The organism is Paenalcaligenes sp. GW821-LYS-B07-1 (assembly GCF_058803365.1).
In genome coordinates, this window is record NZ_CM179516.1 from 57,672 (window position 1) to 114,267 (window position 56,596).

Annotated in this window: 58 protein-coding genes and 1 tRNA gene (2 of these 59 only partly in view); 8 read left to right on the forward strand and 51 right to left on the reverse strand. The window is 51.5% G+C overall.

The genetic code is table 11. From position 1 onward, the window contains the following. From AC3QL0_RS00240 to AC3QL0_RS00285, 10 genes are all read right to left on the reverse strand, one after another. Positions 1-25 carry the 5' portion of a dipeptide ABC transporter ATP-binding protein gene (locus tag AC3QL0_RS00240; protein ID WP_493009534.1) on the reverse strand. Its footprint begins 1,640 nt before the window's first position, so 25 of the gene's 1,665 nt are visible here — the first part of the coding sequence; the start codon lies at positions 23-25; its stop codon lies off the left edge, out of view. Next, entirely contained in the window at positions 22-867 is an 846-nt protein-coding gene (locus AC3QL0_RS00245; protein ID WP_135865274.1) for an ABC transporter permease, read from the reverse strand. The genes AC3QL0_RS00240 and AC3QL0_RS00245 overlap by 4 nt, the downstream gene beginning before the upstream one ends. 11 nt (positions 868-878) lie before the next feature. Next, positions 879-1,820: an ABC transporter permease gene (locus tag AC3QL0_RS00250; RefSeq protein WP_493009535.1), complete on the reverse strand. Its 942-nt coding sequence runs from the start codon at positions 1,818-1,820 to the stop codon at positions 879-881. 10 nt (positions 1,821-1,830) lie between these two features. Next, positions 1,831-3,423: an ABC transporter substrate-binding protein gene (locus AC3QL0_RS00255; protein ID WP_493009536.1), complete on the reverse strand. Its 1,593-nt coding sequence runs from the start codon at positions 3,421-3,423 to the stop codon at positions 1,831-1,833. Positions 3,424-3,484: 61 nt separating this feature from the next. After that, positions 3,485-4,735 carry a D-amino acid dehydrogenase gene (locus AC3QL0_RS00260; protein ID WP_493009537.1) on the reverse strand — a complete coding sequence of 417 codons (1,251 nt, stop codon included), beginning with the start codon at positions 4,733-4,735 and terminating at the stop codon, positions 3,485-3,487. Then, on the reverse strand, positions 4,732-6,405 hold the full coding sequence (locus AC3QL0_RS00265) for a thiamine pyrophosphate-dependent enzyme (RefSeq protein ID WP_493009538.1): 1,674 nt from the start codon (positions 6,403-6,405) through the stop codon (positions 4,732-4,734). The genes AC3QL0_RS00260 and AC3QL0_RS00265 overlap by 4 nt, the downstream gene beginning before the upstream one ends. 46 nt (positions 6,406-6,451) lie before the next feature. Further along, the gene (locus tag AC3QL0_RS00270) at positions 6,452-7,105 is read right to left on the reverse strand and encodes a TetR/AcrR family transcriptional regulator (RefSeq protein WP_493009539.1); all 654 of its coding nucleotides are present in this window, start codon (positions 7,103-7,105) and stop codon (positions 6,452-6,454) included. Further along, on the reverse strand, positions 7,102-8,043 hold the full coding sequence (locus tag AC3QL0_RS00275) for a DUF6963 family protein (protein ID WP_493009540.1): 942 nt from the start codon (positions 8,041-8,043) through the stop codon (positions 7,102-7,104). Before AC3QL0_RS00275 ends, AC3QL0_RS00270 begins: the two co-directional genes overlap by 4 nt. A 92-nt stretch (positions 8,044-8,135) precedes the next feature. Then, on the reverse strand, positions 8,136-9,098 hold the full coding sequence (locus AC3QL0_RS00280; protein WP_493009541.1) for a nitrilase-related carbon-nitrogen hydrolase: 963 nt from the start codon (positions 9,096-9,098) through the stop codon (positions 8,136-8,138). Between the two features lie 137 nt (positions 9,099-9,235). Further along, positions 9,236-9,733 carry a GNAT family N-acetyltransferase gene (locus tag AC3QL0_RS00285; protein WP_493009542.1) on the reverse strand — a complete coding sequence of 166 codons (498 nt, stop codon included), beginning with the start codon at positions 9,731-9,733 and terminating at the stop codon, positions 9,236-9,238. 490 nt (positions 9,734-10,223) lie between these two features. Here AC3QL0_RS00285 and AC3QL0_RS00290 point away from each other — a divergent pair, with 490 nt between their 5' ends. From AC3QL0_RS00290 to AC3QL0_RS00300, 3 genes are read left to right on the forward strand one after another with little or no spacing between them, the layout of a single operon-like run. Then, positions 10,224-11,600, forward strand: a complete 1,377-nt coding sequence (locus AC3QL0_RS00290) for an aspartate aminotransferase family protein (RefSeq protein ID WP_493009543.1) — start codon at positions 10,224-10,226, stop codon at positions 11,598-11,600. Continuing rightward, positions 11,600-12,664, forward strand: coding sequence for a GNAT family N-acetyltransferase (locus AC3QL0_RS00295; RefSeq protein ID WP_493009544.1), 1,065 nt, complete (start codon positions 11,600-11,602; stop codon positions 12,662-12,664). The genes AC3QL0_RS00290 and AC3QL0_RS00295 overlap by 1 nt, the downstream gene beginning before the upstream one ends. Continuing rightward, entirely contained in the window at positions 12,649-13,575 is a 927-nt protein-coding gene (locus AC3QL0_RS00300) for a hypothetical protein (RefSeq protein WP_493009545.1), read from the forward strand. Before AC3QL0_RS00295 ends, AC3QL0_RS00300 begins: the two co-directional genes overlap by 16 nt. Positions 13,576-13,588: 13 nt before the next feature. On the opposite strand, the gene AC3QL0_RS00305 is transcribed toward AC3QL0_RS00300, so the two are convergent. From AC3QL0_RS00305 to AC3QL0_RS00400, 20 genes are all read right to left on the reverse strand, one after another. Beyond that, positions 13,589-13,978, reverse strand: coding sequence for a DMT family transporter (locus AC3QL0_RS00305; RefSeq protein WP_493009546.1), 390 nt, complete (start codon positions 13,976-13,978; stop codon positions 13,589-13,591). A gap of 10 nt (positions 13,979-13,988) precedes the next feature. Beyond that, complete coding sequence (locus tag AC3QL0_RS00310; protein WP_493009547.1) at positions 13,989-14,357, reverse strand: EamA family transporter; 369 nt, start codon at positions 14,355-14,357, stop codon at positions 13,989-13,991. Beyond that, positions 14,357-15,298, reverse strand: a complete 942-nt coding sequence (locus tag AC3QL0_RS00315) for an alpha/beta hydrolase (protein WP_493009548.1) — start codon at positions 15,296-15,298, stop codon at positions 14,357-14,359. Before AC3QL0_RS00315 ends, AC3QL0_RS00310 begins: the two co-directional genes overlap by 1 nt. Further along, positions 15,295-16,014 carry an MtnX-like HAD-IB family phosphatase gene (locus AC3QL0_RS00320; protein WP_493009549.1) on the reverse strand — a complete coding sequence of 240 codons (720 nt, stop codon included), beginning with the start codon at positions 16,012-16,014 and terminating at the stop codon, positions 15,295-15,297. The genes AC3QL0_RS00315 and AC3QL0_RS00320 overlap by 4 nt, the downstream gene beginning before the upstream one ends. Continuing rightward, a complete protein-coding gene (locus AC3QL0_RS00325) occupies positions 16,007-16,924 on the reverse strand; it encodes an HlyD family secretion protein (RefSeq protein ID WP_493009550.1) in 918 nt (305 codons plus the stop codon). Before AC3QL0_RS00325 ends, AC3QL0_RS00320 begins: the two co-directional genes overlap by 8 nt. Continuing rightward, the gene (locus AC3QL0_RS00330; RefSeq protein ID WP_493009551.1) at positions 16,921-17,658 is read right to left on the reverse strand and encodes an ABC transporter ATP-binding protein; all 738 of its coding nucleotides are present in this window, start codon (positions 17,656-17,658) and stop codon (positions 16,921-16,923) included. The genes AC3QL0_RS00325 and AC3QL0_RS00330 overlap by 4 nt, the downstream gene beginning before the upstream one ends. Before the next feature lie 11 nt (positions 17,659-17,669). Further along, positions 17,670-18,806, reverse strand: coding sequence for an ABC transporter permease (locus AC3QL0_RS00335; protein ID WP_493009552.1), 1,137 nt, complete (start codon positions 18,804-18,806; stop codon positions 17,670-17,672). Then, on the reverse strand, positions 18,803-20,191 hold the full coding sequence (locus AC3QL0_RS00340) for an efflux transporter outer membrane subunit (protein ID WP_493009553.1): 1,389 nt from the start codon (positions 20,189-20,191) through the stop codon (positions 18,803-18,805). Before AC3QL0_RS00340 ends, AC3QL0_RS00335 begins: the two co-directional genes overlap by 4 nt. Positions 20,192-20,357: 166 nt before the next feature. After that, a complete protein-coding gene (locus AC3QL0_RS00345) occupies positions 20,358-21,530 on the reverse strand; it encodes a sensor histidine kinase (RefSeq protein WP_493009554.1) in 1,173 nt (390 codons plus the stop codon). Further along, positions 21,515-22,237 (reverse strand): response regulator, encoded by a 723-nt coding sequence (locus AC3QL0_RS00350; RefSeq protein ID WP_493009555.1) that lies wholly within the window; start codon positions 22,235-22,237, stop codon positions 21,515-21,517. Before AC3QL0_RS00350 ends, AC3QL0_RS00345 begins: the two co-directional genes overlap by 16 nt. Before the next feature lie 186 nt (positions 22,238-22,423). After that, positions 22,424-23,719 carry a c-type cytochrome gene (locus tag AC3QL0_RS00355; protein ID WP_493009556.1) on the reverse strand — a complete coding sequence of 432 codons (1,296 nt, stop codon included), beginning with the start codon at positions 23,717-23,719 and terminating at the stop codon, positions 22,424-22,426. 12 nt (positions 23,720-23,731) lie between these two features. Beyond that, entirely contained in the window at positions 23,732-25,501 is a 1,770-nt protein-coding gene (locus AC3QL0_RS00360) for a GMC family oxidoreductase (RefSeq protein ID WP_493009557.1), read from the reverse strand. A 2-nt stretch (positions 25,502-25,503) separates the two neighbouring features. Further along, positions 25,504-26,208, reverse strand: a complete 705-nt coding sequence (locus AC3QL0_RS00365; protein ID WP_430221862.1) for a gluconate 2-dehydrogenase subunit 3 family protein — start codon at positions 26,206-26,208, stop codon at positions 25,504-25,506. A 967-nt stretch (positions 26,209-27,175) separates the two neighbouring features. Next, entirely contained in the window at positions 27,176-28,525 is a 1,350-nt protein-coding gene (locus tag AC3QL0_RS00370) for an MFS transporter (RefSeq protein WP_493009558.1), read from the reverse strand. Positions 28,526-28,728: 203 nt separating this feature from the next. Continuing rightward, a complete protein-coding gene (gene paaY, locus AC3QL0_RS00375) occupies positions 28,729-29,340 on the reverse strand; it encodes a phenylacetic acid degradation protein PaaY (RefSeq protein WP_493009559.1) in 612 nt (203 codons plus the stop codon). 21 nt (positions 29,341-29,361) lie between these two features. Then, on the reverse strand, positions 29,362-31,059 hold the full coding sequence (locus AC3QL0_RS00380; protein WP_493009560.1) for an AMP-binding protein: 1,698 nt from the start codon (positions 31,057-31,059) through the stop codon (positions 29,362-29,364). A 45-nt stretch (positions 31,060-31,104) separates the two neighbouring features. Beyond that, positions 31,105-33,087, reverse strand: coding sequence for an acetyl/propionyl/methylcrotonyl-CoA carboxylase subunit alpha (locus AC3QL0_RS00385; RefSeq protein WP_493009561.1), 1,983 nt, complete (start codon positions 33,085-33,087; stop codon positions 31,105-31,107). Position 33,088: 1 nt separating this feature from the next. Beyond that, positions 33,089-33,886: an enoyl-CoA hydratase/isomerase family protein gene (locus AC3QL0_RS00390; RefSeq protein WP_493009562.1), complete on the reverse strand. Its 798-nt coding sequence runs from the start codon at positions 33,884-33,886 to the stop codon at positions 33,089-33,091. A 23-nt stretch (positions 33,887-33,909) separates the two neighbouring features. Then, positions 33,910-35,517 (reverse strand): carboxyl transferase domain-containing protein, encoded by a 1,608-nt coding sequence (locus tag AC3QL0_RS00395; RefSeq protein ID WP_493009563.1) that lies wholly within the window; start codon positions 35,515-35,517, stop codon positions 33,910-33,912. A 12-nt stretch (positions 35,518-35,529) separates the two neighbouring features. After that, positions 35,530-36,702, reverse strand: coding sequence for an isovaleryl-CoA dehydrogenase (locus AC3QL0_RS00400; protein WP_493009564.1), 1,173 nt, complete (start codon positions 36,700-36,702; stop codon positions 35,530-35,532). Positions 36,703-36,953: 251 nt separating this feature from the next. On the opposite strand from AC3QL0_RS00400, the gene AC3QL0_RS00405 reads away from it, so the two are divergent. Then, the gene (locus AC3QL0_RS00405) at positions 36,954-38,003 is read left to right on the forward strand and encodes an AraC family transcriptional regulator (protein WP_493009565.1); all 1,050 of its coding nucleotides are present in this window, start codon (positions 36,954-36,956) and stop codon (positions 38,001-38,003) included. 52 nt (positions 38,004-38,055) lie between these two features. Here AC3QL0_RS00405 and AC3QL0_RS00410 read toward each other — a convergent pair. Together AC3QL0_RS00410 and AC3QL0_RS00415 are read right to left on the reverse strand one after the other, a co-directional pair. Next, positions 38,056-38,131: transfer RNA gene (locus tag AC3QL0_RS00410), tRNA-Thr, on the reverse strand. A 57-nt stretch (positions 38,132-38,188) separates the two neighbouring features. Further along, the gene (locus tag AC3QL0_RS00415; protein WP_493009566.1) at positions 38,189-40,219 is read right to left on the reverse strand and encodes a BCCT family transporter; all 2,031 of its coding nucleotides are present in this window, start codon (positions 40,217-40,219) and stop codon (positions 38,189-38,191) included. A gap of 260 nt (positions 40,220-40,479) precedes the next feature. Between AC3QL0_RS00415 and cysP the strand changes: the two genes are divergently transcribed. From cysP to cysW, 3 genes are read left to right on the forward strand one after another with little or no spacing between them, the layout of a single operon-like run. Further along, positions 40,480-41,484, forward strand: coding sequence for a thiosulfate ABC transporter substrate-binding protein CysP (cysP, locus tag AC3QL0_RS00420; RefSeq protein WP_493009567.1), 1,005 nt, complete (start codon positions 40,480-40,482; stop codon positions 41,482-41,484). 10 nt (positions 41,485-41,494) lie between these two features. Beyond that, complete coding sequence (gene cysT / locus AC3QL0_RS00425) at positions 41,495-42,391, forward strand: sulfate ABC transporter permease subunit CysT (RefSeq protein WP_493009568.1); 897 nt, start codon at positions 41,495-41,497, stop codon at positions 42,389-42,391. Further along, positions 42,388-43,218: a sulfate ABC transporter permease subunit CysW gene (gene cysW, locus AC3QL0_RS00430; RefSeq protein WP_493009569.1), complete on the forward strand. Its 831-nt coding sequence runs from the start codon at positions 42,388-42,390 to the stop codon at positions 43,216-43,218. Before cysT ends, cysW begins: the two co-directional genes overlap by 4 nt. Before the next feature lie 131 nt (positions 43,219-43,349). On the opposite strand, the gene AC3QL0_RS00435 is transcribed toward cysW, so the two are convergent. From AC3QL0_RS00435 to petA, 5 genes are all read right to left on the reverse strand, one after another. Beyond that, a complete protein-coding gene (locus AC3QL0_RS00435) occupies positions 43,350-43,787 on the reverse strand; it encodes a ClpXP protease specificity-enhancing factor (protein WP_493009570.1) in 438 nt (145 codons plus the stop codon). A gap of 5 nt (positions 43,788-43,792) precedes the next feature. Beyond that, complete coding sequence (locus AC3QL0_RS00440; protein ID WP_135861430.1) at positions 43,793-44,404, reverse strand: glutathione S-transferase N-terminal domain-containing protein; 612 nt, start codon at positions 44,402-44,404, stop codon at positions 43,793-43,795. 114 nt (positions 44,405-44,518) lie between these two features. Next, positions 44,519-45,370 (reverse strand): cytochrome c1, encoded by an 852-nt coding sequence (locus AC3QL0_RS00445; RefSeq protein WP_493009571.1) that lies wholly within the window; start codon positions 45,368-45,370, stop codon positions 44,519-44,521. Positions 45,371-45,389: 19 nt separating this feature from the next. Beyond that, positions 45,390-46,778 carry a cytochrome b gene (locus tag AC3QL0_RS00450; RefSeq protein ID WP_493009572.1) on the reverse strand — a complete coding sequence of 463 codons (1,389 nt, stop codon included), beginning with the start codon at positions 46,776-46,778 and terminating at the stop codon, positions 45,390-45,392. A 35-nt stretch (positions 46,779-46,813) separates the two neighbouring features. Then, entirely contained in the window at positions 46,814-47,455 is a 642-nt protein-coding gene (gene petA / locus AC3QL0_RS00455; RefSeq protein ID WP_135861427.1) for a ubiquinol-cytochrome c reductase iron-sulfur subunit, read from the reverse strand. A 131-nt stretch (positions 47,456-47,586) separates the two neighbouring features. Here petA and mscL point away from each other — a divergent pair, with 131 nt between their 5' ends. Beyond that, positions 47,587-48,066 carry a large conductance mechanosensitive channel protein MscL gene (mscL, locus tag AC3QL0_RS00460; protein ID WP_493009573.1) on the forward strand — a complete coding sequence of 160 codons (480 nt, stop codon included), beginning with the start codon at positions 47,587-47,589 and terminating at the stop codon, positions 48,064-48,066. Positions 48,067-48,153: 87 nt separating this feature from the next. Here mscL and AC3QL0_RS00465 read toward each other — a convergent pair whose 3' ends face one another. The 14 genes from AC3QL0_RS00465 to hisD all read right to left on the reverse strand — a co-directional run. Continuing rightward, positions 48,154-48,930: a Nif3-like dinuclear metal center hexameric protein gene (locus AC3QL0_RS00465; RefSeq protein WP_493009574.1), complete on the reverse strand. Its 777-nt coding sequence runs from the start codon at positions 48,928-48,930 to the stop codon at positions 48,154-48,156. Positions 48,931-48,967: 37 nt separating this feature from the next. Further along, positions 48,968-50,188, reverse strand: a complete 1,221-nt coding sequence (locus AC3QL0_RS00470) for a multidrug effflux MFS transporter (protein WP_493009575.1) — start codon at positions 50,186-50,188, stop codon at positions 48,968-48,970. After that, a complete protein-coding gene (locus AC3QL0_RS00475; protein ID WP_493009576.1) occupies positions 50,185-50,814 on the reverse strand; it encodes a TetR/AcrR family transcriptional regulator in 630 nt (209 codons plus the stop codon). The genes AC3QL0_RS00470 and AC3QL0_RS00475 overlap by 4 nt, the downstream gene beginning before the upstream one ends. Before the next feature lie 118 nt (positions 50,815-50,932). Then, complete coding sequence (gene tatC, locus AC3QL0_RS00480; protein WP_493009577.1) at positions 50,933-51,694, reverse strand: twin-arginine translocase subunit TatC; 762 nt, start codon at positions 51,692-51,694, stop codon at positions 50,933-50,935. Beyond that, positions 51,691-52,113 (reverse strand): Sec-independent protein translocase protein TatB, encoded by a 423-nt coding sequence (gene tatB / locus AC3QL0_RS00485; RefSeq protein ID WP_493009578.1) that lies wholly within the window; start codon positions 52,111-52,113, stop codon positions 51,691-51,693. Before tatB ends, tatC begins: the two co-directional genes overlap by 4 nt. Positions 52,114-52,144: 31 nt before the next feature. Further along, complete coding sequence (gene tatA / locus AC3QL0_RS00490; protein WP_493009579.1) at positions 52,145-52,372, reverse strand: Sec-independent protein translocase subunit TatA; 228 nt, start codon at positions 52,370-52,372, stop codon at positions 52,145-52,147. 15 nt (positions 52,373-52,387) lie between these two features. After that, positions 52,388-52,756 (reverse strand): histidine triad nucleotide-binding protein, encoded by a 369-nt coding sequence (locus AC3QL0_RS00495; RefSeq protein ID WP_493009580.1) that lies wholly within the window; start codon positions 52,754-52,756, stop codon positions 52,388-52,390. 63 nt (positions 52,757-52,819) lie between these two features. Next, positions 52,820-53,167, reverse strand: a complete 348-nt coding sequence (locus AC3QL0_RS00500) for a phosphoribosyl-ATP diphosphatase (RefSeq protein ID WP_493009581.1) — start codon at positions 53,165-53,167, stop codon at positions 52,820-52,822. Further along, positions 53,164-53,565, reverse strand: a complete 402-nt coding sequence (gene hisI, locus AC3QL0_RS00505) for a phosphoribosyl-AMP cyclohydrolase (RefSeq protein WP_493009582.1) — start codon at positions 53,563-53,565, stop codon at positions 53,164-53,166. Before hisI ends, AC3QL0_RS00500 begins: the two co-directional genes overlap by 4 nt. A gap of 1 nt (position 53,566) precedes the next feature. Continuing rightward, positions 53,567-54,352 (reverse strand): imidazole glycerol phosphate synthase subunit HisF, encoded by a 786-nt coding sequence (gene hisF / locus AC3QL0_RS00510; RefSeq protein ID WP_493009583.1) that lies wholly within the window; start codon positions 54,350-54,352, stop codon positions 53,567-53,569. Further along, a complete protein-coding gene (gene hisA / locus AC3QL0_RS00515; RefSeq protein ID WP_493009584.1) occupies positions 54,349-55,089 on the reverse strand; it encodes a 1-(5-phosphoribosyl)-5-[(5-phosphoribosylamino)methylideneamino]imidazole-4-carboxamide isomerase in 741 nt (246 codons plus the stop codon). Before hisA ends, hisF begins: the two co-directional genes overlap by 4 nt. 60 nt (positions 55,090-55,149) lie before the next feature. Beyond that, positions 55,150-55,794: an imidazole glycerol phosphate synthase subunit HisH gene (hisH, locus tag AC3QL0_RS00520; RefSeq protein ID WP_493009585.1), complete on the reverse strand. Its 645-nt coding sequence runs from the start codon at positions 55,792-55,794 to the stop codon at positions 55,150-55,152. A 24-nt stretch (positions 55,795-55,818) separates the two neighbouring features. Then, on the reverse strand, positions 55,819-56,406 hold the full coding sequence (gene hisB, locus AC3QL0_RS00525) for an imidazoleglycerol-phosphate dehydratase HisB (RefSeq protein WP_135861413.1): 588 nt from the start codon (positions 56,404-56,406) through the stop codon (positions 55,819-55,821). Between the two features lie 24 nt (positions 56,407-56,430). After that, positions 56,431-56,596: the end of a histidinol dehydrogenase gene (gene hisD, locus AC3QL0_RS00530; RefSeq protein WP_493009586.1), read on the reverse strand. The gene runs 1,136 nt beyond the window's last position; only the last 166 of its 1,302 coding nucleotides appear in the window; its start codon lies off the right edge, out of view; the stop codon is at positions 56,431-56,433.

The following is a 56,596-nucleotide window of genomic DNA, read 5'->3' on the forward strand; positions in this document are numbered from 1 at the left end:
GTGTATGTGAAAACGGTTGCGTCATCGTTTGATCATCCTTGGGTCCAGTTCATCACGCAGTACATCGCCCAATACGTTGACGCTCAATAAGGTAAGCGCCAACAAAATACCGGGATACAGTACCAAGCCGGGATAGAGTTGAAAGAACATGCGGCCATCGGCCATGATGTTGCCCCAAGAGGGGATTTCTGGCGGCAAACCAGCGCCCAAAAAGCTGAGGGTGGATTCAATCAAAATGGCAGAGGCAAAGATGTAGGTGCCTTGCACAATCAGCGGTGCCCAGGTGTTGGGAATGATGTGCGTCACGATGATTTTTGGAATACGCGTACCCAAGGTGATCGCCGCTTCTACGTAGGGCTCAGTGCGTATAGACAGAATCACACTGCGCACCAGTCGCACCACACGTGGGATTTCTGGAATCACAATCGCTACCAACACCGTGAGCAAACTGCTGCCGGTGAGCGACACCAACGCAATGGCCAACAAAATGCTGGGGATAGCCATGATGCCATCCATGACGCGCATGATGATGGAGTCAAACAGCGGAAAATAACCCGCCAACACACCAATCAATAAGCCTAGGGTGAGGCTGAACAGTGCTGCGCCTAGCCCCACGATCATGGATACTTGGGCGCCGTACACCACGCGGGAATACATGTCGCGGCCAAAGGCATCGCTACCCAACCAGTGCTCCGCACTAATGGGCGATAAACGTGACGCGGGGTTGATTTGTATGGGGTCAGTGGTGCTGATGATGGGGGCGAGTATCGCCATCGCGATCACAAGGACCACAATGCTGCAGGCTAAAAACGCCGCCGGGGACAACAGCCTGGAAAGCAGGCCACGCCAGAGAGAATAGGGTTGCATAACAGACTCCCTCAATAGGTGATGCGGGGGTCAAAGACGGTGTACAGCACGTCTATAACCAAGTTGATGACGATGTAGGTCAGAGAGAACAGCAAGATCACCCCTTGGATAATGGGGTAGTCGCGCGCTTGCACGGCTTCTACGACCAACCTGCCCAATCCTGGGATGTTAAATACCGACTCTGTCACCACCACCCCGCCAATCAGTGCGGCAGCACCAATTCCCACAATGGTGACGATGGGCACGGCAGCATTGCGTAGCGCATGGCGTAAGAACACCGCGCTTTCTTTCACGCCTTTGGCGCGGGCGGTACGGATGAAGTCTTCGTTCATCACCTCGATAACGCTACTGCGGGTGATACGGGCAATCAGTGCTACATACACGGTACTGAGTGCGATGGTAGGCAGCACTAAACGCATGCTGAAGGCATAGAAACCTTGGCTGAGGTCTTTATAGCCTTGCACCGGAAACCATCCTAACTGCAATGAAAAGAGGTAGATCAGTAGATAACCCACAACAAAAGTAGGAATGGAGAAGCCTAGTACTGACAAAATCATCACAAACCGGTCGGTAGCGCGACCATGTCGCCATGCTGCAATTAAGCCAATGGGGATGGCGATCAGCAGAGTGAAGCTCATGGTGCTGATGGCTAAGGCGATAGTGGGACCCATGCGGTCAGCAATCAGGGTGGTCACGGCTGTGCCAGACAGCAAAGATGTACCCAGGTCACCGTGCAGCAATTTGCCTGCCCAATCAAAAAACTGAGTAGTAATGGGTTGATCCAGCCCCATTTGCGCGCGTATGGCTGCCAACTGGGCAGGTGACGCATCATCACCAGCAATCACGGCTGCCGGGTCGCCCGGAGTTAGCCTAAGCAAGGCAAAGATCACGATGGCTACCATGACCACCACCGGTATGGTGGTGATCAGGCGCCTAGCAATGTAGAGAAGCATGCGTGGCCTCCTAGTTGGACTTACTCAACGACCAAAATACCGTGACAGGAGAATGCGGCACGTTGTGCAGAGTCTGACTGTAGGCGGACGGAATGGTGAATTGGCCCAACGGAATGACTACGCCTTGATCAATGGCCAATTCGTTGATCTTCAGAGCAATGGCTTTGCGTTCGGCATCGTCCGTTGTCAGCGCAAATTGCTTACGCAGTGCTTCGATTTCTGGTACATCAGGCCACCCTGCCCACGCTTGTTTGCCGCTGGCGTTCAGTGTGGTATTACCAAAAGGGTCGCCGCTAGAGGCCAAGGTGGCGTAGGTGGAAAATATGTTCCAACCGCCATTCGCTGCATCCGATTGATTGCCTTGTTGCATCACTACACTTTGCCAATCCATGGATTTCAATTGCACATTGAAACCGGCCTTACGCAGTGCATCGGCAATCACCACAGGTTGGGGGGACACGGTTGCCATGTCGGTGGGGTGCAGAATGACCACGGACTCGCCTTTGTAGCTAGAGGATTTCAGCAAGGCTTGGGCTTTTTCCAGCTGCGGTTTGACCACATCGTCGTAACGGTAGTCGCTTTCAAACGGGTTACCACAACCCAGTGTGGTGGCGCAGGTGCGGGAATAGTCAGGGTTGCCAATCAGCGCGTTCAACACTTGCTGCTGATCTATAGCCAGCATGGCGGCTTCACGCACGGCGGGGTCGTTAAAGGGGGCGTGCAGATGGTTGAAACGGAAGTAGGTCCAGTTGCCCAGCTCATCAATGGTGTCCAGTTTTACGTCATCATTGTTTTGCAGCAATGGCAGCAGATCCAACGGAATTTGCTGCATGAAATCAATCTCACCTTGCAGCAAGGCGTTCACGCCAGTGATGGCGTCTGGCATGGTGACCCACTCTACTTTATCCACATTCACAACTTTGCCACCTGCTGTCCAACTGGCAGGTTCAGAACGTGGTTGGTAGTCGGTGTTTTTGGCGTATACCACTTTGACGCCAGGGCGGAATTGGTCGGCGACAAATTTAAAGGGGCCAGAGCCTACAAACTCGGTAATGGCTTCAGATCCGGGCGTGACAGCAATGCGCTCTGGCATCATGAAAGCTGGTCTAGAGCTGAGTTTTGCCAAGCCAGAGAGCAACAGGCCAGTGGGTTCTTGCAGGCGTATAGAGAAGCTTTTGTCATCTACTGCGGACATGTCCTCGACCATGGTCTGCAAGACCTGACCTGTGCCGTCCACACCCATCCAGCGTTTGATGGAAGCGATACAATCGGCGGGCGTCACCGGTGTGCCATCGTGCCATTTCAAGCCGTCACGTAAGGTAAACGTGTAGGTTTTACCGTCGTCGCTGACGCTCCAATCGGCCATCTGAGGTTGAACGTGAAATTGCTCATCCATGCCCAACAAGGTGTCGTAAATCATGTAGCCATGATCACGGGTGAGGAAAGAGGTACTGAATACGGGGTCCATTACCCGCAGGCCAGCATGCATGACGGCAGTCACCGTGGTTTCAGCATGTGCAGCGAGGGGCGCAACGCAGGCGCTAGCCAGCAGCAAGCCGGCCAACGTGGTGCGCGATAGCGGGGCAAGTGTGTGACGTGCCATGTTTGTCTCCTGAGTCAGGTAGGTATTGTTGTGTTTTATGGTGCAGCAGTTGTGGCGGTATTTACAGGCTGAAAAGCGGCGCTAACAACGGCTGTTTGTTACTGGGCGATTGCAGTATGTCGGTTAATAAACGGGCAGAACCAAAGGCCAAGGTGAAACCCAATGCGCCATGTCCCACGTTTAAGAACAAGTTGTTAAAGGGGCTAGCTCCAATCAGCGGTGTGCTGGTGGGGCGCGAAGGACGTTCGCCGGTCCATTCCTCTATGTCACCGGTGGGCGTCAAAGCCGGGAAAAAATCGTTTACCTGCTGGCGTAAGGTGCTGAGTCGAGCCGCGATGGCAGAGGGCTTGTTGACTCCAATATCAATCATGCCCGCCACGCGTAACTTGTCGCCAATGCGGGCGTACACCACTTTGTTGCGGATGTCGCTTACGCTGGCGTGCGGTGCGCCGCTGTGTTCGTCTACCGGGATGGTGAGTGAGTAACCACGTAGGGGGTAAATACCCAAATTCAGCCCTAAGGGACGCGCTAGTTTTTGAGCGCCCGTGCCGTTGGCCAAAATAATGGTGTGGGCATCTAAAGCATCTTGTGCACTAAAGGCTGTGATGCTGTCGCCGTGGCGCTCTAAGCGCGTAATGGGAGTGTTGAAGTGAAACGCCACACCCATTTGTTGCAGGCGTTCTTGCAAGGCTAAGCACAGTTGTTCACAGTCGCCGGCTTCCTCGCTGGGGGTAAATAAACCACCCTGTATGCGGTGTGCAATAGGCGCTAAGCTGGGTTCTTGTTCTACGGTTTGTGCAGGGGTGAGTACGCGTTGTTCTACGCCGTGGCGACCTAGAAAGCTGCCTTGCGCATCACGAGCGGCAGCGAAGCTTTGCGAGTTTTCAAATACCTGCAGTTTGCCGTGATGGTTATGGGCAAACTCTAGAGGTTGTGCGCGTTGCAGGTGGTCTAAGGCTTGGCGACTTAGCTTGCCCAACTGCAGCAAATTTTCCGCACCGCGTCGGCTTTGGCTGGCAGAGCAGGCTTTTAAGAAAGAGAGCAACCAGCTGCATTGTGAGAGGCTAAATGTGGGGTGCAAACGTAATGCCCCATTTCTATCCAACAATAATTTGTGCAGGGAGCGCAGCACATCTGGGGTGGCCAAGGGGGTAACGAAGCTGTAGCTCAGCTGTGCGCCATTGGCTTTGCTGGTGCCTTGACCGGGCTTGGCGTCGGCATCGTACACGCTGACGTCCAAGCCATGACGGCGTAGCTCATACGCGGTGGCTAACCCTACAATACCCGCCCCTATTACAGCGATTTTTTTCATACTGGGCTCCCGGATTGCTGCAGCGCAGCAATTGTGGCGTTGGGAGAGATGTAATCTAAGCTGGTGCGCACCACAATGACGCTTAATTGCTTGCTTTGCAGCGCGGCATGTAATGCGGGAGCGAACTCATCGCTATGTTGCACGTTAAAGGTTTGTGCACCGCATGCAGCGGCAAGTTGGGCGAAGTTGGGGTTATGCAAGGCGGTGGCACTAGGACGATGCGGAAAGTGTTTTTCCTGATGCATGCGTATGGTGCCGTAGCAGGCGTTATCCGAAATGATGATGATGGGGGTTGCGCCATATTGTGCGGCGGTTGCCAATTCGTTGCCGGTCATCATGAAACCGCCATCCCCCACAAAACACACCACGGGGCGTGTGGGCTGCGCGAGTGAACACGCTACAGCAGAAGGCACGCCATAGCCCATTGCACCCGACGAAGGGCCTATCAATTGGCGTGTAGGGCTGAAGCGTAATTGACGCTGTACCCAGCCACCAAAGTTACCGGCGTCTAGACAGAGAATGGCATCGTCAGGCAATAAGGCATCGGCTTGGGCCATGATATTGCCGAACACCACGCCATCAGCTTGGTCCACGACTGGTGTCCAGTCGCGCAGTTCTACGGTTGTGCGGTGCAAGGACGCAATCCAGTCTTGCCGTACAGCAGGTATGGTAGGTGCAGCAGCTTGATTCAGTGTACACAAGCTAGCAACGGGGTCAGCAGCAACCGCAATGTCGGTTTGACGGTAACGGCTAACGACGGCGCTGTCTGGCCAAATGTGTATTAAGGTTTGGGCGGCTTTGGGTGCGGCAGGGAAATGGAAAGATTGGCTGGTGACATCGCCCAAACGGGTACCAATGGCCAAAATCAAATCGCTACGTGTGACGGATTCTTTAAGCGCGGCAGGTAAGCCGTACACCAAGTGCCCTGCAAACAGAGGATGATCGTTAGGAATCAAATCGGCATGGCGTACCGATGTGGCGACTGGCAGAGAAAAGCGTTCTGCAAATTCCAATAAGGCTTTTTTGCCCGCATCACTTTTAAGCAGCCCACCGGCAATGATTAAGGGGCGTTCTGCTTGGCTTACCGCTTGCACAATAGCCTCGGTATCGAGGGCACTGAGTGTGCTGGGTTGGCTGTGACGAGGGAAGATGCCAGTGTGTGGGCAATGGTCTTCCAGCATGTCTTCGGGCAACGAAATAATAACGGGGCCGGGCGTCCCGCTTTGTGCTAAATAAAAGGCGGTGCACAAGGTATCTGCCAGTTGCTCGGCGTGTTCTACTTCCACCACCCACTTAGCCATGTCGCTGAACATGCGCTCGTAATGTATATGTTGGAAGGCTTCGCGTTGTAGGTTTTCGCGTTCTGCCTGACCTACTAAGACCACTAAGGGACAGGCGTCTTGTTGAGCGGAGTGGATGGCAATGGCGGCATTCATGCAACCGGGGCCACGACTCACCATGAGTACGCCGGGGGTGCCAGTGAGCCTAGCGTGCCCCAGAGCCATGAAACCTGCACCACCCTCATGACGGCAGGTAACGACTTCCACAGCGGATTGGTCATGCAAGCTGTCCAGCACGCTGAGATAGCTTTCACCGGGTACGCAATACACGCGTTTGACGTGATGCGCTATCAAGCACTCCACCAACAAATCGGCAGCACGAATGGTCATGTTTTTGTCTCGTCTCGTTATGAATTATGTATAAGGGCTGCTCTGGCTAAGACGGGTCGGATGACTGCTTCCGTAAGCTTTCCAGAGATTGTTCTTTCAACGGTTCGGGCAGGCTGGCGCTAAGCTGGATAAGCGCTTTTTGGATGCGATCCCAGCCCTCTTCGGTGCGCAGTGGCACCCCCAAGAAATGGGTCTCTGTTTTGGAACGCAACGACAGGTACAACACACCTGCCAGCATGATGCCTACCATGGCAGCAAGGTCGGCATCTTCGTCATCGTTCACCGAAGTCAGCGCATCAATAAAGGTACGAGCGGCTTTCTCACGGCGGGTTGCCAACTGTGCGCTCACATCGTTGCGCTCAATCAGTTCCCAACGACGAATTTCTTTCAAGGCGTCGTTACTGGCCAGTGCCGTAATTTGCGCGTTCAACATGGTGAGAATCAATTGCTGCGGGCTACGAGCCTCAGCTTTGTCGTCCAGCAGCATGGACGATTTCCCCGTCCAGAAATCCTGCGTTTGCATCCATTGCAACATCAGGCCAGGTAAGCCGTTGAAGTAGCGGTAGATCAGTTCTTTGCTGACGCCTGCGCGTTTTGCAATGGCATTAACGCCTACGCCCATCATGCCGGTTTCGCAGATTTGGTCTTCCAGCGCCTGCATGATTTTTTGTTCGGTCTGTTGACGACGAGTTAGGGTCATACGTGTGCTCCTATGATCAAAGACAAAGGGGGGTGATGCGGCAGCAGGCGCTGCAGGTGGTCACCGTGTTTGAGTCCTAGCAGGTCGTGTAAACAGGTGCCCAGTACATGGCCATCAGTAGTCACCGCTGTACAACCACCTTGAATGGCGACACAGCGGCCTTCAGCGTGCTGCACGAAGGGATCTGCAGTGTAAATGCATTGCACGGTGGCGGTAATGGGGTCCACTACTATTTGGTCATATGGGGCGGGTAATAGCGGGCAGTCATCAAGCGCCGTCAGCAACATGGCTCCTGTTTGGCTGGAAGGGGCTGGTTCTTGCCACGCTACATCGCACAACAAGGTGGCGATGTGCGGTGTCAGGTGCGGCGCAAAAAAGATGGAATTCAGCATCACCGAAACCTTTTTGTCTTGGTATTGCTGTGCGCCATGATGTTGATCGGGGCGTCGCGCCACACGCTCGGTATTGGCATAGGCGATTTGGCCGTCTGCCGTCACAGTCATTAGACCTGCATCGTATTCGGGGTAGGCGGCGACAGTGTTCTGTATGGCTTGTTCGGGTGAGCCACCTTGTTGCAGTGTTTGCAACGCCAATTGGTTTAATGGCAAGCCTGTAGGGGTGGGCCTATTGGGTAATCTGTGCCCTGTCATCAGCGCTACGCCGGGCAGGCTGGGCAGAAATTGCTGCAGGGGTTCGGGTCTATGTGGGCCGCTGGAAATCAGGGCAGCACGTTGGTAGTTCAGCCACGCAGGATCAAGCTCCAACGCATGACTGCCACCGTCTTGGGTTTGGCTATAGTGCACGGCACCGTCTTCGGCCATAACTGCCAACACAGCAAAGCCACCAATGGAGCCACTACCCAAAATTTCGGCACACCGTAGCACACGCAATGCGTGCACTACGGCATGTTTACCAGTGACTGCAATACCAATCGTCATGCTTAGCTCCAAACATAGTGACCATCTGGTCACATTTAAATGCTAGCACTGCTTGGATTAGCTGAAAAGCGTGTCGTGGTAGAGAAAAACCCTTAAACGGTGAGTGTGTGTTCCGGGCGTTTCCAGCCGGTTTGATCGACGATTCGTCGGTAGTGCTCAGGGCGACGATGCGCACTAAAGTTGAAGGTTGACGCTCTATTAACGTGACATAAGCGAAGATTGCAATCGGCCACTAACAGTTCATCTGACCACGTAGAGGCTTGGGCGACGATCTCGCCAAAGGGGTTCACAATAATAGAATTACCGAACATGGCGTGGCCATCTTCTACCCCCGCTTTGGCGACGGACACGGCAAAACAGTTGTTTTGATAGCAACCTGCCTGTACCACCAAGTTGGAATGCAGCACTTTAAGGTGCGGTGGCTGTTCGTGTTTCACATCTAAGTTGGCAACGGGGGTGTTGTAGCCAATCATCACCAGATCCACTTCTTGCAGGCCTAGTTCGCGCCATGCTTCTGGCCAACGGCGGTCATTGCACAACAACATACCGGCGTTAAAGGTGGCGACGCCTTCAAAGTCTAAACGGCGTACTGGGAAGCCTAAATTACCCACTTCAAAATAGCGCTTTTCCAAGTGCTGTAATGGTCGTTCAGCGATGTATTCAGCATGACCGGGTAAATGGATTTTGCGGTATTTCAGCACTTCTTCACCGTGTCTAGAGACCAAACTAGCGGTGTTGTAGTGATGGTTGTCCTGTGTTTTTTCTGCATATGAAAACTGCAGCATCACACCTTTTTGCTGTGCCAGGTCCAGTACTGCTTGCATGCCAGCGGGTGGCCATTGAGTATCAAACCATTGATCAGCCTCTTCCATGGTTTCGTAGTACCACCGCGGGAAAAACGGGGTTAAGCATAGCTCTGGAAACACGACGACATGGGCGCCACGGTGTGCGGCACCTTCCACCAATTTGAGCATGCGTGCGATCACATCATCGCGGGAATCCGTGCGTTGTATGGGCCCCATTTGGGCCGCCGCGACGGTCAGAATGTGCGACATATAAGGTCTCCGTTTGTGGTTGTAATTATGGCGTGCTGAGGTTCAGCACCGCTTCATAGTGCCACTGCATTCTGACGGAGTACAAGATGGATTCTGGAAAACCTTAGTGCGAAAAAACGGCAAAAACTGCTAAGCGTTTAGTTGTTTAACGTTTTATACAGCACCGGCGCAGTGCCAAAGTCAGTGCGTATGTTAGTGCGAAATTGATAGCCTTTTTTGACGTAGAACTGTTGTGCTTTTGGGTTAGCGACCAATTGCAATTCTGTTGCCCCCAAACTATGGGCGCGCTCTTCAGCAGCACGTAGCAACGCAGCACCTATGCCTTGGTGCCAGCAATCAGGCTCTACAAACAAGTCATCCAATTGGGCTTGTGACAACGCTGGGCGCAGCTCTAACGAGGCAAAGCCTACGAGACGTTGCTGTCGTTCTGCCACGATCAGTTGAGGCAGCAAATCTGGGTGTACGTGATCTATATCGGGCAGTTGTCGCAGTTGTTCGGTGTGCTCACCCCAGGCTAGCGAGGCGCGTAACTTAATTTGCCCTAACAGGGCTAAGTCACTGGCTTGAGCAGCACGTAGGTATAACGTAGGTGTAGTCATGGTTTGGTGGCTATCTATAAGGGTCCACCTGTCCATTTCCGTCATGGGGGGTGGAAGGGCTCAGTTGTTGGCTTCTAGGTAGCCCTATGTGCTTATAGGCCTGCCATAACTGGGTAAAGGGTCGTTCAGATTGCAGTTGTAGTCGGCAAGAACACCATTTTTGCGCGATGCAAAGGTAATTTCGCAAAGCGTGACATAAGTCATGACGCCTGTATAGCGTGTTATCAAGGGTAAATAAGGCTAGTGTGGGGATGTGTTTTGAGGTTTTGCGCTGCGGCATGAGTGGTATCGCAGACCGTTAAAGGCGATATGTAGGTTTGCAAACCTTGACCTTATGTTATGGGTGAGTGGTGGCATTGCCACAGGCCTACCGTGTCTAGGCTGTGCACTACTTTGATGGGTGACGATTACATCGTGTCATAACAAAGTGGTGTGCTCCACAATCCGTACACAATCCCTCGACAGTCATTCCACCTTGATGGCGCACACTGTGACTAGCATCACGTTAATTTGGAGATATGCGTCCATGTCTATCGACACTGCCAGCCTGTTGGCTGACGAAGCCCGGTATTGTTCATTCGGTGATACCGTTCACTATGTTAATCCGCCAAAGATCTTTACAGGCTGCGAAGGCAGTTACATGTTTGATGACGCGGGCACCCCTTATTTAGACTTGCAGATGTGGTATTCCGCGGTGAACTTCGGTTACCGCAACCGTCGTCTGGAAGACGCAATGACTAAGCAGTTAAACACGCTGCCACAAATTGCTAGCCAATACCTGCACCCCACAAAAATCGAGTTGGCCCGTGTGATTGCACAGGATGCCGAGAAAAAATGGGGCAGCCAAGGCCGTGTGCACTTCAACGTAGGCGGCGCACAAGCAGTTGAAGATTCCCTGAAAATTGTACGTAACGCCAGCGGTGGTAAAAGCCTGATGTTTGCGTTCGAGGGTGGCTATCACGGCCGTACCTTGGGTGCCTCCAGCATTACATCCAGCTACCGTTACCGTCGTCGTTACGGCCACTTTGGTGACCGTGCTCAGTTTATTCCTTTCCCCTACCCTTTCCGTCGCCCTAAAGGCATGACTGCGGAAGAGTATGCAGACTCTATCGTGCGCGATTTCGAACGTAAGTTTGAAAACGAATACCACGCGATTTGGGATCCTAAAACTAACCAGTGTGAATACGCGGCGTTCTACATCGAACCCATTCAAGGTACCGGTGGTTACGTGATTCCTCCTGCGAACTTCTTCACAGGTTTGAAACGCGTATTGGATGACCACGGTGTATTGCTGGTAGTAGACGAAATTCAAATGGGTTTCTGGCGTACCGGTAAGCTGTGGTCTGTGGAAAACTTTGGCATCAAACCAGACGTATTGGTATTTGCTAAAGCACTGACTAACGGTTTGAACCCATTGTCCGGTTTGTGGGCTCGTGAAGAGTTGATCAACCCAACTGTGTTCCCTCCAGGTTCTACACACTCCACCTTTGCATCTAACCCATTGGGTACCGCAATTGGTCTGGAAGTGATGAAAATGACTCACGAAGTGGACTTCGGTAAGCAAGTTTGTGACGCGGGTGCTTACTTCCTGGACGGTCTGCGTGACTTGCAGAAACGTCACCGAGAAATCGGCGATGTGGATGGCCTGGGTCTGGCATTGCGTGCAGAGATTTGTACTGAAGACGGCTTCACTCCCAACAAAGCGTTGTTGGACAAAATGGTGGATATCGGTCTGGAAGGCAATCTGGACTATCAGGGCAGCAAACGTGGTTTGGTGCTGGATGTGGGCGGGTACTACAAAAACGTCATTACCTTTGCTCCTTCACTGATGATTACGCGTGCAGAAATTGATGAAGCAATGGCCTTGCTGGATCAGTTGATCACACGTGCCAAACAGGCCTAATGCCAGATTTGCCGTTATTACGTAACGCGTTAGAACCGGCCGCCTTGCATGCATGTTTCCTCCGGCACCCGCCGGAGGGGTTTCATGTATTGGAAGACGTGCCGGTTCCGGCGTTTGTAGCGCCCTTTGATTTGCTCACTACAGCCGATGACGAGTTCAAAGCTCGCATCACCGGTTTTGTGGGCTACAGCATGTGGTCGCGTTGGCTTACCATCCGTACTGCCTTTGTAGGAACTACGGTCAGTGAGTACGCGGTGTGGCCGCCACAGTTGGGCGTAAACGAAGCCGTACAAGCGTTATTGAGAGGGCCCTGTAAGGCGCAAAAACTGACCATCATCAAAGATCTGCCACAGCAATCGCCTTTGTTGTCTGATGACGATAATGCGTATGCAGATGCCGTGGTCGCCGCCTGCCAACAAGCGGGTTTTGTACCGGTTGAAGGCCAAGCCTTGGCGTATGTACCTATTACCTTTGCCAGCACCCAAGATTACCTGGACAAGTTGCCCAAAGATTCACGTCGCTATTTGCGCCGTAAATTGCGTACCCGTGAGCAGATAGACGTCACCCGTGTGTACACCGGTGCGGCGTTTGATGATGACCAAAAAGTGGATGAATACTATGCGTTGTACCAAGGGGTATATGCGCAAAGCGATGTGCACTTCGATAAACTGACCAAAGCATTTTTCACGCAATTGCTGCGCGATCAAAGCAATGGCGGCATCGTATTTGAGTACCGCCATGCCGAAACTCACGAGTTTCTGGGATGGAATTTGTGCTTTGAGCACCAAGGCAAATTGGTGGATAAATACATAGGCTTGTCCTACCCCCTATCGCGGGAGATGAACCTGTATTTTGTGAGCTGGTTTGTGAATCTGGAATACGCTCTGGAAAAAGGCTTGAGCCATTATGTGGCTGGCTGGACTGATCCAGGAGTGAAGGCTTTGTTGGGCGCGACGTTTACGCCCACGCGTCATATGGTGTATGTACGTAACCCAATTTTGCGTGCATTGGCCAGACGTTTTGCCAACCGTTTTGAAAGTGATAGCCAATGGATTACGTCCTAACCCCTTCTGAACCGCTGTTCCCTGTTGTGCTCAATACCGATGATTCCATCGGTACCTTAGGCAATGAGCAGCGTATTACCCTCTCGAACGACTGGCGGGAAGCGGTACGTTTTGGGTGCCGCCGTTCAGTGTGGACAAAGCGCATTGCCGAAATGGAAGCGCTGATGCCCGCTTTTAATGAGCATGGCACGGTGTTCATGGGCAGTGGCGACTTTCACCATTTGAGCTTCTCGCTCATACAGCGTTGTATTGCAGCGGGGGGCTACGATATGCTGCGCCCATTACAGGTGGTGATTCTGGATAATCATCCTGATAACATGCGCTTCCCGTGGGGTATCCACTGCGGTTCGTGGGTACAGCGCGTGGCCTTGTTGCCCGCTGTTGCAAAGGTGCACGTAGTGGGTATTACGTCATCCGATTTGGGTGCGGCGCATGCGTGGGAACATCGTTTGGCTGCACTTTGTGCAGGCAAGCTGACCTACTGGAGCACAAAGGTAGATACTGGCTGGTCGAAGTTGTTGGGCTTGGGGAGTTTTTTCCGCTCATTCGACACCGAAGACGCGATGGTACAAGCGCTGTGCGACACCTTAGCCGAGGGCAAGACAGATACCTATTTAAGTGTGGATAAAGACGCTTTTTCACCAGAAGTGGTGCGTACCAATTGGGATCAGGGCGAATTACGCACACAACACATGCAAGACATTGTGCACGCCTTACGTGGCCGTATTGTGGGCAGTGATGTGACAGGCGAGGTATCGGTGTGGAACTACACCACGCCTTGGAAGCGCTGGCTCAGTACGGCCGATGGCCAAGACACCACGCAAGAAGATGCCGAATTGCCGCAATGGCAGGCACACCAGACACGCTTCAATCAACAGTTATTGCAGATGCTGCAGGCGGCCTGCTCGTAAATAATGACTAGTGTTATTCTGGCTGTTTAGCGGCCAATCGGGTTTCGCTAATGGCCAGACACACAATACCAGCCAGAATAAAAATCGTACCGGTAATTTGCGGCCACCCAATGGTTTCGCCAAAAAGCAGCGCCGACACCACCAATACTGCCACAATTTCTAAGTGCGAGGCTGCAAAGGCTGGCCCAATAGGGGCGTGTTTTAGCAAGGTCATCCAGGCGAAAAATGTGCCTATGTACCCTAGCAATGCACCATAAATCCAGGGTTGACCAAACACACGGCCAAACCAGCTGGCGGTAAATTCCAGTGGAAGCGCATTGTTACCGGCCATTTTAAAACTGACTTGTGCGAAGGTGTCCAAGGCCATTAAGACTAGGAAACCCACCAAATAAAAACGTTTCATGTTGAGTTCCTTACGCTTGCAAGCCCACGATGGCAACACCAATGGAAATTAATACAATGCCAGTCACGCGTAAAGGGGTCAGTTGTTCGTTAAAGAACATGCGCCCTAAGATCATGATGACAACCGTATTGATAGAGCCTAGCAACACACCATTCGATAACGGTACTAGCGACAAGAAGGCCAGCCACATCACAAATTCGATGATGTAGCAGCTGATACCCACCCACAGCCATGGGCGTTTACACATCCAGCGCCAACGATCTAGTCCATCGCCTGCCCTAGGGTCAGCAGCAGCGGCTTTAAGGGCTAATTGCCCGCCGCTATCCAAGATAATATTTGTTATCCACAACAGTAGCACCAACGGTGAGATTGACTCCATCAGTGCGTGCCTCCGGCGCGCACTGGCTGCCCTTCAGTAAGCGAAGCAATGAAATCAGCTGCTTTAGCGATCACGGTACGGCGATCGCGGTCTATGGTAATCATGTGATAACTGTTATCCAGCAATAGCAGTTCTACAGGGGCATTACGCACACCATTGACAATGGCATAGGCGTTGGATACTGATGCAATGTCGTCGTGACGTGCGTGTATCACCAAGCAGGGTGCTTGGATGGCAGACAGGTTTTTCAGTACTGAACGCGATAACGCCTGCATTTCTATCACGCACCACCATGGGTTTCCAGGTAGGCCCGCTTCAGAGCTGTCACCAGAGTTCATTTGTTCTACGACGTGTGCGCGCAGGGCTTCGTCTTTGATACCGTAGGGCGGCTGCTCTAAGAACATGCGGTTGCGACCGATACCTAGTGCCCTAAATACCGGCAAGATAAAGGCCAAACGGGTGTGAGGTGGCATGCTCCAGCCGTCGTGGCGGAAGGTGGTAGACAGTGCCAATACACCTGCAATCAGATCAGGGCGACGTTGTGCCAAGGCTAGCGACAGCACTGCGCCCATAGACAGACCGCCCACAACAACGCGGTCTACCCTAGCAGCTAAGCGGTCTGCGCCTGCGATCACGCTGGCTAACCAGTCTTCCCAACCCGTATTCACCAAGTCGTCTTGGGTGCCACAGTGACCGGCCAATTGCACGGCGTATACGGTGAAGCCTTGTCGGTTTAGGCCACGGGCCAGTACGCGCATTTCGTTAGGTGTACCTGTCAGGCCGTGTATCAGCAGCACGCCAGTGCGTGCACGCTCGTCTTTGCCTTCCAGCAGAAACTCGTGCGGGGTGATCGTGCACGATGATGAGGAAGGAGTAATGCTTACGTTGGGGCGCTCAGAGGCCACCAAGGCAGAGGGAAAAGTAGGTGCTAAGTTGCTCATACAGCTGGTTCCAGTGCCGTGCCGGAAAGTATGCCGGGCAGCAGTGCTAGTGCTTCACGGAAATCGGTGAACGGTACGTGAGGAATGCCTTTTTCGCGGCAATAGTTAATCAGTTTGGCTTTGGCAAGAACCACATCGGCCTTGCCTGAAACACAGAAATCAGAGCTGCCATCGCCGATGTACAGAACTTTGCGTCCGACACTGTGGGAGCTTTGTGCGTGTTGGCACTTGCAGTTGGCGCTGGCACAGGTGGGTTGATTCCACGGAGTCTCTAATGCCCAGCGGTTGCCTTGTTGGTATACCAAGTGGTTAGCCAGAATAGGCAAGTTATGCACACCCTCGCGGCCCAAAATGGTGTTGATGGCGTAATCCAGACCATCACTCACCACAAAAAATGGAATGCCCTGCTGTTGTGCGGCGCTGAGAAAGGCAGGGAATGCTGCATCAACCCCTATTTGTTGCAGGCTAGCGTCCAGCTGCTCGGGGCTCATGTCTAACAGCGCTACCTGTTTCTGCATGCACTCTCGGGAACCTATGTCACCTTGCTCCCACGCTTCTTCCAGCGCTTCCCAGCCGGGTAGGCCGTAGCTATTTAGCAGGCTGTCAGTGGTGTCACGCAGGCTAATGGTGCCGTCAAAATCACACTGTATTACCCATTCCGAAGCGGATTGGCTGCAAGACAGGTCAGCAACGGACAATAAGGGGCGATTAGTCATGAAAGCTTACTCTTACATTCTGGCCAACGCGCACGTTCGCTGGCTCATCAAATTCTAGGATGCACTCCACCACACGGACAGGGCCTCGTTGTGCTTCTTCTTGCAAACGCCCTTGGCGGAACACAGGGCTGACACGAATTACATGTGCTTTAGGCAGAGTATTGCCGTCAGAAGCACTGTCCATGTCGGACGTAATAGTCGCCACCATGCCGGGGCTGATGTTACCCACATAGGCAGCATTTAGCTCGGCACGCACGATTAACGGACGTGCAGGCAACATACTCATCGCCGGTGTATTGGCGCTTACTGTGGCACCAGGTTGGGCGCTAATGCTGATGATTTCACCGGCTTCGGGCGCTTTTAAGGTACGCTCGGCTAGCAAGGCTTTGGCTTGGTTCAAACGTTGCAGTGCGACGTCTACTTCGGCTTGGGCAATGCGTGCATCAGCATCCGCATCTTTAAGCTGCTGTTGAGCGGTGTCGGACTGCTGTACTTGTATTGCACCGGCACGTGCAGCCTGTTCTAGTCTGGAGGCAGTACGGCGCAATTCGGGTAGCTTTGCAAGGCTTGCTTGTTTACGCTCTTGAGCCAGCTTCCATTCGGATTCGGCAACGGCAACCGCAGCGGTTTCAGTGGTGTTAGCTAGTGTCAGCAAGGTTTGACCTTTCTCTACGGTCTCGCCTTCGCGTACGGCTAAGGTGCGCACCACGCCATCTGTGCTGGAAGCCAGATTGATCAAGCCGCCTTCCACATCCACTGTACCTCTGGCTACCGCGATTTTGCGGGAGGAATCTTGTGGCGTAGCGGCGGTGTTGCTTGTGGTGGTGGTGGTGTTATCGGAACACGCACCCAACATCAACGTAGCAGCCGTAAAAATCACGCAACAACGCGTGCGCGTAAAAACAATCATGCACTGACTCCTTCTGTGCGGGCATGCAGGCGCCGGTCACTGCGTATCATGCCGTCTTCCATGCCAATCACGCGGTCCGCGTGGCGCACAAGACGGGGATCATGGCTAACACACAGAACCGTAGCTTGATGTGTGCTGGCAAAACGTTGCAGTATGTCCGCCACGCGCTGGCCATTTTCGGCATCTAGCGCACTGGTGGGTTCATCGGCAAATAAAAATTTGGGTTCTTTTGCAATGGCGCGGGCAATGGCCACACGCTGTTTTTCACCGCCAGATAACTGCGCTGGGCGCATGTGCGAACGGTGTGACAAACCTACGCTTTCTAGGGCTTGCAGTGCACGTTTAGCGCTTTCTTTGTCGGAAATACCTAAGTAGCCCAACGGCAGTTGAACTTGTTCTTGTGCGGTTAAGGCGGGGAATAGATTAAAACCTTGAAACACAAAACCGGTGTGGTGCAACCTGAACGTATCTAACTCGCTACGCTTCATTTTGCTGAGGTCTTGACCCAATGCATGGGCCTCACCCGCATCTGGGTGCTGCAAGCCAGATAATAGCGACAACAATGTACTTTTACCGCAGCCTGACGGGCCAGAAATCAAGGTCAGCTCGCCGGCATACACGGACAGCGACAACGAGCGCAGTACTTGTACTTGCACCATGCCTGACAAAAAGGCTTTGCTGATGCGTATGGCTTCTAGCGTAGGGGGAGTTCGCGGTGTATGGGTAGTAGGCATCAAATATCCCCTTAACGCAGCAGCAATGATGGGTCGGTGCGCATCAGGCTACGTATAGCCATCACACTAGAAAACAGTGCCATCAAACTGACCAATGCCGCACATCCCACTGCGACCAACGGTGTCATGGCGATAGGGACGTGATAGACAGCAGCCAAGCTCAGTAATGCGAGGCTGACCAGTGCCGCCAAGCACATCCCTATGCCGCCAATCAAACACGACTGTTCAATCACGACACGTGCGAGTGCACCACGGCTGGCACCCAAGGCATTCAAGGTGGCGTATTCGCGGGCAGAACCAGCCACTACGGCAGCAAAAGATTGGTTGGTGATGATGGCACCTACCAAACACACAATAATGGCCATAAAGAGCACGGCCATACCGGCACCCGTATCCAGCAACCAGTACAACTGTGATTTGTAGGCGAATTGTGGTGCTGTCCAGATTTCTACAGGACCAAAACTAGTGGCTTCGTTTTGCAAACGTGTGCGTACAGCATCGGCATCTACCGAGGTAGGGGTGTTGGCAACGTAGTAGGTGCTGCCGTATTGCGAGCCGTTGCCCGCAATATTGCGGGCGGTATCCAAGGAGCTCAGCACGTTCACACCACCCAAGCCTCGCAGACCAGGTAATACGCCCACAATATGCACCGGATGAGTGTTGATCCATGCGCGGTCTCCTTCGTGTGCGCCTAGAGTGTCTAAGTCAGCTGGGTCCACAATCACAGCACCTGGCTCACGCAGACGGGCACGCATACCTTTGGACAGCAGTGATGAGAACATCATGGCGTCTTCGCGCGTGGCGATACCAGAGAGGTAAATGGATACGCTACCCGCATCGCTGTGTTCGGCACTCCATTCACCATCTACCCAGAGGTAAGGCTCTACATCGATGATGTCTGGATCCATGCGCATCAGCATTTCTACGTCTTGGTCTACACGCTGTCCAAAGTTCACGCTTTGTGTGCCGGGATAACCAGCCCATAAGGTGGCAGAGGAACTTTTTACGTACAGCGCAGAGGCACCAAAAATACCCAGCACTAGTGCAGCTTGTACTACCAGTAATACGCCAGAGAAACAGACCGCCAGAATAACGGGTACGAAGCGTCGCCATTCATAGACCAGAGTTTTACGCGCTAATGGGATCATGGCGTAACGTCCTTGGCGGCTTCAGGCAATGGTGCACCGCCCAGCGCTTTGTACAAAGCGATGAACGATAGTGTGTGTGAGGCTTGTGCGCGCAACAGTTCGGATTGCGTATCTAACAGCGCACGTTGTTGCAGTAAGTGGTCGTAGCGGCTGGATAGCCCCAACGATTGCAACGTGCGTTGTGATTGCTGCTGCTGTTGCAGGGCTTGCTCTGAACTTTGCAGTGCATTGACACGTTCTTTCTGGTGGGTTAATCCACTTAGGGCATTTTCCACTTCGCTGACACCGTCCAACACCGCTTTACGGTAGCCCAACAACGCGGCGTCTAGCAGCTCTTCGTTGGCTTCCATGCGGGTACGGCGTATGCCCCAGTCCCATAAGGGGATGTCTAGGTATATACCGACTGACGGGGCAGAGTCGGTGCTGGTACGCATGTTTTGTGTGGTGTTGTAGGCGTACAGAATAGAGCCGCCCAGACTTAAGCGTGGGTACAGTGCAGCATGGGCTAATCCTACTTGTGCAGCGGCTTGCAGCACTTCGGCCTCGGCGATGTGTATGTCGGGGCGTGTACGCAGCAAGTCAGCAGGTAGTTCTGCCAGCGAAAACGCAGGTACTTGTAAAGGACGCTGAATGGTGGACCACTCCGCATCGGGTTGATCACGGCCCAACAGTACAGCTAATGCACGTGCAGAGCGAGAAGCAGCTTCGCGTTCCATGGCTAGGGTCGCGCGGGTTTGGGCCAGTCGTACTTGTGCTTGGGTGCTTTCTTCGGGATTGCCAACATGCGCACGTTGGCGCGTGAGTGCCAGTGCTAGCGCTTCCTCATCTACCGCCAGTTTGGTATGCAGCAATTTTTGTTGTTGTTGGCTTAGACCCAAATCTAGGTAATGACGCACTACATCGGCGACTACCATAACGCGCATGCCCTGCTCGGTCGCTTGGGCTTGCAATGTACGTGCACTGGCGGAAAGCTTAGAGTTATCTAAGGCACCGAACAGCCCAAGTTCCCACATCATGTCTAAACTGGCGTGGTAGTACATGTCGGTCGCGGCTACGTCTTGCGTAGGACGTACACCGGCGGTTATGGAGGGCAGATAAGGTGCCTGCCAACGGCCAGCAAGTAAGCGCTCGCTTTCTAAGCGCTTAGCCGCTTGGGCAATATCCAGGTTGGCAGTAAGAGCCTCTTCTATCAATGCGTTCAGAGTGGGGTCTTGCAACGATTGCCACCAGGAGCGCAAGGCAATAGCTGGCGCTGTCTTGGATGTGGTTTCAGACCAAGAGTTGGGCGTATCGGTTGGCAGTTCAGGCGTATGTAGCGTCACACACCCTGCAAGTAGCAGGCTGAGTGCTGCAGAGACGCTGAAGCGGGTAGCAAAATAAGACAAACTGGGCACGTACAAAGGTGATGAAAGTAGGCGTGGCAGCCAAAGTCACACAAAGGCTACCTTAATAGTAAAAGACCAACGTTGCGTGGTGATGCATGTTTTATGGAGAAATGATGGAGCGACTTGCTTCGCTGCAAACGTGGCCGTGAGGGGGCTGAAATCCTACTTAGACTAAGGAGTCTGTACTGTAGTTTTTACGTGGAAAATGGATACTGAAACGCGCCCCTCCCCGTTGCGATGTACCACCTTGTACTTCACCGCCTTGGCGTTCTACTAAGGCTTGCACAATAGACAACCCTAAGCCTGAACCGTCTTTATGCGTGCCGGTAGGGTGCGGAAAACGTTTAAAGGGGTTGTCACGTAACGCATCGGGTAGGCCTGGACCGGCATCACTGACGTGAAGGCTTACCCGTTCATCGTCGTTGGTGACGGCGACTTCTACCCAGTGGCCAGAGTGTGCATAGCGCAGGGAATTTTCCAACAAATTAGACAAAATCTGGCGTATGCGATCGGGGTCTACCATGACCAGCGCATCATCGAGTGAGTCGGGGATGCGGCGTTCTAGCTCCATACCTTGTTCTGCTAGTCTGGCAGAGTAGTTATTTAATTCTGTATCAATAAAATGAGCTAAATCCAGCGGTTCTTCGTGTAGCGACAGCCTATTCGCAAAGGCCATAGAAATAGTGTGCAGATCGTCCACCAAACGGCCTAAGTGCAGGGATTGATCTAGGAGTCCACGTAGTTCTTCAGGAGAAGCGGGGATAACGTCGTCACAAATGGCGTGCAAGCGTGTACTAAGAATGGTGAGCGGCGTACGTAACTCGTGTGACAGCGAAGCAATGGTGGCACTGCGTTCACGCTCTAGTGTTTCTAACGAGTCGATCATACGGTTAAAGTCGCGCACCATATCGGCCATTTCACCACGCGCTTGGCCTGGCAAGGCCCGTACTGTGAAGTCCCCCACGGCGACTCGTTTGGCGGTTTCAGCCATAGAGCCTAAGGGTTGCGTGACTAGCTTAGATAACCAGAAGCTTGCGCCTAGCCCTAAGGGCAAGCCAGCAATCAGGGTGAGTAACAGTGAAAACTGCTCGCCTTTAATAGGATCGCCCACCCAGTATTCCGCGTAAATCTGCATGGCACGGGGGCTGTCCGACAAGCCACGTTCGCTGAGGTCATCAAACTCTACACGTACGTCTTGAGGTAAACGCTGATAGAAATTGCTGTATTCACCACGCCAGAACAGCAGCAAGCTGCTAGTGAGCAACGCCATCATGAATAAAATGACGGCAGCAGTAGCTATACCAAAACGTACCCAGATGCGGTCTATCTTTCTTGCCATAGCCGGTATCCGATGCCACGAACGGCTTCAATCAAATCGTCTTGTCCGGCTTGCTGCAATTTACGGCGCAGCTTGGAAATATGGGAGTCAATCACGCGCTCCAGCGCTTCGCTTTCCGGCAAGCATTGCTCGATAAGGTAGCTGCGAGAAAAACAGCGGCGTGGTTGAGCGGCCAAACAGGCTAATAAACGAAACTCGGTTAGCGTTAAGGGCAGTGGTATGGCTTTATTTTCCACATGTACCAGCGCAACGTGGTCTTGTTCGTCTATTTCTAGGTCGCCCACACGAATGGGGGTACTCACGGAGTGTACATGGGCAGCGCGACGTAATACAGCTTTCACACGGGCCACAACTTCGGCCGGATTAAAAGGTTTGATCACGTAATCGTCTGCGCCTAAGCGCAGCCCCAACAACTTATCCACATCGTCTGCTAAGGCAGTGACGAGAATGACGGGGGTTTGGTCTTCCGCACGTATATGGCGCAGTACATCTAGCCCATCTACGCACGGTAAATTGATATCTAGCAACACCATGTCAGGACGCATGTCTCTGAACAATTGCAGCGCCTCTACACCGTCAGTAGCCATGCAAGTACGCATGCCATCACGTCGTAGATAGGCCTCTAAAACGCTGGCAATAGCTGGTTCATCCTCAACGATGAGGACCAGATGACTAGGGGTAGAAAGCGGTGTGGGTGCAATGCTCATACACAAAAATAGAAGCTATTTATGGCGCTACCAAAGCGGGGTAGCAGGGGTGTTTGTCAGTTTAGCATGCTCGTTTTTTGCTACATATTATCCAAAAAACCGATAAGTGTTGCCTATAAAAGGCCTCACTTATCGGTAGTGGTGTAGCACTTACTTAGCCCTTACTATCAGTAAGGACCGGCAGGTTTAGCGTACAGGGGCTACATCGCTGGCGGTTACTGCAGATGCTTTGTTGTTCCAGCCTTGGCGAATAAAGGTCGCCAATTCTGCAACTTCTTCGTCGCTCAAACGCCATGCGTAACTTTGCATACGTAAACGCGCAGGACGAGACTCAGTAGAAGGCAGTTCTGCACCGTGCAAAATGGTGTAGATCAGGCCTTTAGGCGAGTCGGCGGTAACCATCGGGTTGCCATCCAGTGCTGGGAAAATTTCTGGTGCACCGCGACCATCCACAAAGTGACAGCCGGAACAGTTATCCAGATACAGTCTTGGGCCCAAGGGCATAGAAGGATCAGCAGACGCCAGCAATTTTTCCGTCGCGGTTACCGTACGGTTCGCTGCATCAGGTGCTTCAGGTGTTTTGCCACCGCTGATGTGCTTCAGGTAGGCCGCAATGGCCATGTTGTCTTCGGAAGTTAGGTATTGCAGCGAATCCCCAACTACCAATGACATTTCCCCTACAGCAGTCGCGTAGTCGTTTCTACCTGTCGCCAAGTAGTGTGCCATTTGCTCTTTGCTCCACTGGCCAGCAACGCTGTCAGGGCCATGCAAGCTTGGGGCACTCCAACCGTCTACCTCACCACCAGACAAGAAAGCAGGATCGTTACCGTTCGCGCCTTTTTGAGACATGAACATAGTGCGTGGGCTGTGGCAGGCGGCGCAGTGGGCGGCACCTTGTACCAAGTACGCACCGCGATTGATCATCTGATCATCGGTAGGAGCTTGGAAGCCTACAGGGTTCAGAGCTACCCAGTTCCAGGCACGCAATCCCCAACGTTGGTTGAATGGGAAGGCTAGGTCGGTTTCAGGCACTTTGTTGTTCACAGCAGGTACTGCTTCCATGAAGTACTTGTACAGAGACTGTACATCCGCTTCACTAATGACGCGGTAGTTTTCATAGGGCATTGCTGGGTACAAGTGTGCACCTTGTTTGTTCAGGCCGTCGTACAGCGCTGCACGGAAGTCGTCCAGTGTGTAGTTACCAATACCCGTTTCTTTGTCAGGCGTGATGTTGGTAGACCAGATCACACCAAACGGGCTTTGAATAGCACGGCCACCGGCGAAGGTTTTGCCTTCTGGTGCAGTGTGGCAGGCGATACAGTCAGCAGCGCGCATCATGTATTCACCACGCGCTACGCTAACTTCGCTATCGGGAGCCAAAGCTTGTGCAGGCGTGCGCTCAGAAGGAATCCAGATCATGCCGGCGATCACTAAAACGGCGATCACAATCAGCGCAAGGATTATACGTACAAACGTTTTCATGATGCGTCCTCCTTAGGCCAGAATGCGTGGATTACGCAGGTAGTCGTTACGTAAAGCGTGCGCAGCCCAGTATGCCAACCCGCCTACTAGCCCAGTTGGGTTGTATTGCAGGTTTTGTGGGAAGGCACCCGCACCCATGACGAACAAGTTATGCACATCATGCGCTTGCAAGTAACGGTTCACTACGGAGGAGTTAGGATCATTACCCATCACAGCACCACCCACGTTGTGTGTGGTTTGGTAAGGGCGTACGTCGTACATCGCGCCATCGGCTTTGTACCCAGACTGCATGATATCGGGGTTCATGGATTTGGCAATGTCTTCAATTTTGCCGCGCATGAATTGCGTCATGCGGATGTCATTGGGTTTCCAATTGAAGGTCATGCGTAGCATGGGGCGGCCGAACTGGTCTTTGTACGTAGGGTCCAGATCCAAGTAGTTATCTTGGTAGGACATGCAGGAACCGTGCGAACCGATGCTCATGGCGTGGCCGTACCATTCACCAATGGATTTTTTCCATTCGCTACCCCATGACGGTGTGCCGGCAGGCAAAGGCATAGAGCGAATAGGCTGACCGTTGTAGGTACCGGCAGTGATGTAGCTGCCGCCTACGAAGCCTTCTTTAGCAAAGTCAATTTGGTTCACGCCAAAGTCATCAATCACCATGCTGTTGGAGCCGGTACCGATGAAGGGGTTGAACTCTTTGTCTTTGAAGAACAAGGTGGTGCCGCCCGTCATCTGGTACGCGTAACCACGACCTGTAGCGCCTTCGCCTGTAGTGGGGTTGTAGGGCTTACCAATGCCAGATAACAGCAACAGGTGTACGTTGTGCAGTTGGTAGGCACACAGCAAGACCAAGTCAGCAGGCTGGAACACTTCTTCGCCAGCAGCGTGGTCGAAATAGGTCACGCCGGTAGCGGTTTTGCCATCGGGCGCCAACTCTACGCGCAGCACTTCGGAGTGTGTTTTGTAGCTGAAGTTGGATTTGCGTTTTAGCGCATCCAAAATACAGGTTTGTGGTGAACCTTTGGAGTAGTTGTAGCAACCAAAGCGCTCACAGAAACCACAGAAATTACAGGGGCCCATTTGCATGCCGTACTCGTTCACATACGATTTAGACGCAATAGAACCGGGCAGCGGGAATGGGTGGTAACCCATGGCTTTAGTGGCTTGGGTAAACAGATCAGCATCGTAGGTATGAGGCATCGCTGGCATAGGGTAGTTGCCAGAACGAGGGCCTTCAAACGGGTTACCGCCAGGGATCAGCTTGCCATTGATGTTACCGGCTTGGCCGGAAATACCAGCTACACCTTCAAAGCGTGCCAAGTAAGGTTCTAGCTCTTCGTAGCTCAGTGGGTAGTCGGCTAATTGCATGCCATCCGGGATGACATTACGTCCAAAACGCTCGATGGTGTAGGAGCGCAGGCGCATTTCCTCAGGCTGTGGACGCCATGTGTGGCCGTTCCAGTGCATACCTGCACCACCTACGCCATTACCGGGCAAGAACGAACCTAGAATACGGTACGGCAGTGCATTTTCGCCGGGGGCGTGACGCACGGTGACGGTGGATTGTGAGGGGCGCTGCATGAAGCCGTAACGTACGCCGTATTTCAACTCATCAATCACGTTGGGGTATTCAAAGCCGGGTACGGTGTCGCGGTCTTCACCGCGTTCCAAGGCCAGAACTTCCAAGCCTTCTTGTGCCAATTCCATAGACAGAATGGCACCGGTCCAGCCCAGACCAACGACTACTACATCTTTTTTGGGTGCTGTGCGTGCCATGGTTATGCCCTCTCTCCAGAAATTGAAACCGGCCCCAGTGGGTAACGGACGTTGTACTGGTCAGCCCATTCTTTGAAGCTGGCGCGAGCACCTGGGAAGCCAATATAGCTCCACGCTTGCATGCCATAGTTGCCGCCGTACATGGGGTCAGCAAAATAGCCTTCTTTGGTGTTACCCAGCAGCAAGGTAAAGAAATCGCGCAGTTCAGGCTCTAGACCCATTTTGTTGTCTTGCAGAGCTAGCAATGCAGCGTCTTGCTGTTCGGTAGTGAGCTTGGCAAACAACGCGCCATGCTCGGTTACACACCATGCGTCAAAGGCTTTAATACCTTCACGGTAGAGCTGCGCAGGGTTGTAGGGGGTTTGGTAGCCCAATTGTGGTGCGGCGGCTGGATCGTGAGGACCTTCCATATACCAGTCCACTGCCTTACCGTAATCGCCAGCTAATTGCTGGTCCAAGAACAGAGGAACACGCGTTTCTATGGCTCCTGGACCGTCGCCGTCTGAAGGAATCAAGCGGGCGGTAGCAGCCAAGATGAACGCCCACTCTTCAGGCGTGAAATAGACGGGTGTGTACTGGTCTAGCGGCGGAAAGTCGGCAGGTTTGGCATGCAGTGACATAGGCACATTAGCCAGACCAGCTGTAGCAGCGGACACCATCAAGAAACGGCGGCGCGTCAGACTTCCTTTTTGGGAATGGTCGTGCATAGGAAACTCCTTTTCTAAGTACTCAGATGAAGATCTGAATGACAGGAGAAATAAATAAACAAATGGGTTTGAAGGTTTTACTGCAGTAATTCACACATTAAAATCATTAAGTGCTGTGCTTTACCGCAAACAGTTACATGAATAACAAGACCAAATCAATCTGGTTACATCTGTAAAGCTTTGGAACGAATAATGGGTTGGTCTGGTGTAGTAGCTGAACAGCTTTTTTACAGATGGCCAACGGAATGATTACAGGGATTGTATAGCAATCTGCAGCAGGGTGCGAGTCTGTGGGCGCTTGTCCTTATGCCGTCAGTTGCATAAGAGTAGTGAATGGTATGGGTTATATAAATTTTTTTGATAGTAAATTTATTCTAATAATTATTGAAATATAGATGAATATAAAGTCATTAATAAATAAATTTTATTTTTAATATAAATTGATAATTTAATTTATTATTTGAAGGTATTTTATTTAAATAAAATAAATTATTTTGATAATAAATTAAATAAAAAATAAATCTTTAAGCTATTTTTAAGGTTTGAGAAATTCTTTTGATATTTCAACGGTTTTACGAGAGGGTGTACGTCGTTGTGGCTGTGGATAAATGCGGTGATGAGGGGTTAACTTGGCATTGTGTATACGTAATGCAGTATGGCCGTTATCACGCATTAAAAATGAATTACAGCAGCCATCACTAGACACATCTAAATACGTCCGTACGATCGTTTTGTGTTTTACACATCAGTTACTTCTACCACTTTTTGCTAATTTACTATTCTCAGTAGTAATGCTAGCTAACATATTAAGACGTAGGTGTTGCCCTGTGGGTACGCTACGGCCTACATGTCCGTTAGTTCCGGGCCACGTATACTCTTCTGAAAACCACGCATTGCACAAAAATTGACCCCCAAATTTGGATACTGCTCCAACTTTTTGGGGGCCTTGCAGAGGCTTTAGCGCTATTTACGAGGCTGTCTGGCGGTTGCTTACTAAACTCATGAAAATCGCTGCAAGCAAGGCAGGGATCGCAAAGCTAAAGAAGTTTTGTTGCAGTGTGAGGTTGAGGTCAAACAGTAGGCCTACTGCAAAGGGGCCGATGATGGCGCCCAGACGCCCTACACCCAGAGCCCAACCCATGCCGGTAGAACTCATGGTCATGGGGTAGAAGCGCACAATAAAGGCATATAAGCCTATTTGCGTACCGATGGTGGTCGCCCCGGTAATGATCAAGAGGGTATAGAGCACCACACTGTTGGTGGCAAAACCTAGAGCAGCGATCGCTGCGGCAGCAACAAATAGATAAACCACCAGCACATTACGGCCGCTGAAGTGATCCATGAGCCAACTACAGCTTAGCGCACCGAGTATCGTGCCTAAGTGTACGGTGAATAAAAAGCTCAGGCTGGAACCCAACGGATACCCTGCTTGCAGCATCAGACGTGGTAGCCATGAGGTCATGCCGTACACCACATAAAGCGCCATGAAACACATGGCCCATAGCATCAAGGTACTCAGTGTGCGTCCCTCTAGGAACAGGTCACGAATGACTATGCGTGCTTTGCTGTTGTTCGCAGTGATGTTGGGGTTGCTAAACTGTGTGCCTGTTTCGTATCGGTAATCAGGGCTAACTTTGTTCAGTGTGGCACCTATTTTTTCCCATTGCTGGGTTTGCACCATGTATGCCGCCGATTCCGGCAATTGTCTGAGCATCAAGGGCAGAAGTAGCACCGGAAAGATGGCAATATAAAACATGGCTTGCCATCCAAAGGCGGGGATCACCCAAATACCCAGTATGGCGGCCAACATGCCCCCTACGGAATAGCCACTAAACATCAAGCCAACCGTTAGGCTACGCCTACGTCTGGGTGAGTATTCGCTGGTTAGGCTGGTGACGACGGGCATCACACCGCCTAGCCCTACGCCACCAATAAACCTATACCAGCCGAATTGGGTAGGGCTAGTCGCAAATGCGCATAAGAACGTAAACACGCTGAAAACCAGCACACAAATGGTGATGACTTTTTTCTTGCCTAGCTTATCTGACAGGGCGCTCAGCGATAAGGCTCCTACCATCATCCCTATCAAGGTATAGCTACCGAGCAACCCGGCTGCGGCACCGCTCAAGTTCCATTCATTCATGATGGAAGGCAAAATCACACCCAGTACCGCTAGGTCATAACCATCAAAAATAATGATATAGGCACACCAGAAAATAGTGAGCCAATGGAATTTTTGAAATTTTGCCTCATTAATAATGGGGCATACGTTTACCACCCTAGGCGCTATAGCCTTGGGATTCATTGCTTGTGTCATCTCCCTACTCCTTTTTTCTACGACTAATTGTTTGTTGTGACAGGTATCGTGGATTGAGTGTGCAACGGTGTTACAGGGTCGCTAGCCTGCGCCGGCAACTCTCTGTGGAGCTGTCAGGGCAGTGTTTGGTGCTTTAGTTTTTGTGTCAGGCGATCAGGAATGCGGAAGTGCGGCCTGTTGCTTTGTGTTGGTTATGTAGAGTTTTAGGGTTTGGCTTTTGCCCTGTGTGTCGCTAAAGGCACCACGTCAGAGGCTTGCTGGCGTGCCCTATCGGGCTCTACCTCGGTCAATGGCGTGCAAGGACGTAGGCTTTGCTGGCTTTCTATCACCAACTGCTGGTAGCGGCCGGTAGCCTTATGTTTCCATGCCATTTCGTCTTCAGTCAGGTCGCGCATGACTTTGGCGGGCATACCAGCCACCAGTACTTTGTCTGGAATAATCATGCCTGTTTTGACGAAGGCACTGGCGGCAATAATGCTGAATTCACCCACAACGGCGTTATCCATGACGACGGCATTCATGCCTACCAGTGCATGTGCTTTGATACGACATCCGTGCAAGATCGCACCATGGCCTATATGGCCGTTGGTTTCTACTACGGTATCCCCTCCCGGAAAGCCGTGCATCACACAGCAATCTTGTATGTTGCTGCCCTCTTCTAGAATCAACCGGCCAAAATCCCCTCGCAAACTGGCTAAGGGGGCGACATAGCAGTTGGGCCCCACGATGACATCGCCTATGAGTACAGCATCGGGATGTACATAGGCTGTGGGGTGTACAACTGGCCGTATTCCGTTGATTTCATAAAAGGGCATGGTGGGCTCACAAGTAAAGGGTTAATAAGCGGTAGTGCCAGTACGTTGTGGCAGGTCTTGAGCCGTTTGCTGGCCCAGTTCTTGCTCCATATGGTCGCGAATACGGAATTTCTGTACTTTACCGGTCACCGTAAGCGGGAACTCGTCCACAAAGCGTATGTAGCGAGGAATCTTATGGTGCGAGATCTGTCCACGGCAGAAGTTGCGTATGTCGTCTTCAGTGGTAGAAACATTGTCTTGTAAGATCACCCACGCACACAGTTCTTCACCAAACTTCTGATCAGACACACCCACTACCTGCACATCTTTGATTTCAGGGTGACGGTATAGGAACTCTTCGATTTCGCGTGGGTACAGGTTCTCGCCACCACGGATAATCATGTCTTTGATACGGCCAACGATGTTGCAGTAACCTTCTTCATCAATGGTGGCCAAGTCGCCGGTATGCATCCAACCTTCGTCATCAATGACTTCCAGCGTTTTTTCTTCATCGCCCCAATAGCCTAGCATCACGGAATAACCGCGTGTGCATAGCTCGCCAGTGTGGCCACGTGGCACTGTGTGGCCGTCAGAGTCCACAATTTTGACTTCGCAATGCGGGTGTATAGTGCCCACAGTAGAGACGCGACGATCAACGGGGGCGTCGGTATGGCTTTGGAAGGACACCGGAGAGGTTTCAGTCATGCCATAGCAAATGGTGACTTCACTCATGTGCATTTTTTCTATCACACGCTTCATGATCTCGGCAGGGCATGGGCTACCAGCCATAATGCCGGTACGCAGGCTGCTGAAATCTGAACGGCTGAAGTGTGGATGATCCAACAAGGCAATGAACATGGTGGGTACGCCATAGAGAGCCGTACAACGCTCTTGGGTGACAGCATCCAGCACGCTTTCTGCATCAAAAGCTTCAGATGGATATACCATCGTCGAGCCGTGTGTCATGCAACCAATGTTCCCCATCACCATGCCAAAGCAGTGGTATAGCGGTACAGGAATACACACGCGATCATGGGGGGTGAGCTTAATGGTTTCACCCACAAAGAAACCATTATTCAAGATATTGCTATGGCACAGCGTGGCGCCTTTGGCAGCACCAGTAGTCCCCGAGGTGAATTGGATATTCACCGGGTCACGAGAGCTAAAGGTAGCGCCCAGCTCGTGCAAATGCTCTAGTTCGGATGCGCTAGGAGACACCATCAGACTGCCAAAGTTCATCATGCCGTTGGTGGGCTCAGAGCCCAAACGCATAATGAATTCCAAGCTAGGTACTCTATCCTGCGCATCAGGCTTGCCCTGCAAGGCAGGTTTAAGCTCTGACAAAATCTGCAGGTAGTTACTGGATTTAAAACCAGGGGCCAGTACCAACGCACGGCACCCTACTTTGTTGATGGCATATTCCAACTCAGCCTGCTGATAGGCTTGGTTGATGTTCACCAGAATTAGGCCCGCCTTAGCAGTAGCAAACTGCATGAGCAACCATTCCAGATTGTTAGGCGACCAAATACCCACGCGATCGCCGGGTAACAGTCCGAGGCGCAACAGAGAACACGCTAGCGTGTTGACCTGCTCCTGTAGTTCTTTATAGGTCAGCCTCACCTTGTCTTGGTGTATGACAATGGCTTCGTTATCGGCAAAGCGGGTACAGCTTTGGTCAAAGAATTGCCCTATGGTTGAGGTAATCAGAGGGGTGTCAGTCCTGCCTATTACATGGCTCATGGTGTTGTCTCCTGGGTTGTTTTTGCCGGCTCAGCTTATGTTTTGTTATGCTGCTGACGGTTCGAATTCGATCAGATCGGCTCCATCATCGACTTGGTCTCCTACTGCGCACAGTAGCTTGCGAATCACGCCATCACTGGGGGCGCTAATGGTGTATTCCATCTTCATCGCGCTCAGTGTGAGTAACGGGGTGTTGCGGGTGACATGGCTACCAGCTTCGGCCAGCAACGCCACCACAATGCCTGGCATGGGCGCTTGTAGGCCCTTGTCGTCTTGCTCTTGCGCCACTTGTGGTGGCAAATCATGGGTGCAGTGAACTAACCAGCTTTGGCCGTCGTAGAACACATGGCGTTGGTGCTCAGTGCTGACCACAGTGAGGTCTTGGCAACGCCCATCTAGGCAGACACGGAATTGCTGGTCGCCCAAGGCATTACCATCGGCGGTAAAGCGCTGTCCGTTGACGTCAATGCTCCAACCTTGTGAGGTGGCGAGTGCGCGCACGGTGACGTTACGGTCGTCGTGCTGGAATGCAAACAAGCGTGTGGCGTCCAGATTCGAGCGCCAGTTATCGTTGATGGCCCACGGTGAGGTCTCAGCGTTGTGCTGTGATGCCTCGCGCAGCAATTCGCTCACAGCTAGGGCGGCAAAGGCAGTATCCGGTACAGGCGTAGGTGGCACGAATAGGTGATCGTGCTGACGGGTAATCAAGGCGGTGTCCAAATCGGCCTGCATAAAGGCGGGGCACCCCACCAAGCGCGATAAGAACTGGATATTGGTTTGTACACCAGCCACTTCATAGTGCTTCAAGGCCTGCAGCATTCTGGCTAAGGCGTTATCACGGTCTTCGTCCCAGACAATCAGCTTGGCGATCATCGGGTCGTAGAATGGGGTAATGGCATCGCCCTCTTCCACGCCGCTGTCCACGCGTACATAGCTGGTGTTTGCTGGTGGTTGGTAGTGCAGCACTTTACCGGTAGCGGGCATGAAGTCTTTATCGGGGGACTCTGCGTAAATACGGGCTTCAATAGCGTGGCCAGTAACGTGCAGTTGGTCTTGGCTAAGCGGTAGCGGTTGGCCTGCGGCGACACGCAATTGCCATTCCACCAAGTCCTGGCCAGTAATCATTTCTGTGACCGGGTGCTCTACTTGTAGACGAGTATTCATCTCCATAAAGTAGAAGTTACCGGCTGGCCCCATGATGAATTCCACGGTACCTGCACCCACATAGCCCGTCGCTTGTGCTGCTTTGACAGCGGCTTCGCCCATGGTGTTGCGCAGTTCAGCAGATAAGCCTGGGGCGGGGGCTTCTTCCAGAATTTTCTGGTGACGACGCTGTACGGAACAGTCACGCTCAAACAGGTGTACGCAGTTACCGTATTGGTCAGCAAAAATCTGTATTTCTACGTGGCGGGGCTGGGTGATGTATTTCTCAATTAACACCAAGTCGTCGCCAAAGCTGGCACTGGCTTCTTGTTTGCATGACACCAGCGAGGCCGCGAAATCCTCAGTGCGTTCCACCAAGCGCATCCCTTTACCGCCACCGCCTGCTGCAGCCTTAATCAGTACAGGGTAGCCAATTTGATCAGCTTGCTGCTTCAGGAAATCTGCATCTTGGTTATCGCCGTGGTAGCCAGGGGTAAGCGGTACGTTGGCTGTTTCCATCAGCTTTTTAGCTGCGGATTTAGAACCCATTGCTTGGATAGCGGTGGCTGGTGGGCCAATGAACACAATCCCTGCGTTATCGCAGGCACGGCGAAACTCAGTGTTCTCAGACAAAAATCCATAGCCAGGGTGAATGGCTTCAGCGCCACTGGTTTTGGCGGCGGCGATGATTTTCTCGATGCTAAGATAACTTTGTGCTGACGCTGCTGGGCCAATCAGTATGGCTTGGTCAGCCAAGCGCACATGACGGCTATTGCGGTCTGCTTCGGAATAAACCGCGACGGTTTCTATGCCTAAGCGTTTCGCGGTTTTAATAATGCGGCAAGCAATCTCGCCACGGTTAGCAATCAGAATACGATTGAACATATTAGGACTCCTTGCTGTGCAGCCATTGAGGCGCACGTCTGGCAAGGAAGGCAGCCATGCCTTCCTGTGCTTCGCTGCCGGTACGCAGTTCAGCAATGTTGCGGGCGCAGAGCTCAAGCAAGCTCTGGTCTATGGGTCTGTAGCTCACCGACTGAATCAACTCTTTGGACGCTGCTTGCGCCTCGGGACCACCAGCTTGCAGGGCAGCAAGTAGTGTGTTGATTTTGTCATCCAGTTGGTCGGCGGGTACTACCTCATGGGCAAGCCCAATCGCCAGTGCAGTAGTAGCAGGAATCATCTCTGCTGTCAGGAAATAGCGATGGGCTTGGCGAGGCCCAATGGCACGAATTACATAGGGGCTAATCACGCTAGGAATCAGCCCTAGTTTGACTTCAGACGTGGCAAATTTAGCGGTGTCAGCAGCAACGCACATGTCGCAAGCGCTGACTAAGCCCATGCCGCCACCAATCGCCGCACCTTGTACACGGGCAATGGTAGGTTTACGTAGCGTCGCCAACGTGTGCAGCATGTTAGACAGTGCCAACGCATCGTTGTGGTTGTCTTGCTGGTTGGCATTGACGGCGCTTTTCATCCAGTTCAAATCTGCACCGGCTGAAAAACTTTTACCTCTGGCGGCTAACACTACAGCGCGTACGTCAGCATCGTTATCCAATTGTTGGAAGGCTGTGTACAGCTCGTGAATCAGCTGAGCATTAAACGCATTGTGCAGCTCCGGTCTATTCATCCAGACAGTCGCGACACCAGCGTGTTGGGTAATCTCAAGAAAGCTAAACATCATTACACCTCTTGATAGTGGCGCGTTTACATTCTGAACAGACCGAATTTGGTAGGTTCTATGGGGGCGTTTAGGGAAGCAGAGAGCGACAACCCTAAAATACGGCGGCTTTGTGCTGGGTCTACAATGCCGTCGTCCCATAGGCGGGCGCTAGAATAATAGGGGTGGCCTTGGTGCTCGTACTGCTGCAATAAGGGAGCTTTGAATTGCGCCTCGTCTTCGGCACTCCAGTTCTCGCCCTTGGCTTCCAGCTGATCACGACGGATGGTAGACAGCACACTGGCTGCTTGCTCACCGCCCATCACCGAAATACGGCTGTTTGGCCACATCCACAAGAAGCGAGGGTCATAAGCGCGACCGCACATGCCGTAGTTACCAGCACCAAATGAGCCACCAATCAGCATGGTGATTTTGGGCACAGCGACTGTACTCACGGCCGTCACCATCTTGGCACCATCTTTGGCAATACCGCCGCTTTCGTATTTGCGACCCACCATAAAGCCGCTGATATTTTGCAAGAACACCAGAGGGATATTGCGTTGGCCGCATAGCTCAATGAAGTGCGCACCCTTTTGGGCAGACTCACTAAACAAGATACCGTTGTTGGCAATAATGCCTACGGGCTGGCCGTATAAATGCGCAAAACCAGTGACTAAGGTGTTGCCGTAGCGCGCCTTAAATTCGTCAAAGCGCGAGCCATCTACAATGCGCGCAATCACTTCGCGTACGTCGTAGGGTTTGCGGTTATCGGTAGGCAAAATGCCGTAAATTTCTTCGGGATCGTACAGTGGCTCTTCGCTAGGTTGTAGCACTAGCGACTGCGGTTTTTTACGGTTCAAGTTCTGCACAATGCGGCGCGCTAGATATAAGGCGTGCGCATCGTCTTCGGCGTAATGGTCGGCTACACCCGAAATGCGTGTGTGCACATCGGCACCGCCCAAATCTTCGGCGCTGACGACTTCACCAGTTGCCGCTTTAACCAGCGGTGGGCCTGCCAAAAAGATGGTGCCCTGGTTTTTTACGATGATGGTTTCGTCGGACATCGCAGGCACATAAGCGCCACCAGCGGTACACGAACCCATTACCACAGCAATCTGTGGAATGCCTTTAGCCGACATTTGTGCTTGGTTGTAGAAAATACGACCAAAGTGATCACGATCAGGGAACACCTCATCTTGCATAGGTAAGAACGCGCCACCAGAGTCCACCAAATAAATGCAAGGCAGATGGTTTTTCTCGGCAATTTCTTGTGCGCGTAGGTGCTTTTTCACCGTCATGGGGAAATACGTTCCCCCCTTCACCGTGGCGTCATTCGCAATCACCATGCACTCGGTGCCGTGGATGCGACCAATGCCAGCAATAATGCCCGCAGAGGGTACTTCGTCGCCGTATAAACCGTAGGCGGCTAACTGCCCTATTTCCAAAAAGGCCGAACCTTTGTCTAGCAGATGATCAATGCGATCACGCGGTAGCAGCTTGTTGCGTGCCAAGTGTTTTTCACGCGCTTTTGGGGATGAACCGTCGGCCACCAGTCTGGCTTTGGCGCGTAGGTCATCCACCAGCGTGCGCATAGTTTCAGCGTTAGTTTTGAACTCGTCAGAGCGGGTGTTCAACTTGGAGGTAAGTTTGGTCATACAACCCCCTTCTTAACGGGTTTCTTCAAACAATTCGCGGCCAATCAGCATGCGTCGGATTTCACTGGTGCCTGCACCAATTTCATACAGTTTGGCATCGCGCCAGAGGCGGCCTGTAGGGTATTCATTGATGTAACCGTTACCGCCCAAGACTTGGATCGCTTCGCCTGCCATCCAAGTAGCTTTTTCAGCACTGTACAAAATAGCGCCCGCGGCATCTTTACGCAGGGTGCGGCTATGGCTGCTTAAGTCACAGGCACGACCCAATGCGTAGACGTAGGCACGATTTGCTTGCCAAGTGCTGTACATGTCAGCAATCTTGCCTTGCATCAGTTGGAACTGGCCTATAGGTTGATCGAACTGTTTGCGCTCGTGAATGTATGGCACGACTACATCCATACATGCGGCCATGATGCCCAGTGGACCACCGCACAATACGGCGCGTTCGTAGTCCAAGCCGCTCATCAATACTTTGACGCCATTGCCCACACCACCCAGCACGTTTTCTTCGGGAATCTCGCAATCATCAAAGAACAGTGGATAGGTGTTAGAGCCACGCATGCCCAGCTTGTCCAGATGCGTACCGTGAGAAAAACCTTTAAAGCTTTTTTCTACGATAAAGGCAGTAATACCCTTAGCGCCGGCAGCAGGATCGGTTTTAGCGTACACCACCAAGGTATCAGCATCGCCACCGTTGGTGATCCACATTTTGCTGCCGTTCAGTACGAACTTATCGCCCTTCTTCTCGGCACGCAGCTTCATGGACACGACGTCCGAGCCTGCATTGGGCTCAGACATGGCCAGAGCACCTACATGCTCGCCAGAAATTAGGCCTGGCAGGTATTTGGCTTTTTGTGCAGCAGTGCCGTGACGGGTAATTTGGTTTACACACAGGTTAGAGTGTGCGCCGTAAGATAAGCCTACCGATGCTGAAGCTCGTGAAAGCTCTTCCATGACGATAATATGTGCCAAGTAACCGGCATCAGTGCCGCCGTACTCTTCAGAGCTGGTGATGCCCAATAGGCCTAGATCACCCATTTTCTGCCAGAGGTCGGCTGGAAATTCGTTGTCTCTATCTATATCGGCAGCGCGAGGGGCGATCTCTTTAGCTGCGAAAGACCGTACAGTCTCTTGCAGCATCTCAATGGTGTCGCCAAGAAAGAAATTAAGGCCTGAAATACTCATGGCTTTTCATGCACACCTTTGCAGGTGTGATGCTCCTGTTGGTGATTGGTGTCAGCACAGGAGGGTAAGCCTGTGCTGAACTGTCTCTGTTGCCTCACTGTATGAGTAGTGAGTGCAATACGTATAGTTGATCTAAATGGGTATGGTGATGAATTGATGATAAAGTGGGCATTGGGTCTGTACATGCCAAAAAGGTTGCAAATACTGCCACTCTATATAGTGGTTTACGCCGTGGTGTAGAGGAGGCACCTATGACAGTTATACACAGTTTGCCGTTATTGTTTGGAAAGAAGGCCACTACGCCTATAGCGTTCATCAAGGCTATGGTGCTGGCGTATCAGAAATATGGCATGGATCCTGCCAGTGCCTTACGTAAAGCGCAGATTCCACCCAAGCTGTTGTTGGACGCGAAAGCGCGGGTCACAGCCACACAAATGGAACAAATGTCGGCACTTGCCATGCAGGAGCTAGACGACGAAGCCTTGGGATGGTTCTCTAGAAAGTTGCCGTGGGGGAGCTACGGCATGCTGTGTAGGGCGTCATTGAGCTCGCCTGATTTGGGCATTGCTCTGAAACGTTGGTGCAGGCATCACCGTCTACTGACTGATGATGTGATCTTAAGCTTGGATGTGTCCAGCAATGTAGCCACCATTAGCTTGCAAGAAAATCGTGACCTGGGCGAGATGCGTGAGTTCTGCCATGTCACCTTGTTCCGCTACATGTTGGGCTACGCCTGTTGGCTCATTGATTCACGTATACAGTTACAAGGCGTGATGTTTGCCTTTGATAAGCCCGATCACGCTGAAATCTATCCACGCTTGTTCTCAGGCCAAACCAGTTTTAACGCTGGCCAGTCGGCTATGCATTTCGATGCTCGCTACTTACAGTTGCCGCTGCTGCGTGACGAAGCCATGTTGCAAAGCATGCTGCGCCAAGCCATCTTGTTAACTGTGTTGCCCTACAGGCGCGACAAGCTGCTAGTGCAAGGTATACGTAAACAGCTGCATAACGATTTGGGCTTAACCGCCGAAGAACTGGCCGAGAAACTGCACATGTCGGTGCGCACGCTTTATCGTCATTTGCAAGAAGAAGGCTTTTCTATTCAAGAATTAAAAAATGATGTGCGCCAGAAAAAGGCGATGGAATGTTTAGCGAGAACCAGCAAGCCCATCAAACAGATTGCGTTTGAGACCGGCTTTAAGAACGAGAAAAGCTTTTCCCGTGCATTTAAAAACTGGGTGGGGATTACGCCGCAGAACTATAGATTGCAGGCTAGAGAAGATGCGGGTTTGAAAGATTAAAAACGCGCACAAAAAAACGCCAATCCCTAGGGATTGGCGTTTTCTTTATTCTTGGTGCCGGCTAAAGGAGTTGAACCCTCGACCTTCGCATTACAAGTGCGCTGCTCTACCAACTGAGCTAAGCCGGCGAAATAAGAATTATATGGGGGGTGTTCTTAAAACGCAAGTGTTTTTTCTAAACTTTCTTACGATTCCCCATTTGGTGTGTTTTCAGCCAGGATAGTTGGGTCATTATCGTGCACTAAGTGCAAGAAGTGACGGTGGCGTTCGTACTGATCCAGTATGTCGCCAATGACTTCGTCTTGGCTCCACCCCATGACGTCGTAGTCTTGACCACCCTCGCTTAGGAACACTTCGGCACGGTAGTACACCTCGTCATCACGCTTGGCGTCAGCAGGACGCAGCGTAGGACGAATCACGCAGACTGGGCGTACTTTGTAGCGGAAGTCTTGGTAGGCACCGTGGTGCTCTACGTCTAAGGCCAAGGCGCGCTCTGGCTGTTCTTCAGTGGGCTCCAAAATAGTGAGCTTGGCATCAAAGCCTGATTTACGCAGTTCTGCCGCTACCGCTTGCATGGCAGGTTCTACGGTGTTGTCCAAGAAGCGGCATACTTGTTCGCGCTTGGGCATCACAATCAGATTGCGCAATCGTTTTTGCCAGGGCTGGCCGGGTACAACAGGCTGGCTGCGGGCCACAGTTTGGTAACGGATATGGCGCTTGGTGGCATCCAACTGCAAGGCTTTAAACAGGCCCCAGATGGCGATCAGCAAGATAATAGAGAACGGTAGCGCACTGGCAATAGTCGCGGTTTGCAGGGCTTGTAGGCCGTCAGCTAACAGCAAGGCAATCGCTACTACACCGGCTAAAGCAGACCAGAATATACGTTGCCATACAGGTGATGGCTCGCCGTCTTTAGAGGCCAGCAAGTCTACAACGAGCGCGCCCGAGTCAGCAGAGGTCACAAAGAACACCACCACCATACAAATGGCTAGGCCAGATGTAATGGATGCAAAGGGCAACTGCTCTAGGAACACAAACAAGGCTTGCGAGGTATGTTCTTGAACGAAGGCACCAAAGGACTCCATGCCGCCGTACAAGATCGCATGAATAGCGGTATCGCCAAATACGGTCATCCACAGCAAGGTGAAACCAGCCGGTACCAGCAGTACACCACGTACAAATTCACGGATGGTACGGCCACGGGAAATACGGGCAATAAACAGGCCTACAAATGGAGACCATGCCAACCACCAGCCCCAGTAGAACAGTGTCCAACCACCAATCCAGTCGTTGGGTTCGTAGGCGTAGAGGTTAAAGGTTTTGCTGACGATATCGGACAGATAAGCTCCCGTATTCTGCATAAAGGTTTGCATGATGAATACGGTGGGGCCAAGAATTAGCACGAACAATAGCAGCAATACGGCAAAGGCTAAGTTCAGCTCAGACAAAATCTTAATGCCGCGATCCAAACCACTGGCTACTGACAAAGTAGCCAAGCCGCAGGCAATGACGATCAGAATGATTTGATTCAGCGTGGTCACTTCCATGCCAAACAGATATTCCAGACCGCTATTAATCTGTGCCACCCCAAAACCTAAGGATGTCGCCACACCAAATACCGTACCGATAATGGCAAAGATATCCACAGCGTGACCGATGGGGCCATAGATCTTGTCACCGATCAGCGGGTACAAGGCCGAGCGCAGCTTGAGTGGTAAGCCATGACGGTAGCTGAAGAAAGCAAGTACCAAGGCCACGATGGCGTAAATAGCCCAAGCGTGTAAGCCCCAGTGGAAAAAGGTGATGCTCATGGACTCACGAGCGGCTTCGATGGTGCCGCCCTCACCCGTAGGTGGGCTCATGAAGTGCATGACAGGTTCGGCTACACCGAAGAACATCAAACCAATACCCATACCGGTAGAAAACAGCATGGCAAACCAGGTGATGTTTTTGTAATCGGGTTGGGCGTGATCGGGGCCTAGCTTAATATCGCCGTACCGGCTAACCGCCAAGAAGATGACAGCAAGCAAAATGATGGCAACGGTGAGAATGTAGAACCAGCTAACGTGGGTGATGATCCAGTTTTGCGTGGTGCTAAAGAGGTTTTGGGCAGTCTCAGGCGCAAGAATTGCAAATGCCACGAGAGCCAAAATTAGAAAAGCAGCAGGATAAAAGACGGGGGGATGTAGGCTTGTAGGGGTTTTATTGGACCTCATAGACCTTTTGTACTAGTGTTTTAAAGGCTATTAGTTTATCAGAAATCATTCTGGCACGAATGATTAGCATATGTAATCATTGTCAGGAATTTTTAATTAAGTCTGCGGTGCGGGGTGAGTTTCAATAGATTCATTATTTCTTAAAGTAATAAGTGAATGAATACATTATCGTTCGTATTTATATGGTGACTCTGCATAATGCACTTCATGGATAAACGGTTTTGCCGTTGCAGTCACTCAAATATATTGCGGGGTTAATGATGAATCTGAAGAAAATTGTTGGAGCGCTTGCCTTAGTTGCTACTGCTGCCAGCACAGCTGCTGTGGCTCAAACCAGCATATTGAATGCATCGTTTGATGTGGCGCGCGAAACTTTTGCTGCGGTGAATCCGAAATTTGTTGAGCATTGGAAGCAGAAAACCGGCGAAGACCTCAAAATCGACCAATCTTTCGCAGGTACTTCCAGACAGGCTCAAGATATCATCCAAGGTAAAAAAGTAGATGTGGTGACCTTTAATCAAGTGACCGACATCGACATTTTGGCAGACCGTGATATCGTGGCAGCCGATTGGGCAGAGCGTTTGCCTAATAACAGCTCGCCTTACTACAGCACCATCGCTTTCTTGGTGCGTAAAGGTAACCCTAAAAACATCAAAGATTGGGACGATCTGGCCCGTGAAGACGTAGGCTTGGTGTTCCCGAACCCTAAAACCTCCGGTAATGCACGCTACACCTACTTAGGTGCATGGTTGTATGCCCACGAAAAATTCGACGGTGACGAAGAGAAAATCCGTGAATTCGTAGGCAAAGTGTTGGGTAACGTAGAAAACTTCCCTACAGGTGGCCGCGGTGCAACCGTAGCGTTTGCTCAGAATAACCAAGGCGACGTACTGCTGACATTTGAGTCCGAAGAATTGAACATAGTGAATGGCGAAGAGTTCAAAGACCAAGAGTTCGAGATCGTAGTGCCTCCAAGCAGTGTATTGGCTGAGTTCCCCGTAGCGGTTGTGGACAAAGTAGTAGATGAGCGCGGTACACGCAATGTGGCGACAGAGTACTTGGAGTTCCAGTACACACCCGAGATTCAGCGTTTGCTGGCTGGCTTTAACTACCGTGTGACCAACGACGAAGTTGCCAAAGAAAATGCAGGTAAATTTGCTGACGTCAAACTGGTAAACCCAACCGACGTATTGGGTTCTTGGAAAGACATTCAAACCAAGCACTTTGCTACAGACGGCGTGTTGGATCAGATTCAGGCACAGTAAGTAGTTTGTTATGACAACATTGTCTAAGGCTGTATCCGGGGAGCAGGTCGCAACGGCCTCCCCCGTTCGCCAATGGTTTTTCTTACGTAAACCCATTTTGCCGGGTTTTGGGCTGAGCTTTGGTCTCAGCCTCTTCTATTTGTCCATCGTGGTTTTGCTACCGCTGTCGGCATTGCTGATTTACGTTAGCGACATGACCTGGGCACAGTACTGGCGTGCTATTTCGCATCCTAGGGTGGTACAGAGTTATAAGGTCACGGCAAGTGCAGCCTTTTATTCCACCGTTGCGGCAACGTTTATTGGTTTCTTGATTGCATGGGTGACGACTAGATATAACTTCTGGGGCCGCCGTATGATGGATGCCTTGGTAGATATTCCCTTTGCGTTGCCTACGTCAGTTGCGGGCTTAACCTTGGCTGCGCTGTTTGTACCTGGTGGTTGGTTGGGCCAATACTTTGCTGCCATGGGCATCAAGATTTCCTACGCCTACCCCGGTATTTTGGTGGCAATGACCTTCACCAGCTTGCCTTTTGTAGTGCGTATTGTGCAGCCAGTGATTGAAGAACTGGGCACGGAATACGAAGAAGTCGCGCAAACGCTGGGCGCACGCCGCTGGCAGATCTTCCTCAAAGTCATTCTGCCGCCGCTGATTCCAGCTATTGTGACGGGCGCTTCCCAAGCCTTTATTCGTAGCTTGGGTGAGTTTGGTGCGGTGATTATGATTGCCGGTAATGCACCCTTCAAAACAGAAGTCACATCGCTGATGATTTTTGTGCGCTTGCAAGAGTTCAACTACCCTGCTGCCGCTGCGATTGCATCGGTAGTACTGATGGCTTCCTTATTGTTATTGTTTGTCCTGCAAGTGCTGCAAGGACGTTTATTGGGCTGGCAACGGCAACGATCATGAGAAAGAAACCCCAGAGTTTTGGACAGTGGCTGCAAGTGGGTGCAGGCTTGGCTGTGGTGGTGGTGATGCTCATCATCCCGCTGGCGTTGATTTTTAGTCAGGTGGTTGCAGGTGGTTGGACACTGCTTACCGAAAACCTGAGTGAAGATTTCATGCAGCACGCCATTGGGCTGACGATCTTTGTGGCGCTGTTAAGCGTGCCATTGAACATGGTGTTCGGTATCTTGCTGGCATGGTGTATGACGCACTACCAGTTTCGAGGAAAACGCCTGTTAAGCCTGTTTGTGGATATCCCTTACGCCGTATCGCCCGTGGTGGCGGGTCTGTGTTATTTGGTGGTATACGGTGCTGAGACTATGATGGGCCGCTGGTTAGGTGCCCATAACGTGCAGCTGATGTTTGCATGGCCAGGCATTGTGATGGTTACTATCTTCGTGACCGTACCGTATGTGGCGCGTATTTTGATCCCTGTGATGCAAACTTTGGGTAGCGAGCAAGAAGAAGCCGCACTGAGTTTGGGAGCATCCGGCTGGCAGATTTTCTGGCAGGTGACCATGCCTAACATCCGATGGGGCTTGGTGTATGGCGTTGTGCTGACTAACGCACGGGCGATTGGTGAGTTTGGCGCGGTATCGGTGGTGTCTGGCACGGTGATGAACCAAACACTTACCCTGTCGTTACTGGTAGAACAGTTGAATAACGATTACAAAACTGCTGCTGCTTTTACTGCCGCTGCTTTGTTGGCGGGTATGGCGATCCTGACCGTGGGACTCAAAAGTCTATTGGAATGGCGTTTGCAGCAAAACAAAGCGGCGCCTCAAAACTAACGTTATACACAGGAGATTTTGGGCGGTAGTAGTTTTGCTGCTCAAGAACTTATCCACAGACGTAAAAAAGCCTACCTGTTTACAGGTAGGCTTTTTTGTAGCCCTAAGGCGCTAGACAGTTCAGCAGTCTGTTATTTAACGATTTTCAGGTGCGGCGCTTTATCCGCTGCGCGAGATTCGTTGTTTTCAGCAGCAGGCGCTGGTGTGGCGGCTGGAGCTGAATCAGAGGTGCTGTTTGTCCCCGGATAGACGGGGGACTCAGAGACCTCAAACCCCATACCGGCACCTGTCTCACGCGCATAAATAGCGCTGACGGCAGCAACGGGCACAAATAGGTCTTCGGCAACACCGCCAAATCGTGCCTGAAATTCGATGTAGTCGTTACCAATAATGAGTTGATTAGTAGCGAGTAAATCTAAGTTCAGTGTGATTTGTCCGTCTTGTACATAGCCTGGCGGAACAACGGTGTTGTCATCCACAGTGACCACAATGTACGGTGTGTAGCCATTATCTGTGCACCATTCGTGCAGAGCGCGAATCAGATAGGGTTTGGTAGAAGTCTCTTGCATAGTGTTTAGCGACGCATGACTTTTTCGGATGGTGTCAGGGCCTCAATGAAGGCCGGACGGGAGAACACGCGCTCAGCGTACTTTTGTACTGGAGCAGCGCTCTTAGGCAGTTCAATGCCGTAGTGGTCCAAGCGCCATAGCAACGGAGCAATGGCCACGTCCAGCATGGAGAACTCTTCGCCCAACATGTATTTGTTTTTGGTCAGGATAGGAGCCAACTGAGCCAAATGGTCGCGAATCTGCGCACGGGCTTTTTCCTGAGCTTTTGGATCGGCTGCTTGTCTACGGTCTTCCAAGATGGAAACGTAGGTAAACAGTTCGCGCTCAAAGTTGTACAGGAACAGGCGTGTGCGGGCGCGCATGGTAGGGTCTGCAGGCATCAACTGAGGATGCGGGAAACGCTCATCAATGTATTCGTTGATGATGTTGGACTCGTACAGAACCAGTTCGCGCTCAACCAGAATAGGTACCTGGCCATATGGATTCATGACGGCGATGTCTTCGGGCTTGTTGTACAAGTCAATATCGCGAATCTCGAAATCCATGCCTTTCTCAAACAACACAAAACGGCAGCGTTGTGAGAAGGGGCATGTAGTTCCAGAGTAGAGTACCATCATAGTGAGGATTTCCAGTCGTAGAAATAAAAACAAGAGCCAGCATAGGCTCTGATAATAATACCGGCGTCTTTACAAGATTACCATGCTGCCTGTAGGCAGCATGGTCACAAGACATTACTTGATGTCGCGCCAGTAGGCTTTGTTTAGACGCCAAGCAACAAAGAAGAAGATCAGCAAGAAGCCTATCACAGCATACCCAATTTTCTTGCGGGTATTTTGTACAGGTTCTGCCATCCATTGCATAAAGTTGCTCAGGTCAGCTACATCGCTAGCAAACTCGCTAGCTTGCGATGCATTCACCGGTGTGTATTTAACCGATTCACTAGCGCCACCTTTGTAGTCGGCGGGCAGTGTTTCTTGCTTGCTGCTAGAGAAACCGTACTGATCGAAATTAGTCACAGTACGTACCCAAGATGGTTTGCCATCTGCGCCCACGACTTCAGCAACGGTGGTGCGTTCTACTTGAGTATGACCCTGACGCTGCCACAAGGCATGCGGCATACCTACGCTTGGGAATACTAAGTTATCCCAACCTGTAGGACGGTTCACGTCACGGTAAAACGTACGCAAGTAGGTGTAGATGTAGTCAGTACCGCTAGGGCCCAAGTTCGTGGACAGGGCACGCGCAGTCACAGACAGGTCTGGAGGCGTAGCGCCAAACCATTGTTTACCGTCAGCAGGTGTCATGGCGATGGTCATCAAATCACCAACTTTGTCACCCGTGAACAGCAAGTTCTTGCGGATTTCTTCGTCTGTCAGGCCAATTTCCGTGAGCTTGTTGTAGCGCATGGAGTTGGCACTGTGACAGTTCAAACAGTAGTTAACGAACAGCTTTGCACCGTTTTGCAGTGCAGGCATGTCGGTAATGCGATTAGGGGCGCTTTCCAACGGGTAGCCTGCTTCGGCGGCAACCGCCACCGAGCAAGACAGGGACAACGCCAAGATTCCAAATAGTTTCTTAATCATGGTCTATCCGTGTTGAGTCCTAGTGAGCGCGAAAGGTCACGCGATCCGGTACCTGCTTGAATGTACCCATGCGGCTCCACACAGGCATCAAGAAGAAGAATGCCAGGTAGATGATGGTGCCAATTTGGCTCAGCAGGTTGAACAGGTCGTTTGGTGGTTGTGTACCTAGGTAACCCAGTATCACGAAGTTAATGAAGAAAATCGCGTACAGGAATTTGTGCCAGGTAGGACGGTAACGGATGGATTTCACTGGTGATGCATCTAGCCAAGGCAAGAAGAACAGAATCACTACAGCGCCACCCATGGAGACCACACCCCAGAATTTCGCGTCAAACACTCGTAGTGCTACGGCTACACCTAACAGAATCACTGGAGCAACCAAGCGCATGATGCCTGGCTGACGGCTCTTGAAGAACATGACCACAGCAGCCAATACAGCAGAACCAGCCAGAATCCAGGTGAAATCGGCAGTTGTTGCACGCAACATGGAGTAGAACGGTGTGAAGTACCAAACCGGAGCAATGTGCGGAGGTGTCTTCATTGGGTCAGCTGGAATAAAGTTGTTGTATTCCAAGAAGTACCCGCCCATTTCTGGAGCGAAGAACAAAATAGCCGCGAACACGATCAGGAACCCAGCTACGCCCACGATATCGTGTACGGAGTAGTAAGGGTGGAAAGGAATGCCATCCAAAGGGTTGCCTTTGGCATCTTTGGGGCCTTCTTTGATTTCTACGCCGTCTGGGTTGTTAGAGCCTACTTCGTGCAGCGCGATGATGTGAGCAACCACCAGACCAATAATGGCCAGAGGAATAGCAATCACGTGCAAGGCAAAGAAGCGGTTCAGGGTAGCGTCAGACACTACGTAGTCACCACGGATCCAAATCGCCAACTCAGGGCCAATGAATGGAATGGCGGCAAACAAGTTCACGATCACCTGTGCACCCCAGTAGGACATCTGGCCCCACGGTAACAGGTAACCCAGGAAGGCTTCCGCCATCAAACAGAGGAACAGTGCCACACCGAAGATCCAGACCAGCTCACGAGGTTTGCGGTATGAGCCGTAAATCAGGCCGCGCAACATGTGCAGGTATACCACCACGAAGAACATCGAGGCACCGGTGGAGTGCATGTAACGGATGATCCAGCCACCCGGCACTTCGCGCATGATGTATTCCACAGAGGCAAAGGCCAATGCAGCATCAGGCTTGTAGTTCATCACCAGGAAAATCCCGGTCACGATTTGAATGACCAGCACTAACAGTGCCAGCGAACCAAAGAAATACCAGAAGTTGAAGTTCTTTGGCGCATAGTACTCCGACATATGCTCTTTAAAGAGTGATGACAGCGGGAAGCGTCTATCAATCCATCCTAAGAGTCCTGTCGTTTCGACGGTTTTCTCACCAGCCATGAAACGGCTCCTTTAATCTTTGAAAATTGTATGTCTTATGCCTTATTGTTTTCGTCCACACCAATCATGATGCGGTTGCCGTCGGCAGAAAACTCGTAAGGAGGAATTTCCAGGTTATCGGGTGCAGGTTTGTTCATGTACACGCGCCCGGCAAGATCAAAGGTAGAACCGTGACAGGGGCATAGAAAACCGCCATCCCAATCGCTGGGTAGGCCAGGCTGGGCACCGGAATTCAGGCGAGGGGTGGGGGAGCAACCTAGGTGAGTGCAAATACCGATACAGACAAAAATTTCTGGGCGGCGTGAGCGATACTCGTTTTTAGCGTAAGCCGGTGTGAAACCAGGACGATTTGAATCGGGGTCAGCCAATTGGTTATCGTGTTTGCTAAGCTCGGCGAGTTGTTCTGGAGTGCGGTACATAATCCAGATAGGATTACCGCGCCACTCTACAGTACGCATTTCGCCAGGAGCGAGTGTGGAGATATCTACTTCTACAGGAGCACCTGCAGCGCGGGCTTTGGCTGACGGGGCGAATGACCCGACAAACGGAACGGCGGCGCCAACCCCGGCGACACCTCCAACCGCACAGGCAGTAGTGACCCAGAAACGGCGCGAAGGATCGGCAGGCTTCTGCTCGTCGACCCCGTTTTCTTCGGGCTGTGTCGTAATCTGACTCATTCTAGTATCCTTATTCCTACCCCCCCTGGGGGCATACCACAAAATTTATGAACTTTGGGTCTGGGTTAAGTTATATCAACCCGGTATTATAGCCATTACCCGTCACAAGTGACTTGATCAGAGAGGTTTATATGAGCAAAACCAGTGGTTTTATCAAAGAATTTAGGGAGTTCGCAGTAAAAGGCAACATGATCGACCTAGCCGTCGGTGTGATTATTGGCGGCGCATTTGGAAAAATTATTGATTCACTGGTGAAAGACCTCTTCATGCCCATCATCAGCTTCGTGCTGGGCGGCGAAGTCGACTTCTCTAATCAATTCATTGTACTACGTTCACCTGAAGGTTATACAGGACCCCAAACACTAGAGGCGTTGAATGAAGCTGGGGCTGTATTGCTGTCCTGGGGCAGCTTCCTGACGGTTTTCATCAACTTCATCCTGCTGGCTTTCGTGGTGTTCTTGATGGTGAAAATGGTGAACCGTATGCGCAATACGCTGATGGCAGAAGAGAAAGTAGAGGAAGCGGAAGCTCCTCCAGCACCTACACCAGAAGATATCGTGTTGCTGCGTGAAATCCGTGACTCTTTGAAGACACGTGATGCTGCTCAGTAATGTCGTTATCTAGCGATAACGTCGCAAAAAAAGCCCCGAGTTTCGGGGTTTTTTTGTTTATGGTGTTTTGTACTGTTCTTGCAACAGTTAGATGGGGTTATCCACGTCTAAAAAGTCGACTTGGATGCCAAAACGCTGCGCAATGGCCTCGCCCAGTGCTTTTACGCCGTAGCGCTCGGTAGCGTGGTGACCCGCAGCAATGAATGCCGCTCCGGTTTCGTGGGCGAGATGGAAGTTGGGTTCAGAGGCCTCTCCGGTGATGTACACATCAGCGCCGGCATCGAGTGCGGCTTGCATATAACCCTGAGCTCCGCCCGTACACCAGGCAACAGTAGACACACTTTGTTGTGGTGAACCTACAAGTAATGGCTGCCGTTGCAACTGCTTGCAAACTAGCTGACCCAAGCTTTCTAGGGTCTGAGGTTGCTTACTTTTGCCTAACCAAATGAGTCCGCCGGGGCCACAGGTGACGGGTTCACCTTCATCATCGTAGGCGGGCTCTAGCTCTAATACCTGTGCCAATTGGGCGTTATTACCCAATGTAGGGTGAGCATCCAGAGGCAGGTGGTACGCGAACAGATTCAGGTCGTGCTGCAAGGTGGTCAGTAGACGCTGCTTTTTGATGCCACGTATGCGGGCATCTTCGTTTTTCCAGAACCAACCGTGGTGCACCAGTACGGTGTCAGCACCACGCTCTACAGCAGCGTCCAGCAGGGCTTGTGAGGCGGTCACACCAGTCACGATATGGCGAATACTGTCGCGCCCTTCTACCTGTATGCCGTTTGGACAGTAATCCGAAAAGCGGTGCGGTTGCAGGGTGGCAGTGAGCCATTGCTCCAGCTCTGTTCGCGTGATCTGTGACATGGTGCTTCCATCAATAAACTAAGGTTGAGCGTAGTGCTTAAGCCTCTACCAGTGGTGGTTGTGGGCGTTCGGCTAGTTTGCAGAATAGCAGCGCAAGTAACGCACATCCGGCAATAGCCAGTGGCAATACCACAGGGCTCTGGCCAAAGAAGGCAATCACATACCCTGCCAATGCAGCGATCAGGTATTGCAAGGTGCCCATCAGTGCCGAGGCTACACCTGCTTGCTTACCACTATGGTACATGGTCAATGCTGTCAGATTACCAAAAATCAGTCCCAGCGAGCCAACGGCTAAAGCAATGAGCGTAGCATAGCTCCACAGAGACGCTAACCCCAGTTGTACGATAGCGAACAATAATACGCCACTGAGTAGATGCAGGAACAGGCCTATGTACGTTACCCGTGTTTCGGCAAAACCGCGTTTCAACAGCGAGGTGCTGATCTGCCCGCCTATGACTAAGCTGATAGCGTTTCCAGCAAACAAGTAGCTGAATAGCGTGGGTGTAAGACCGAAATGTTGGGTAAAGATAAACGCAGAATGACTGATATACAAAAATAGTGAAGCAAGGACAAAACCACCTGCCAACGTGTAGGCCATAAAAATAGGTAGGCGCAGTTGTTGTCCATATGAGTGCAGGACACTGCTTATGCTCAGACTACGACGCTGTGAAGGTTTTAGCGTTTCAGGCACAGTAATAATGCCCCAGACGAGACCTACAACTCCGATGGCCGCCAGTACCCAGAAAATGAGTCTCCAATCCCCTTGCTCTAGCAAGAAACCACCAATGACTGGTGCCAAAATTGGGGCAATCATCATGATCTGCATTAGCAGAGAAAAAATGGGTACTGATTCAGCCAGCGTGCAGCGATCTGACACAATAGCGCGTGGTGTGACCAAGCCTGCAGCTGCTCCTAATGCTTGTAGAAAACGAGCAGCTAATAGCCATTCAATACTGGTCGATAAGGCCGCTATTACAGAGCCAAACACGAAAACCACCACCCCTACTAATATAGGTATGCGGCGTCCGAACCTCTCCAGCAAAGGCCCATACACTGCTTGGCCTACAGCCAAACCTATTAAGAAAATAGATAACGTTTGTTGTACACGTCCTGCTGATATACCAAGGTCTGATGCAATCGCAGGCATGCTGGGTAGGTACATGTCTATGGCCATAGCATCCATGGCTGTGAACAAGGACAGTAGCAGAATCAGAGATAGCGAAAGGCCGCTAGTAGCCGTATTACGATGGGAAATCATGATGGTTGTAGTGTGTGTAGTGTGTTGTGTAGGGTGTTGTGTAGTGTGTGTTGCAAAGATGTAAAGAGCAGCATTTCCAGCGCCGTCAGTCGGGCTTGGAACTCTAGGCCATCGGTGTAGATTAGTGTGACGTGCAGGCTGTCTACGATACCTAGGTAGGCGGTGCTGAATTGTGCAATGCTGTTTGGATATGTAGTGAGCTTAGGCTGGGCACGCAATAAGGCCTCACTAAAGTGGTCGCGCAATAGTTGTAAGTAGCCTTCATACCCTTCGTCCAAGGCTGTTTTTAAGGTTAGAGGTTGTAGATAAGTGGCCAATAGCAGTAAGCGTAGTGTTGGGGCTGTGGCATAGCGCTCTTGCAGGCTATTGCAATACTGAAAACCAGGTTTTTCTGTATCAGCCAAGGAAAAACACTGTTGCACATGCTCTCGCTCTAGTTCTAACGCACGGTTGAACGCAGCAAGGAACAACTCATCTTTACTTTTAAAGTGTGCATATAAAGATGCTTTACGTATTCCAGCAGTAATTGCAATTTCATTTAACGATGCGGAGCTGTAGTGGCGCTCGGCAAAGTGCAGAATGGCTGCTTGACAAATACGCTCAGCAGAAGGAGATAGTGCTGTCATGATGTGATGCTCATACCAAGATAAAAACGTATTCTAGCATTACTACCTACCGGTAGGTAGGTAAAAAAAGTAATGTGGCGTATAAACAAATAAGCCGCAGAGTCTGCGGCTTATTTGTTTAGGCTTCTAGTTCGCGGGAATCGGAATCTGCTTCTCGTTTTTTCATGAAGCTGGCAAAGACAATGCCTAGCTCGTAGAGCAAACACAGTGGGGCTGCCAGCAGGAATTGGCTGACTACATCAGGTGGTGTGACAACGGCCGCGATAATAAACGCTCCTACGATCACATAACCACGTACTTCACGCAGTTTGGCCACACTGGTAATGCCTGTTTTGACGAGCAAAATAACGGCAATAGGTACTTCAAAGGTAATGCCGAAAGCTAAGAACATCGTCATGACGAAGTTCAAATAGGCTTCGATATCCGGTGCTGGCGTGATGGAGTCAGGTGCAAAGGTAGCAATGAAGTGGAAAACAGTTTTGAAAACCACAAAATAACAAAATGCCATTCCTGTGATAAACAGCACAGTACTAGAGAAGATCAGTGGCAAGGCCAGCCGTTTCTCGTGTTTGTACAAGCCAGGAGCGACAAAGGCCCATGCTTGGTACAGCACAATAGGTAGCGCTACCATAAAGGACGCTAATAACGTCACTTTGACTGGCACCATGAAGGGTGTGATCACGCCCGTGGCGATCATGCGCGTACCCTGCGGCAACGATGCCAGCATAGGCTGTGCCAATACGTCGTAAATGACGGATGGCCCGGGGTACATGAACAGCACAAAAAATACGACCAGTACGCTCAGTACGGCACGCATTAAGCGGCTGCGTAATTCAACTAGGTGCGAAATAAAGGTATCGCCAGATTGCTCTTGGGTCATTCTTTGGCCTTGCTAGCGTTGTCTGGCGTAGCGGCAGCTTCAGGCTGTGCTGCTTCAGCAGTTTCCGGTAATGCCGCCTTTTTCTCAGCAGCAACCGGTTCTGTGGGGATATCTAACGGTTTGTGTAGATCAGAGAGGGCTTGTTGCGCTTCAGATAAAGGGTCTTTTATGGTGTTGACACTATCGTTGACCGAACTGCGTACTGAATTGGCGGCATCTTGCATCTGGTTCTTCAGTTTATTGATTTCTTCCAGATCCATTTCACGTTGTATGTCCGTTTTGACGTCGTTCATATAACGTTGGGCACGCCCCATCAAGTGCCCTACCGTACGTGCTACCTTGGGTAGACGTTCGGGACCGAGCACTATCAGAGCAACAACAGCAATCAGCAGTAATTCACTGAAACTAATGTCAAACATATGCGTGGCAAAACCTTAAAAGGTGGACACCTTAGGAATCCTGTTTTTCTTTGGCTTGCACATCAATAGTAGTGTTGTCTTGCACTTTTTGAGTCACAGCTTCGGGCTGCTCTTCAGTTTGTGCATCGCGCATACCTTTTTTGAAGCCTTTGATTGCGCCGCCTAGGTCCTCACCTACGTTACGCAGTTTTTTGGTACCAAAAACCAGAGCGATGATGACTAGTACAACCAGCCAGTGCCAGATACTAAAACTTCCCATGTTTGTCTCCGCAAATTAGGCAACGGCGGTAGCCGTGGGTTTCCAGGGGCGCTGACCCCCGATAATGTGTACATGCAAGTGGCCAACTTCTTGGCCACCATCGTTTCCACTGTTGATAACAACTCTAAAACCGCCTTCAGGGCCTGGGCGGCAACCATTTTCGCTAGCAATCTGAGGCACTAATGCCATCATTTTACCCAGCCATGTTGCATCGTTGGATGTCACATCCTGCAAAGATACTACGTGATGACGTGGCACCAGCAGAATATGCACGGGAGCAACCGGGTTGATGTCTTTGAAAGCGACAAATTCGTCGTTCTCGAAAACCTTGGCGGAAGGAATCGCACCTTCAATGATTTTACAGAACAGGCAGTTTTCGCTCATAACGTATAGACAAGTGAAAAAGAGGTCAAATCTTAGTTTACAGCACTTGATGGCTACTGGTGCTTAGTCTTGCTTGCGCTGAGCTTTTTCTTCTAAGCCAGACAAACCTTGTCGACGGGCCAGCTCGGCCAATACCGCTTCGGGGCGGATCTGGTAGTGAGTCAGTGCAACCATACAGTGAAACCAGAGGTCCGCGGTTTCTGACACAATGCGGTCCGGCGTGTTGTCTTTAGCTGCCATTACCAATTCACAAGCTTCTTCGCCTATTTTTTTCAGGAATGCGTCTGGCGCATTCGCAGTAGCAAGTAAACGAGCACTGTAGGAGGTTTGTGGATCGCCGCCATTAGCGGGTAGCCGTGTTTCCAACAAATCAGCCAGTTGGCTGAGCACATTACGGTAGTCGGTGGTCATTGGTAAATAGTGGAAGGGTCTTTTAATACTGGATCTACAGTCTTCCAGTCAGTACGGCCTTGTTCATCGGTATCCAGTCGCTGGTAAAAACAGCTTTCCCGGCCTGTGTGACATGCAATGCCGCCTAGTTGTTCTACGCGCAGCAAAATCACATCACCATCACAGTCTAGCCGAATTTCTTTTAAGTTTTGTGTATGCCCAGATTCTTCACCTTTACGCCACAAACGCTGGCGAGAACGTGACCAATACACAGCACGATTGGTCGCCACGGTTTCAGTCAACGCTTCACGGTTCATCCAGGCCACCATCAAAATGGCGCCTGTGTGGGCGTCTTGGGCAATGGCAGGGATTAATCCCTGCTCATCAAAATGCACTTGAGACAGCCAGTCTTGGGTCATGTTATGTCCTAACCTGAATACCACGCTCGGCTAAATAGGCTTTAGCTTGTGGAATGGTGTAGGTGCCATAGTGGAAAATGCTGGCGGCCAAGACGGCGCTGGCACCACCCTGCAATACACCTTCAGCCAAGTGTTCGAGCGTACCCACACCGCCAGAGGCAATCACAGGGATAGATACAGCATCAGATACAGCACGGGTTAGCTCTAGGTCAAAGCCGGATTTGGTGCCGTCTTTGTCCATGCTGGTGAGCAACAGCTCACCTGCCCCCAGCTTGGCCATACGCTGCGCCCACTCCACTACATCAATGCCCGTACCTTTTTTGCCGCCGTGAGTGTGTACTTCCCAACGAGCAGGCTCACCTGCCGCAGAGACGCGACGGGCATCAATGGCAACGGTCAGGCACTGTGAGCCGTAATGATCAGCAGCAGCGCGTACCAAGTCAGGATTCGCGACTGCAGCGCTATTAATGGACACTTTGTCGGCACCTGCATTCAGCAAACGCTGAATGTCGCCTACTTCGCGTACACCACCACCTACTGTAAGTGGAATAAATACTTGGCTCGCAACTGCCTCGATAATAGGCAGAATCAGATCGCGGTTTTCTGTGGTGGCAGTAATGTCCAGCAAGGTGATTTCGTCAGCACCTTGCTCGTTATAACTGCGTGCGATTTCAACAGGGTCACCTGCATCCACCAAGTCCACAAAATTCACGCCTTTAACTACACGGCCTGCGTTGACGTCAAGGCAAGGAATAATGCGGCAGCTGTGGGTGTTGGTTTCGCTCATGCTTCGTACTCGTCCGCGAAGTTTTGAGCTTCTGCGAAATCTAAGGTGCCTTCGTACAGGCTGCGGCCCAGAATCACACCTTCGATGCCTTCGTGCTCTACTTCGCACAGGGCTTCGATGTCTTTCAGGTTGGCTACACCGCCGGATGCGATGATGGGAATGCTAACGTGGCGGGACAAAGCAACGGTGGCTTCAATGTTGACGCCGCTTAGCATGCCATCTCTACCAATGTCGGTGTAGATGATGGATTCACAACCGTAGTCTTCAAATTTCTTGGCAATATCCAGTACGTCGTGGCGGCTCAGTTTGCTCCAACCATCGGTAGCGATTTTGCCGTCGCGTGCGTCCAGACCTACGATGATTTGGCCAGGGAACGCGCTGCACGCATCACGCAGAAAACCGGGGTTTTTAACGGCGGCAGTACCGATAATGACGTAGCTCAGACCTTGGTCCAAATAGGCTTCGATGGTGTTCAGATCACGAATACCACCGCCAATTTGTACGGGGATTTCTTCGTCAACAGCAGCCAAAATGGATTTGATCGCGGCTTGGTTCACAGGTTTGCCGGACACAGCACCGTTCAAATCCACCAGATGCAGGCGTCGTGCTCCTTGTTCAAGCCATTGTGCTGCCATGGCACCGGGATCATCGGAGAATACGGTAGCGTCATCCAGGTCGCCCTGGCGTAGGCGTACACAACGCCCGTCTTGTAGGTCGATGGCGGGGATTAAAAGCATGATCTCTAGCGTTAATGTCTAAATGGTAAACGAAAAGAAAAAGCCGCGATGCGGGTAAAGTTAAGGTTTCCAGTGTGCAAAATTGTGCAATAGCTGTAAACCGGCCTGTGCACTTTTTTCAGGATGAAATTGCACAGCGAAAATATTGTCTTTTGCGACTGCACTGGTGAAAGCATAGCCATAATGGGTACTTCCTGCGCATAGTGTAGTGGCAACTGGCTTTACGTAATAGCTATGAACAAAATAAAAGTAGCTATTTTGAGCTATATCTACCCATAACGGATGTGGCTGTTGCTGAAAAACTTGATTCCAGCCCACATGAGGGATTTTCAGCCCTTGGCGTTGATGTTCTGAGTGATAAAAAGCCGGACCGTGAAAGCGTACCACATCACCTTCAAATAGATTCAGGCAGTCAGTGTTGCCTTCATCACTATGGCTGAACAGCATTTGCTCACCTACACAAATACCCAGCAATGGTTTGAGGTTGGCTTGTTCACGTAAGGAATGTAGTAGCCCGGACTGTTGCAGGGACTGCATACAGTCAGGCATGGCGCCTTGTCCGGGGAGTACTAGCCTGTCGGCTTGTTGTAGTTGTGCGGGAGTGCGGGCCAGTAAAATGGTGGCCTCGGGGGCTGCAGCTTGAAGGGCGCGGGCAACAGAGTGTATGTTGCCCATGCCGTAATCGACGATAGCGATCGTACTCACGATGGATAGCCAAGAGAGTGGGGGTTAGAGTACGCCCTTAGTGGAGGGGATGATGCCTTCACTGCGTGGGTCTACTTCCAGTGCCATACGCAACGCGCGGCCAAACGCCTTGAAAATGGTTTCGCACTGGTGGTGTGCGTTTTCGCCACGTAGATTATCAATGTGCACGGTAGCGTTAGCGTTGTTAACGAAGCCTTGGAAAAATTCGCGGGCCAAGTCTACATCAAAATTGCCAATACGGGCACGGGTGTAATTTACGTAGTAAAACAGACCAGGACGGCCGGAGAAATCAATAACTACACGGCTTAAGGCCTCGTCCAGTGGCACGTAGGAGTGGCCATAACGGCGCAAACCTGCCTTGTTGCCAACGGCTTGAGCAAACGCCTTACCCAGTGCAATGCCAATATCTTCCACAGTATGGTGATCATCAATGTGGGTGTCGCCATCACAGGACACATCCAGATCAATCAGGCCATGGCGTGCGATCTGGTCCAGCATGTGGTCCAGAAAAGGTACGCCGCTATTTAGATTATGGCGGCCGGTGCCATCAATATTGATGGCAACACGGATACGGGTTTCATTGGTATTACGGGAAACTTCAGCTGTACGCATAACAAAACGGTAACCAGACCGGGGTTAAGGTTTGAGACGGTATTCTGCGCTGGCAGCGTGGGCAAATAGCCCTTCGCCTTTAGCGAGAGTAGCGGCAATAGGGCCTAGCGTTTGAGCGCCGGCCTGCGAGACATTAATCATGCTGCTGCGTTTCTGGAAATCATACACACCTAATGGGGATGAGAAACGT

Excerpts from the sequence above, each read along its gene's own strand:
- AC3QL0_RS00465 (WP_493009574.1), bottom strand. The coding sequence starts at position 48,930 with ATGTCACAGATCACGCGAACAGAGCTGGAGCAATGGCTCACTGCCACC.
- AC3QL0_RS00300 (WP_493009545.1), top strand. The coding sequence starts at position 12,649 with ATGGATTACGTCCTAACCCCTTCTGAACCGCTGTTCCCTGTTGTGCTC.
- AC3QL0_RS00475 (WP_493009576.1), bottom strand. The coding sequence starts at position 50,814 with ATGACAGCACTATCTCCTTCTGCTGAGCGTATTTGTCAAGCAGCCATT.
- petA (WP_135861427.1), bottom strand. The coding sequence starts at position 47,455 with ATGAGTCAGATTACGACACAGCCCGAAGAAAACGGGGTCGACGAGCAG.
- hisI (WP_493009582.1), bottom strand. The coding sequence starts at position 53,565 with ATGACCCAAGACTGGCTGTCTCAAGTGCATTTTGATGAGCAGGGATTA.
- AC3QL0_RS00395 (WP_493009563.1), bottom strand. The coding sequence starts at position 35,517 with ATGACCAAACTTACCTCCAAGTTGAACACCCGCTCTGACGAGTTCAAA.
- AC3QL0_RS00270 (WP_493009539.1), bottom strand. The coding sequence starts at position 7,105 with ATGACCCTAACTCGTCGTCAACAGACCGAACAAAAAATCATGCAGGCG.
- paaY (WP_493009559.1), bottom strand. The coding sequence starts at position 29,340 with ATGCCCTTTTATGAAATCAACGGAATACGGCCAGTTGTACACCCCACA.
- AC3QL0_RS00290 (WP_493009543.1), top strand. The coding sequence starts at position 10,224 with ATGTCTATCGACACTGCCAGCCTGTTGGCTGACGAAGCCCGGTATTGT.
- AC3QL0_RS00450 (WP_493009572.1), bottom strand. The coding sequence starts at position 46,778 with ATGGCTGGTGAGAAAACCGTCGAAACGACAGGACTCTTAGGATGGATT.
- AC3QL0_RS00255 (WP_493009536.1), bottom strand. The coding sequence starts at position 3,423 with ATGGCACGTCACACACTTGCCCCGCTATCGCGCACCACGTTGGCCGGC.
- AC3QL0_RS00400 (WP_493009564.1), bottom strand. The coding sequence starts at position 36,702 with ATGAGTATTTCAGGCCTTAATTTCTTTCTTGGCGACACCATTGAGATG.
- AC3QL0_RS00275 (WP_493009540.1), bottom strand. The coding sequence starts at position 8,043 with ATGACGATTGGTATTGCAGTCACTGGTAAACATGCCGTAGTGCACGCA.
- AC3QL0_RS00330 (WP_493009551.1), bottom strand. The coding sequence starts at position 17,658 with ATGCCTACTACCCATACACCGCGAACTCCCCCTACGCTAGAAGCCATA.
- AC3QL0_RS00360 (WP_493009557.1), bottom strand. The coding sequence starts at position 25,501 with ATGGCACGCACAGCACCCAAAAAAGATGTAGTAGTCGTTGGTCTGGGC.
- AC3QL0_RS00260 (WP_493009537.1), bottom strand. The coding sequence starts at position 4,735 with ATGAAAAAAATCGCTGTAATAGGGGCGGGTATTGTAGGGTTAGCCACC.
- AC3QL0_RS00380 (WP_493009560.1), bottom strand. The coding sequence starts at position 31,059 with ATGAGCCATGTAATAGGCAGGACTGACACCCCTCTGATTACCTCAACC.
- AC3QL0_RS00335 (WP_493009552.1), bottom strand. The coding sequence starts at position 18,806 with ATGATCCCATTAGCGCGTAAAACTCTGGTCTATGAATGGCGACGCTTC.
- AC3QL0_RS00445 (WP_493009571.1), bottom strand. The coding sequence starts at position 45,370 with ATGATTAAGAAACTATTTGGAATCTTGGCGTTGTCCCTGTCTTGCTCG.
- cysT (WP_493009568.1), top strand. The coding sequence starts at position 41,495 with ATGACAACATTGTCTAAGGCTGTATCCGGGGAGCAGGTCGCAACGGCC.
- tatB (WP_493009578.1), bottom strand. The coding sequence starts at position 52,113 with ATGTTTGACATTAGTTTCAGTGAATTACTGCTGATTGCTGTTGTTGCT.
- AC3QL0_RS00355 (WP_493009556.1), bottom strand. The coding sequence starts at position 23,719 with ATGAAAACGTTTGTACGTATAATCCTTGCGCTGATTGTGATCGCCGTT.
- AC3QL0_RS00405 (WP_493009565.1), top strand. The coding sequence starts at position 36,954 with ATGACAGTTATACACAGTTTGCCGTTATTGTTTGGAAAGAAGGCCACT.
- AC3QL0_RS00315 (WP_493009548.1), bottom strand. The coding sequence starts at position 15,298 with ATGAGCAACTTAGCACCTACTTTTCCCTCTGCCTTGGTGGCCTCTGAG.
- AC3QL0_RS00500 (WP_493009581.1), bottom strand. The coding sequence starts at position 53,167 with ATGACCACCGACTACCGTAATGTGCTCAGCCAACTGGCTGATTTGTTG.
- AC3QL0_RS00345 (WP_493009554.1), bottom strand. The coding sequence starts at position 21,530 with ATGGCAAGAAAGATAGACCGCATCTGGGTACGTTTTGGTATAGCTACT.
- AC3QL0_RS00365 (WP_430221862.1), bottom strand. The coding sequence starts at position 26,208 with ATGCACGACCATTCCCAAAAAGGAAGTCTGACGCGCCGCCGTTTCTTG.
- cysW (WP_493009569.1), top strand. The coding sequence starts at position 42,388 with ATGAGAAAGAAACCCCAGAGTTTTGGACAGTGGCTGCAAGTGGGTGCA.
- mscL (WP_493009573.1), top strand. The coding sequence starts at position 47,587 with ATGAGCAAAACCAGTGGTTTTATCAAAGAATTTAGGGAGTTCGCAGTA.
- AC3QL0_RS00265 (WP_493009538.1), bottom strand. The coding sequence starts at position 6,405 with ATGACCATTCGTGCTGCCGATTTGTTGGTGGAGTGCTTGATAGCGCAT.
- AC3QL0_RS00495 (WP_493009580.1), bottom strand. The coding sequence starts at position 52,756 with ATGAGCGAAAACTGCCTGTTCTGTAAAATCATTGAAGGTGCGATTCCT.
- AC3QL0_RS00320 (WP_493009549.1), bottom strand. The coding sequence starts at position 16,014 with ATGACTAATCGCCCCTTATTGTCCGTTGCTGACCTGTCTTGCAGCCAA.
- AC3QL0_RS00440 (WP_135861430.1), bottom strand. The coding sequence starts at position 44,404 with ATGATGGTACTCTACTCTGGAACTACATGCCCCTTCTCACAACGCTGC.
- AC3QL0_RS00415 (WP_493009566.1), bottom strand. The coding sequence starts at position 40,219 with ATGAGGTCCAATAAAACCCCTACAAGCCTACATCCCCCCGTCTTTTAT.
- AC3QL0_RS00470 (WP_493009575.1), bottom strand. The coding sequence starts at position 50,188 with ATGATTTCCCATCGTAATACGGCTACTAGCGGCCTTTCGCTATCTCTG.
- AC3QL0_RS00295 (WP_493009544.1), top strand. The coding sequence starts at position 11,600 with ATGCCAGATTTGCCGTTATTACGTAACGCGTTAGAACCGGCCGCCTTG.
- hisA (WP_493009584.1), bottom strand. The coding sequence starts at position 55,089 with ATGCTTTTAATCCCCGCCATCGACCTACAAGACGGGCGTTGTGTACGC.
- AC3QL0_RS00285 (WP_493009542.1), bottom strand. The coding sequence starts at position 9,733 with ATGGACAGGTGGACCCTTATAGATAGCCACCAAACCATGACTACACCT.
- AC3QL0_RS00370 (WP_493009558.1), bottom strand. The coding sequence starts at position 28,525 with ATGACACAAGCAATGAATCCCAAGGCTATAGCGCCTAGGGTGGTAAAC.
- tatA (WP_493009579.1), bottom strand. The coding sequence starts at position 52,372 with ATGGGAAGTTTTAGTATCTGGCACTGGCTGGTTGTACTAGTCATCATC.
- AC3QL0_RS00390 (WP_493009562.1), bottom strand. The coding sequence starts at position 33,886 with ATGATGTTTAGCTTTCTTGAGATTACCCAACACGCTGGTGTCGCGACT.
- AC3QL0_RS00310 (WP_493009547.1), bottom strand. The coding sequence starts at position 14,357 with ATGGAGTCAATCTCACCGTTGGTGCTACTGTTGTGGATAACAAATATT.
- AC3QL0_RS00325 (WP_493009550.1), bottom strand. The coding sequence starts at position 16,924 with ATGATTGTTTTTACGCGCACGCGTTGTTGCGTGATTTTTACGGCTGCT.
- AC3QL0_RS00385 (WP_493009561.1), bottom strand. The coding sequence starts at position 33,087 with ATGTTCAATCGTATTCTGATTGCTAACCGTGGCGAGATTGCTTGCCGC.
- AC3QL0_RS00280 (WP_493009541.1), bottom strand. The coding sequence starts at position 9,098 with ATGTCGCACATTCTGACCGTCGCGGCGGCCCAAATGGGGCCCATACAA.
- cysP (WP_493009567.1), top strand. The coding sequence starts at position 40,480 with ATGAATCTGAAGAAAATTGTTGGAGCGCTTGCCTTAGTTGCTACTGCT.
- hisF (WP_493009583.1), bottom strand. The coding sequence starts at position 54,352 with ATGAGCGAAACCAACACCCACAGCTGCCGCATTATTCCTTGCCTTGAC.
- hisB (WP_135861413.1), bottom strand. The coding sequence starts at position 56,406 with ATGCGTACAGCTGAAGTTTCCCGTAATACCAATGAAACCCGTATCCGT.
- AC3QL0_RS00245 (WP_135865274.1), bottom strand. The coding sequence starts at position 867 with ATGCAACCCTATTCTCTCTGGCGTGGCCTGCTTTCCAGGCTGTTGTCC.
- AC3QL0_RS00305 (WP_493009546.1), bottom strand. The coding sequence starts at position 13,978 with ATGAAACGTTTTTATTTGGTGGGTTTCCTAGTCTTAATGGCCTTGGAC.
- AC3QL0_RS00350 (WP_493009555.1), bottom strand. The coding sequence starts at position 22,237 with ATGAGCATTGCACCCACACCGCTTTCTACCCCTAGTCATCTGGTCCTC.
- AC3QL0_RS00250 (WP_493009535.1), bottom strand. The coding sequence starts at position 1,820 with ATGCTTCTCTACATTGCTAGGCGCCTGATCACCACCATACCGGTGGTG.
- tatC (WP_493009577.1), bottom strand. The coding sequence starts at position 51,694 with ATGACCCAAGAGCAATCTGGCGATACCTTTATTTCGCACCTAGTTGAA.
- AC3QL0_RS00435 (WP_493009570.1), bottom strand. The coding sequence starts at position 43,787 with ATGCAAGAGACTTCTACCAAACCCTATCTGATTCGCGCTCTGCACGAA.